Genomic DNA, 47,883 nt, shown 5'->3' with positions numbered 1-47,883 from the left:
GCAGAGTGAACGGGTTGGTTTGCAACAACGGTGGCAAGTCTCGGCATCCACGTTACGGACGGCGTCGGGATATCCCGGCCAAACCCCTATCAGCGATCACCAGCCACCCACCAGGCCCGGTGACAACCCCCCCCGGATCATGACTGCGACTGGGGGCGGGAATCATGCCGGGCCTGGCTGGCCAAAACCCCAATTATCGGGGTGTGAAGATAGTAACGGGGGGAAGAGTAAACCAAACACTCAGATTGATACTAATGGCCAACAAGATTCTAAACATGGATCCTTGGAAGATAAAAATTCTGGATTTTGGTTGCGGAATGGGGACATTTATCGAATCAGCTCGAAATCAGCTACAAATGAACGCATGGGGCACTGACATCATAAAGCCAAAATACGGATTGGAATGGTTTCTCCCTCAACCACCCGAAGGAGAATTTGATGTTGTTGTTAGTTGCGAGGTTATAGAACACTTACCACGGCCAGTCGATATCATCGGCAGCGCCATTAAATATTTACGACCGGGAGGAGTTTTTTCCTTTCAAACTGCACAGTATGACCCACATACTTGCAAGCGAGACTGGTGGTATCTCGGCCCCGCCAATGGACACATCTCCCTTTATAGTCGTGATGCATTTGATATTTTGGCCGAAAAACTTGGCGCCAAGGAAAAATTAATGTGGAATGACTATCCAGGTCTGCAGGCGTGGCGATTTTAATATGTGTATATTCGAAGTTCATAAGAAGAATGCAGACAACAGCGATGCGATTCATCATGCTGAAAGTATCCCCTCTCGACATCCGAGGATGAAACGAACGGATCGTCGCGCGGCACCCACGCGGTTACTTGCCCACTTGGCGGGTATCTGCGTGCTGCCCTGGGTGATAGCAGCCTGCAGCACCACTCCCGCGTGGCTCCCCACTTCCGGACCAAGCAGGAAGGACATCACTGAACAGCGAGCGGCACTCCCGATACCGGTCATCGACATCAGTGAAGGTGTCACGCTACGTTTATTGAACGAACAAAAGTACACGACCTTCGCTCTGGCTTTCCCCAGCCAAGCGACACCCGAGTACATCGTCGGCCCCGGCGACGTACTCCAAGTATCCATTTGGGAAGCGCCGCCTGCAACGCTGTTCGGCCAGTTGTCGGTTGAACTCGGTGGCGAAATGGGGACAAGCAGAGCCACGACTTTTCCGGAACAGATGGTCAACGCCGAGGGTACTATTAGCGTGCCTTTTGCCGGTCCGGTGAAAGCCGCCAGCAAAACTCCATACGAAATTGAGCAGGCAATCACCCAACGCTTGATCGGCAAGGCTCATCAGCCGCAGGTCCTAGTCAGGGTTACAAAAAATGCCAGCTCAAACGTTACCGTTGTTGGGGAGGTCAATCAAAGCACACGCATGCCACTGACCGCGAAAGGAGAACGACTGTTAGACGCTCTGGCAGCGGCTGGCGGTGTAAAGCAGCCAGTAGGAAAAGTAACGATTCAACTAACGCGAAATAACCGGCACCTTTCAATGCCGCTCGACTCGATCATCCGGAATCCGACACAAAACATCGTGCTTCGACCGGGCGACGTCATAACAGCCCTATACCAATCGTCGAGCTTCATCGCACTGGGAGCGACCGTTAAGCACGAAGAGGTTGATTATGAAGCCAAGGGAATCAGCCTGATGCAAGCGCTTGGACGAATTGGCGGACCGGATGATCAGCGGGCCGATGCGCAAGGACTCTTCGTATTTCGCTTCGAAGATCCAAGTGCCCTCGGCGAACAAGCGAAGTCCTGGCCGCATACGACGGAAGGCAAGATACCTGTCATCTACCGACTCGACTTAAAGGATCCTCGCAGTTTCCTGGTTGCCCAGGACTTTCCGATCAACGACAAGGATGTGCTCTATGTGGCCAACGCACCCGCTGCCGAGCTGCAAAAATTCCTCAACATATTGACGTCGTCGATCTTCACGGTAAGCAGCCTGGTTAATACAGCACGGTAGCAGTGGAGACGCATTCACGTGAGCAACGTATTGATTGATGTGACGAGGCTGGTGGATCGCCGCCTTCAAAAAATGCTGCCTACTGGCGTCGACCGGGTGAGCCTGGAATACGTCGAGCACTTTCGCGCGCGCGCACACGCCGTGGTGAGGTTCGCGGGGCGCTGGGTCGTCTTGAGCGCGCCGCAATCTCAGCGTCTGTACGACTCACTGCATTGTCCTGACAGCGGTTTCACCAGTATGGTTCGTCGCTGTCTGGGCAGCGCGTACGTATGCAATTGGGATCGCGGGAGCCCTGCATCAATATTGATCAATACCGGCCATAGCGGGCTCGATCGGCCCGCCTATGTCGAACAGGCAAAACGCCGCAATTGGCGGCTGGTTCTGTTTCTTCACGACCTGATACCCGTCACGCATCCCGAATACTGTCGCCCTGGCGAAGCAGTCGTGCATCGGCGACGACTCGATACGATGCTCTCGCCGGAAGTCGGGATCATTATGAACTCGTACGCAACGCACCGAGAGCTGAAAGAATACGCAGCTAAAAATCGAAAGCCGATTCCGCGCTGCGCCGTTGCGCCGCTGGCGCCTGCGCGCCTGCCAAAGCCGAGTCCAGTTCGTCCGATGGCAGAGCCATATTTCGTCGTGTTAGGCACAATAGAGGCACGAAAGAACCATTGGTTCCTCCTCCACGTCTGGAGGCGGTTGGTCGAACGATTGGAAGCACGCGCGCCGGTGCTCGTTATCATCGGCCGGCGCGGATGGGAATGCGAAAACGCCATCGACATGCTCGACCGTTGCGAGAACCTGAACTCCAAGGTCGTCGAGCTCGCCCATTGCAATGACGCGAGCTTGGCCACATATTTGCATCACGCGCAAGCGCTGGTGTTCCCGTCGTTGGTCGAGGGGTACGGCATGCCGCTTATCGAGGCCCTATCAGCTAATGTGCCGGTGATTGCCAGCGATCTCGACGTATTTCGAGAAATTGCGGGAGAGATTCCCGACTATCTGGACCCACTCGACGGTCCGGCGTGGATGGACCGCATTGACGCCTACACGTGCCACGACTCCAAAGAACGCAAAGCGCAAATCGCCCGATTGGCGAGATTCCGTACACCGACGTGGAAACAACATTTTGAAATTGCGGAACACCTTATTTTGGAGTTGGCCTCATGATCGCGAACTTCTCATCAGCAAAGGTTCTGGTTGCCGGAGACGTCATGCTCGATCGATACTGGTTCGGCGACACACAGCGCATTTCACCTGAAGCACCGGTGCCGGTCGTACTCGTGCGCGACATTCGTACGACGCCCGGCGGTGCGGCCAACGTCGCGGTCAACGTCGCCAACCTCGGCGCAAAAACCATGATCATGTCGGTGGTCGGCGCGGACGCGGCAGGAGACGACCTCGTGGAGTTGCTTCATAAAGCGAACATCAGATGCGGCTTTCATCGCGATTCAAGGTTTCAAACGACGATCAAGCTTCGTCTGCTCGCACGGGGGCAACAAGTCGTACGCGCCGACTTCGAAGAACGACCGGATCATGAATTGTTGTTGCCGCTCGTATCGTCGTTTGAAGCAGCGTTGGACGGGTACAGTGTCATCGTATTCTCCGATTATGGGAAAGGCGGACTTGCGCACTTGCGCACGATGATGCAGATGGCTCTGAAGCAAGGGAAAACCGTGCTTGTCGATCCGAAAGGGACGGATTACTCGCCATACGAGGGAGCAACGCTACTCACGCCGAACCGTGAGGAATTCGCAACGGTCGTCGGTACGCCATCGTCGGAGACCGACTTCGAAGACAAGGCATTTGCTCTGCGGAATCGGCTCGGTCTTAAAGCCCTCCTCGTCACGCGATCGGAAGAAGGCATGAGTCTGTTCCTTGGTGACCGGCACATTCGCATCCCGGCACAAGCCCGCGAAGTCTACGACGTGTCGGGCGCCGGCGACACCGTGATCGCGACAATGGCTGTCGCATTGGGAGTGGGCTACGGTTTGGAGGATGCGGCGCAACTGGCCAATCGCGCCGCAAGTATCGTTGTCGGCAAGGTGGGTACGGCGCCCATTTCATTTGAGGAGCTCAGCGCGCTATAACCGTGTCGTCACCACACGCGTTGCCGGTCGCATGAAAATTCCTGCCTGCGTTCGAGCCCGTGCAATCCGGGCGGACCACCTTCTCGGCCGGCTCCTGCTCACGCTTGCGCGCATCGTTCGCGATGACGTGATGGCCATGATGCCGGGACCGGTCTGGTCAACAGGAGCATCCGGTGTGCCAATGCTGTCGTGGTTCGCACTGCCATATCGCGGAAATTCTCAAACAACGATGTGCGACGCGCTAAGCCGACTCTTTGCAAGTGACAGGGAATTGGGTGAGTCGCCCGATGTGGTGCGGCTCATGAAACGCCTCGTCCTCGCCGGGGCGGGGCGCAACCGCGCAATAAAGTGCGGATGCCCTGCGGAATTGTCTGCCATGCCAGGCCTACACAAGATTCTGCTCATCGATCAGCGAAAATGTGCCGGTTTAGGGGCGGGCGCACCATTCCAGCGGATGCTCGCCACGGCGAAGGCCGAACATCCTGACGCGGAACTGTGGCTGTGGCCATCTTCGGGCGACGCTTTCGGGCCGTGGCAGCTGTCGCCGGTGTTGCCCGAAGTCGCACGCAAGATCGGGCGGGGATACCACTTCTTTTCCATCTTGAGCCAAATTGACTATGTCTACACGGTTGACGCTCCGGAAGGTATGGAGGCTCTGGTTGCCGGCATGCCAGTACGAGTTTTCGGCACGCCTTTTTACGCGGGCTGGGGCTTGACACACGATGATATTGCCGTGCCCGAGCGCCGCGCGCGTCCGACTGTCGCCGCACTGTTCGACGCAGTCTACCTGCGACTGGCGCGCTATGTGGCCCCGGACAGCGACGAACCGGGCAGCCTCGATCAAGTGCTTAATAGTATCGAGTTGCAGTACGCAGTACGCGAGCGCTTCGGTGATTGCACGAATATCGCCGGTGTGCGCTTTCAGCTCTGGAAGCGTCCGTTTGCGACGCCATTCCTCGCCGCCGGTGGGGGCACACTGCGTTGGCTGCGTTCTCCCGACGCAGTGAAACCGAACGAGTGTATTGCATTGTGGGGCGATAAACACGTCGAAGGCATTACGCCAGGTACTCGCATCATTCGAATGGAAGATGGCTTTTTCCATTCACTGGGCCTGGGCTCGGACATGAGTGCACCGCTGAGTCAGGTCATCGACCGGCGCGGTCTCTATTTCGATGCGCGAGTGTCTAGCGATCTGACGGACATCCTCAATGAAACGCAGTTCAGCGATGCTGAGCTTACGCGTGCAGAGTCTCTCCGGGAGTTGATCGTGCGCTCAGGCGTCACGAAATATAATCTCGGTCGACGGAAACCGGCTTGGCACGCGCCGGCCAGCAAGACACTACTGTTCGTGCCCGGCCAAGTGGCCGACGATGCTTCGATCCGCTTAGGCACAAGTCTGTTTGGTTCCGCCGAGGCCCTGCTTCGCGAAGTACGCGCACGCAACCCCGATGGATTCATCGTATATAAGCCACACCCGGACGTGCTTTCCGGCAACCGGATTGGCCTCATTGACGCGCACCGGCTGGCCGATATCGTCGACACCGACGCTGATGTGCTCTCACTCATCGAGCGCGCAGATGAAGTGCACACGCTATCTTCCCTCGCTGGCTTCGATGCGCTCCTACGCGGGAAAAAAGTCTTCACGTACGGCCTGCCTTTTTACGCCGGATGGGGGCTCACATCGGATGCAATCCAGCCGATACCGTGGCGACGGCGCACGCTTACACTTGAGATGCTGGTCGCTGGCGCCCTGCTGCGTTACCCGATCTATTGGAATTGGAGGACTAGACTTTATGTGACGCCTGAGTCGGTGGTGCACAAGCTCGCCCCGTTCGCGGCGCGTCCACTGGAACGCGTGCGCGGCGACCGTCGCCGCGCCCTTCGCAAGGCATTTCGCTGGACCCGCAACATATTCCGGCATTTGCTTTGGACAGTCGCCCAGTACCGACAGGCGCAAAAAAGCAATGTATGAACGCCCGTTGATATCAATTTTCAAGCAAAACCTGTATCGCGCGCGATGAATATGGACATTTACCCTGCCGTCCGACGTGGCGGCGCTGGTACCCGACTCTATGCCGAAGTCGCGCAGTGGTTATCCCAAACGGTACTCGAAACAGATCCGCGAAAACACCTTGGCTCAACAAACCGCGCTTCGCCTAGACTGCATTCCGTAGATCTCCACACCCATTGTTATCACCCACCAAGAGCAGTGTTTCCTCGACAACGATCAACTGCGCCAGATTGACATAAGCCCGCCACCAATCGTACTCGAACCGGTAAGCCGCAACACGGCAGCGGCAATTGCAACCGCCGCCTTGCTGACGGCTGGCGCGCTGCTGCGCTACCCACTGTACTGGGATTGGCAACTGCACGTGTTCACGACGCCGGAGGCCGTCGTCGAGCGGCTCGCGGCCCCCGCCGCACGGCGGCTCGAGCGGGTGCGCGGCAATCGCGCGCGGCCGTTTCTGAAGGCTTTCCGTTGGACGCGTAATGTACTATCGCACGCCAGATGGCGAATCGTGCAGCGCATTGCGATTCGACGAGATCGCCCGGGCAGTTGAAAATCGGCCGAAACGGAACGACGGATCGGTTCATCGACGAGATCGAAAATTCTCTGGTCCAGCGCAACGAATCAGCCCAGCTTTATAAACCGAGGTCATTCATGAACATTTATCCGGTGATCCTTTGTGGCGGCAGCGGTACGCGCCTCTGGCCGATGTCGCGCGGCGGCTATCCGAAACAGTATCTGAAGCTCACGGGCGACAATACGCTCGTCCAGCAGACTGCGCTGCGCGTGCGCGACGTCGATGGCGTCGGCGCGCCGATCGTCGTCACCAACAACGAGCAGCGCTTCCTCGTCGCCGAGCAACTGCGCCAGGTAGGCATCACGCCGTCATCGATCGTGCTCGAGCCGGTGGGTCGCAATACCGCGCCCGCGATCGCGATCGCCGCTCTCCTCGCACTGCGCGAATCGCCTGATGCGCTGCTGCTCGTGCTGCCGTCCGATCACGCGATCGACAACGAGCCCGCGTTCGCCGACGTCGTAAAGACGGCGGCGACCGTCGCATCCAACGAGCATCTCGTCACATTCGGCGTCACACCAACGCAAGCGCACACGGGCTACGGCTACATTCGCCGAGGCGACGCGCTCGCGGACGACGCGCAGGTCTACCGCGTCGACGCGTTCGTCGAGAAGCCGGATGCGCCGAGCGCCGCGCGCTTCGTCGCGAACGGCGGCTATTACTGGAACAGCGGGATGTTCATGCTCAAGGCGTCGACATATCTCGACGAACTGCGCCGCCACGCACCGGACATCGCACGCCAGGCCGAGCTCGCGCTCGACGCAGCGACGCGCGACCACGACTTCCTGCGCCTCGATGCGGGCGCGTTCGGCGCAAGCCCGAACGTGTCGATCGACTACGCGGTGATGGAGAAGACCGAGCGCGCGGCCGTCGTCGCCGCCGCGAATCTCGGCTGGAACGACATCGGCTCGTGGAGCGCGCTCGCCGACATCGCGGCCACCGACGCACAGCGCAACGCGCTGATCGGCGACGTGTACACCGACGCGGTCGAGAATTCGTACATCCGTGCCGAGCATCGGATGGTCGCCGCGATCGGCATCGACAACATCGTGATCGTCGAAACGGCGGACGCCGTGCTCGTCGCGCATCGCGACAAGGCGCAGGACGTGAAGAAGGTCGTCGAATGGCTGAACGCGTCCGGACGTCACGAGTCCGTCACGCATCGCCGCGTGATCCGGCCGTGGGGCTCGTACGAAGGCATCGACGAGGGCGACCGCTTCCAGGTGAAGCGCATCGTCGTCAATCCGGGCGCGCAGTTGAGCCTGCAGATGCACCACCATCGCGCGGAGCACTGGATCGTCGTCAAGGGCACCGCGCTCGTCACGAACGACGGCAAGGAAATCATCCTGACCGAAAATCAGTCGACCTACATACCGCTCGGCGCGACGCACCGCCTGAAGAACCCCGGCAAGATTCCGCTCGAGCTGATCGAGGTCCAGTCGGGCGCGTATCTCGGCGAAGACGACATCGTCCGCTTCGAGGACACGTACGGACGCACGTCCGCGACGTGACGTGACGCGCGGCGTCGCGCTTCACGCGAGCGTGAGCGCGCCGCCGCGAGGCGCCTGCGCCGACGACGAGCCGCATGCACGCACATGCGGCTCGTTTCGTTTCGCGCGCAGCGGCAGACCGCGAGCCGCCACGCGGCAGGCCCGGCGAAAATCGGCTAGGCTTTGCAGATCGCAGTCTGCACGGCCGGTCTCGCCGATCACGACGACAGGTCCGCCGTGCACGTTAGACGGAGGTGCTTACGATGTGCCGCTGGCTCGCTTACACCGGCAATCCGATCCAACTCGAAACCGTGCTGTTTCGCGCGAAGCATTCGCTGATCGACCAGAGCCTGCATTCGCGGATGGGCGTGACGACGACCAACGGCGACGGCTTCGGCATCGGCTGGTACGGAGAACCCGACGAGATTCCGTTCATCTACCGTTGCGTAAGCCCCGCATGGAACGATCGCAACCTGCGCGAAGCGGCGCGCGCGATCCGCTCGCCGCTCTTCATCGCGCACATTCGTTCGGCGACCGACACGCCCGTGCAGGAAACCAACTGCCATCCGTTCCGCCGCGGACGCTGGCTGTTCGCTCATAACGGTCTGATCCGCCGCTATCACACGCTGCGGCGTGACCTGATGATGCGCATCGATCCCGCCCTCTTCCCGTCGATCGAAGGATCGACGGACTCCGAAGTGATGTTTCATCTCGCGCTCACGTTCGGGCTCGAGCACGAGCCGCTGTCCGCGCTCGAACGGATGGCCGGGGCGATCGAGGACGCGGGCGCGCGTCACGGCGTCGATGCGCCGCTCAACATGACGGTCTGCGCGACGGACGGCGAGCAGGTCGTCGCGCTCCGCTACTCGAGCGAACGCGAGTCGCGCTCGCTCTTTCACAGCACGTCGTTCCGTCATCTGCACCAGCTCTATCCGCACGATCCGCGCATCCGGGCGATCGGCGACGACGCGTTCCTCGTGCTGTCCGAGCCGCTCGTCGACCTGCACGACGCGTGGGAGAAAATTCCGGAAAGCACCGCGATCATTGCACGCCGCGGCGACATCCGGCAGGTTCCGTTCGCGCCCCGCCGCTCGACGTAGCGCGCCGCCCGCGCGGCGAAGGTTGCTCCATCGCCGCGAGTCGGTTATAAAAGGCCCCTTTCGCGTGGCTTCACGGCCGCCTCCGTTCAATTCATTTGGAGACCTCATCGTGGATCTCGCCTCCGTGCAAACTTTCGTCGTCACTCGCGGTATCGACTTCGGCCTGCAGGTCATCGCTTCGATCGCACTCTGGATCATCGGACGCTGGGCGATCCGGATCCTCACGAACGTGATGGGCAGGATCATCCGCAGAAGCGGGAAAGTCGACGCGACGCTGTCGCACTATCTGACGTCGGTCACGAGCGTGTTGCTCACGGTGCTCCTCATCCTCGCGATCCTGCAGGTGTTCGGCGTGCAGACGACTTCGTTCGCCGCTTTGCTCGCGGGCCTCGGCCTCGCGGTCGGCACCGCGTGGGGCGGCCTGCTCGCGCACTTCGCGGCCGGCGTGTTCATGCAGGTGCTGCGCCCGTTCAAGGTCGGCGACGTGATTTCGGCGGGCGGCGTGACGGGCACGGTCAAGGAGCTCGGCCTCTTCGGCACGACGATCGTCACGGCCGACAACGTCGTCACGCTCGTCGGCAACAACAAGATCTTCTCCGACAACATCGCGAACTACAGCGCGACGCCGACGCGCCGCGTCGATCTGACGGCGAAGATCGCGAACGGCGTCGACGCGGTCGATGCGATCGAGCGCTTGAAGGCCGCGATCGCGAAGATCCCGAACGTCGTCAAGGAGCCGACGCCCGACGTCGGCGTGCTGTCGTTTACGCCGGAAGGCCCGCTCCTCTTCGTGCGTCCGTCGACGCAGCCCACGAACTACTGGCAGGTGTATTGCGACACCAACCGCGCGATTCTCGACACGTTCCGCGAAGCCGGCTATCCGACGCCGGAAACGCCGGTCGCGCATCGCACGGCGTCGTAATGCGCAGGCCGCCGCGCGGCGGCGCTCACGCTGTCGAGACGACGCCCGCTCGGCCCGAGTGGGCGTTTTCGCAGGGATGTGTCAGAATCGCTCGACGATGCCCCTCCTGAACCCAGCCATGTCGAACCGCCGTGCCTTTTTCGAATCGGTCTACCGGGACAATCTCTGGAACAGCGAGGAAAGCCGCTCCGGTCAGGGCTCCGAAGTGCGGGCAACGGCGTCGCTCGCGGCGGAGCTGCCGGCCGTGCTGCGCCACTATCGCGTGCAGTCGATCCTCGACGTGCCGTGCGGCGATTTCCACTGGATGCGGCATGTCGATCTGGCTGGCATCCGCTATATCGGCGGCGACATCGTGCCGGACCTCATCGACGCGAACCAGCGGCGCTATGGCAACGCGGCACGAGAATTCATCCAGATCGATGCGATCGACGATCCGCTTCCCGAGGTCGATGCAATCTTCTGCCGTGACTGCGCCATTCACTTCTCGTTCGAGCTGATCTGGCGGCTTGTCGCGAATTTCGCCGCGAGCCGCGCGCGCTACGTGTTCCTCACGCACGACAACTGTTTCCAGCGCTACGTCGACAACGGCCATGCCAACGTCGATCTCGAAGACGCGACGGACGGCGTCAATTACCTCTATCGACCGCTCAACTTCCTGCTGCCGCCGTTCGCGTTCCCGCCGCCCGTGCACGTGATCAACGAAGGACAATGGGACCAGATGAAGACGATGGCGATGTGGCGCGTCGACGATTTGCGCCAAGTGCTGGCGCGGCGCTAGCGGGCGCCGGATAAAAAAACGGCGCGGCCGGTCGCCGCGCCGCTTCCCTTCGTGGACCTTGACCGATGCGCGCGCTCAGCGGCCGCCGCTCTTCTCGGTGTCCGCCCGCGACTTGGTGCGCAACAGCTTCCACAACGCGCCGATCGCGACGGGAATCACCGCCGCGCCGATCCCCACGAGCACGATCACGTTCAGGTAATGGCGAATGAACGGAATGTTGCCGAAGAAGTAACCGAGGAACACGAGGAGCAGTACCCAGATCAGCGCGCCGATCATGTTGAACAGCTGGAAGCGCGCGAAGCGCATCGTCGACGCGCCCGCGACGAACGGCGCGAACGTGCGCACGACCGGGATGAAGCGCGCGAGCACGAGCGTCTTGCCGCCGTGCCGCTCGTAGAAATTGTGGGTTTTCTGCAGCGCCGCGCGGTCGAGGAAGCGTTCGAGCCCCGGAATGTGCGTGTTGAAGACCTTCGGACCGATCGCGCGGCCGATCAGATAGTTGACCGTATTGCCGCCCACCGCCGCGACGAGCAGCAGCACGATGAGGCCAGCGAGCGTCATCTCGCCCGTCGCCGCGAACGCGCCCGCGATGAAGAGCAGCGAATCGCCCGGCAGGAACGGGAAGATCACGAGCCCGGTTTCGCAGAAAACGATCAGGAACAGCACCAGATAGACCCAGGCGCCATACTGCCGGATGAAATCGCCGAGAAATGCATCGATGTGCACGACGAGACTGACGAAATGAAGCAGCGTTTCCAAATGCGTTTCCTTGTGTCCGTGACAAAGTGAGCGCGCGCCGGCCTTCCGGGGCCGGAAGCGAAAAAAAGCAACGCTGTCATGATACCGAAAGTACCTTGAGCAACCGTGAAATTTGGTCGACGAGCGGCGTCGCGCACCGAGCGCGTCGGGCGACGCGCCGCGCGGCCTCGCTATAATTCCGCCATGTCCGAATTCACCGAATCCGCCGCGGGCGCGACGCCCGACGAGTCCGCATCCGCGCCGCGACGCCCGCGCGCGATCCAGCCGCTGCCCGACCAGCTCATTAGCCAGATCGCGGCGGGCGAAGTGGTCGAGCGGCCCGCGTCCGTCATCAAGGAGCTCGTCGAGAACGCGCTCGACGCCGGCGCGAGCACGCTGCGCATCGTGCTCGACGAAGGCGGCGTCAAGCGCATCTCGATCACCGACGACGGCTGCGGGATGCCCGCGGACGAGCTGCCGCTCGCGCTGATGCGCCACGCGACGAGCAAGATCCGCTCGCTCGCCGAGCTCGAGGCGGTCGCGACGCTCGGGTTCCGCGGCGAAGCGCTCGCGTCGATCGCGTCGGTCGCCGAGATGTTCATCACGAGCCGCACCGAGGACGCCGCGCACGCGATGCGCATCGACGCGCAGACGGGCGTGCTCGCGCCCGCCGCCGGCACGCGCGGCACGACGATCGAAGTGCGCGAGCTGTACTTCAGCACGCCCGCGCGCCGCAAGTTCCTGAAGAGCGAGCAGACCGAGTTCGGCCACTGCCTGGAGATGATCCGCCGGGCGGCGCTCGCGCGGCCGGACGTCGCAATCTCGGTGCTGCACAACGGCCGCGCGGTCGAGCACTGGAACGCAAGCGAGCCTGCCGCGCGCGTCGCGAAGATCCTCGGCGAGGGCTTCGCGACCGCCCACCTGCCGCTCGACGAAAGCGCCGGGCCGCTCGCCGTCTATGGATGCGCGGGGCTACCGACCGCGAGCCGCGGCCGCGCGGACCAGCAATACTTCTTTGTCAACGGCCGCTTCGTGCGCGACAAGCTGCTCGCGCACGCGGTACGCGCCGCATACGAAGACGTGCTGCACGGCGACCGCTATCCGTCGTACGTGCTGTTCCTCGATCTGCCGCCCGAAGCCGTCGACGTGAACGTCCATCCGTCGAAGATCGAAGTGCGCTTCCGCGATTCGCGCTCGATCCACCAGTTCGTGTTCCACGCGGTGCAGCGCGCGCTCGCACGGCATGCGGGCGCGTCGCCGGAGACGACGGCGGGCGGCCACGCCGCGCATCTCGCGCCGGCCGGGCCGGCGTCGCCCGAATCGTCCGCCGCGCCGAGCGCGTCGCTCGTCCGCTCGGGCCCCACGGCAAGCGCCGGCCAGCCGACACCCGGCAACACGTGGCTGCGGCAGTCGCGGATGACGCAGGGCACGCTGCCCGTCGCGCAGCCGCTCGCGCTGTACGACGCGCTCTTCGGCCGCAAAGACACGGGCGCTGGCACGCCGCAGGGCACGACGGGCGCCGCGCCCGAAGCGCACGACGCGCCGGACGCACCGCTCTTCGCGACCATGCCGGGCGGCGCCGCGACGCCCGCATTCCCGGCAACGCATGCATCCGACCCCATGATGCACGACGAGCAGCCGCTCGGCTTCGCGGTCGGCCAGATCCACGGCATCTACGTGCTCGCGCAGAACGCGCGCGGCCTCGTGATCGTCGACATGCACGCGGCGCACGAGCGAATCCTGTACGAGCAGTTCAAGCGCGCGCTCGCCGACCGCACGGTCGCCGTGCAGACGCTGCTGATTCCTGTGTCGATGACGGCGACGCCCGTCGAGGTCGGCACGGCGGCGGAGGAGCGCGAGACGCTCGACGCGCTCGGCTTCGACCTCGCGGTGCTGTCGCCGACGACGCTCGCGATCCGCGCGGTGCCCGCGCTCCTGAAGGACGCCGATCTGCAGGCGCTCGCGCGCGCGGTGCTCGCGGACCTGCACGCGTTCGGCGGCTCGCGGGTGTTGACCGAGCGCCAGCACGAGTTGCTCGGCACGCTCGCGTGCCATCACGCGGTGCGCGCGAACCGGCGCCTGACGCTCGACGAGATGAACGCGCTGCTGCGCCAGATGGAAGCGACGGAACGCGCGGACCAATGCAATCACGGCCGGCCGACCTGGTACCAATTGACGCTCGGCGACCTCGACCGGCTTTTCATGCGCGGCCAATGAACGAACGCACCGCGGCATCCGTGCAGATGGTCGCGTGCCTGCTCGGCCCGACCGCGTCCGGTAAGACGGCCGCCGCGCTCGCGCTCGCCGCGTGCCGGCCGATCGAGATCGTCAGCGTCGATTCGGCGCTCGTTTATCGCGGAATGGACATCGGCACCGCGAAGCCGACGCGCGACGAGCGCGCGGCCGTGCCGCACCATCTGATCGACATCGTCGACCCGGCCGACGCGTACTCGGCCGCCGAATTCCGCGCCGACGCGCTGCGCGTCATCGCCGAGATCGCCGCGCGCGGCCGCACGCCGCTCCTCGCGGGCGGCACGATGCTGTACTACAAGGCGCTGACGCAGGGCTTGAACGACCTGCCGGCGGCCGATCCCGACGTGCGCGCGACCCTCGACGCCGAGGCCGAGCGCGATGGCTGGCCCGCGCTGCACGCGCGCCTCGCGCGCGTCGATCCGGCTACGGCCGCGCGGCTCGCGCCGAACGATTCGCAGCGGATCCAGCGCGCGCTCGAGGTATATCGGCTGACGGGGCAGCCGATGTCAGCGCTTCTCGCCGCGCCGCCGCGCGAAGACGACGCGGCCACGGGGCTGCGGTTCGTGCCCGTCGCGCTCGAACCGTCGGACCGCGCGGTGCTGCATGCACGCATCGCCGCGCGCTTCGACGCGATGCTGGAAGCAGGTTTCGTCGACGAAGTCGAGCGCCTGCGCCGGCGCGACGACCTGCATCTCGGCCTGCCGTCGATGCGCTGCGTCGGCTACCGGCAGGCATGGGAGTATCTCGACGGCGTCACTGATTACCGGACGATGCGCGACAAGGGCATCTTCGCGACTCGGCAGCTCTGCAAGCGGCAACTGACTTGGCTGCGCGCGATGCCGGAACGGATCGTCGTCGACTGCTGCGCGGCGAACGCAACCGAGCGCGCGGTCGATGCGCTCGAGCGGGTGCTCGGCGACGCGCACGCGGCCTGAGCCGGCCCCGCCTCGACGGTGCGCCGTCGAGCCACGCACTCACGCGTGGGATTCGTACCAATGCCGCGAACGATTCACGACGCCGACGACGAGCAGCATCACCGGCACTTCGATCAACACGCCGACCACCGTCGCGAGCGCGGCGCCGGACTGGAAGCCGAACAGGCTGATCGCGGTCGCGACCGCGAGTTCGAAGAAATTGCTCGCGCCGATGAGACTCGACGGCCCGGCGACGCAGTGCGCGACGCGAAAGCGCCGGTTGAGCAGATACGCGAGGCCCGAGTTGAAGAACACCTGAACGAGGATCGGGACCGCGAGCAGCGCGATGACGAGCGGTTCGTCGACAATCGCCCGCCCCTGGAACGCGAACAGCAGCACGAGCGTCGCGAGCAGCGCGCAAATCGACCACGGGCCGAGCGCCGCGACGGCGCGCTGCAGCACGGCTGCGCCGGCCGCAAGCAGCACGCGCCGCGCGAGCTGTGCGACGATCACCGGCACGACGATGTAAAGACCGACGGACACGATGAGCGTATCCCAGGGCACCGTGATCGCGGACAGGCCGAGCAGCAGCGCGACGAGCGGCGCGAACGCGACGATCATGATCGCGTCGTTGAGCGCGACCTGCGACAGCGTGAAATACGGATCGCCCTTGCAAAGCTGCGACCAGACGAACACCATCGCCGTGCACGGCGCGGCGGCGAGCAGGATCAGGCCGGCGACATAGCTGTCGAGCTGGTCGGCGGGCAGCCAGCGCGCGAACAGGTGACGCACGAACAGCCAGCCGAGCAACGCCATCGAGAACGGCTTGACGAGCCAGTTGACGGCGAGCGTCACGCCGATCCCGCGCCAGTGCCGGCCGACCTGCGACATCGCGCCGAAATCGATCTTGATCAGCATCGGCACGATCATCACCCAGATCAGCAGACCGACCGGCAGATTGACCTGCGCGACCTCCATCCGGCCGATCGCCTGAAAGACGCCGGGCAGCCACTGGCCGAGCGCGATGCCGGCAACGATGCAAAGCGCGACCCACGCGGTCAGGTAGCGCTCGAAGAAGCCGATCGCCGGGCGCGCGGCGGCGGTGGCGCGCCGCTCAACGCTGCTCATCGGGCGCCTCCTCGGCCGGCCGAGCGCCGATCGCGCGCATCTCCCGCTGGATCGCGGCGCGGTCGAGCGCGTGCAGCGGCAGATTCACGAACTGGCCGACGCGATTCAGGATCTGGCGATACACCTTGTCGAACGCGCGGCGCTTCTCGTCGTCGGTGCCCGCGACCGCCGCCGGGTCCTCGAAGCCCCAATGCGCGGTCAGCGGGTGGCCGGGCCAGATCGGGCACGCCTCGCCCGCCGCCTGGTCGCAAACCGTGATCACGAAATCCATCTGCGGCGCGCCGAGGCCGCCGAACTCGTCCCAGCTCTTGCTGCGCAGTTGCGACGCGTCGTAGCCGAGCGCCGCGCAGCGTTCGAGCGCGAACGGATTGACCTTGCCGCTCGGATGGCTGCCCGCGCTGTACGCGCGGAACCGGCCGCCGCCCATCGCATTGAAGAGCGCTTCCGCCATGATGCTGCGCGCGCTGTTGCCCGTGCAGAGGATGAGGACCGAGAAGGGTTTGTCGCTCACGAGCGGCTCCGATGGAACTGAATTGCCGACGCGGCGGGAGCGCAACACGCCGACCGCGCGGTCGCGTCGTGCGGCTGGCCGAACACGGGCGCGCTGCCGAGCGTCCGGAAGGTCTCCCATGCGACGCCTTGCGGGTCGACCGTCCACACCTTGTCCGACTGCGCATAACAGCAGGTCGTCGCGGTCTGCTCGTGACTCGGCAGCCCGGCTGCGGCAAGACGCGCGTTCATCTCGTCGAGCTCGGCGTCCGTCTCGACCTGAATGCCGACGTGATCGACGCCCGGCGGCACGCCGCGTTGCGAGATCGCGAAATTGACGGCCGGGTCCGTCAGCTCCCATTTGCAGTAGTCGTCCTTCAGGACAGTGGGCTCGACGCCGCCGAACAGCGCACGGTAGAACCGGATGCTGTCGGCAAGATCGGCGACCGATACGTGGATGTGCATGCGTTTCACGATTGCGCCTCGGAGCAAGAAGCCGGACCGCCCACGCCGCACGGCGCGCCCGCGCAGCAGTTCTCGGTCAGAAAGCCGATGAGCCCGTTCATCGCGTCGAAATTGGCCGTATAGATCACGAAACGGCCGTCCTGGCGCGACTTCACGAGTCCGGCGTGCGAAAGATCCTTCAGATGGAACGACAGCCGCGACGGCGCGAGTTCGAGCCGCTGGGCGATTTCGCCCGCCGGCAGCCCGTCCGCTCCCGTGACGACGAGCAGACGAAAGATCGCGAGCCGCGATTCGTGAGCGAGCGCGCCGAGCGCGCGGATGGCGAGAGTCGAGTCCATGCGCGCAGCATAGCGCCATCATTTCAATATTTCAAGATTTATTAAAATAACGATCCGCTCGCGGCCTGCCGGTCTGTCTCCGCCTATTCTTCCGGCACGCCGCGATCGGATGGCGACGGACAGCGGAGCCGCGCCTGACGGCCGGCTTTCGGACGAAAAAAAGCCCGGCTCGCGATGAGCCGGGCTCGTGTTCGATCCGCCCTTTCCCACCAGCCGCTCGGGGCCGGCGAAGGACGGCGGGCGCGATGCGCTCAGGCCACGACCGTCTGCGCCTCGCCTTCGCGGCTCGCGCGCACGGCGCCGATCTTCCACACCTGCTCGCCCGCGCTGGTCAGCTGGCGGAGCGCTTCGTCCGCATCGGCGGCCGACACGATGACGGCCATCCCGATCCCGCAGTTGAACACGCGGTGCATCTCGGCGTCGGCGACGCCGCCATGCTGCTGCAGCCACTGGAACAGCGGCGGCAGCGGCCACGCGCTCTTGTCGAGCTCGGCTGTGAGACCGTCGCGCAGCACGCGCGGAATGTTCTCGACGAGGCCGCCGCCCGTGATGTGCGCCATCCCCTTCACCGCGATCTTTTCCATCAGCGCGAGGAGCGGCTTCACGTAAATGCGGGTCGGCGCCATCAGCGCGTCCGCGAGCGAACGGCCGTGGAAATCGGCCGACAGATCCGGATTCGCGCGCTCGATGATCTTGCGCACGAGCGAGAAGCCGTTCGAGTGGATGCCGCTCGACGCGAGGCCCAGCACGACATCGCCCTCGGCGATCGTGCTGCCGTCGATGATCTTGCTCTTCTCGACCGCGCCGACCGCGAAGCCCGCAAGGTCGTATTCGCCGTCCGGGTACATGCCCGGCATCTCGGCCGTCTCGCCGCCGATCAGCGCGCACCCCGACAGCTCGCAGCCCTGCGCGATGCCCTTGACCACCGTCGCCGCCGTCTCGACGTCCAGCTTGCCGCACGCGAAGTAGTCGAGGAAGAACAGCGGCTCGGCGCCCTGGACCAGGATGTCGTTGACGCTCATCGCGACGAGATCCTGCCCGACCGTGTCGTGCTTGTTCAGATGAAAGGCCAGCCTGAGCTTCGTGCCGACGCCGTCGGTGCCCGACACGAGCACCGGCTCGCGGTACTTCTTCGGCACTTCGAACAGCGCGCCGAACCCGCCGATGCCGCCGAGCACGCCGTCGCGCAGCGTTTTCTTCGCAAAGGGCTTGATCTTGTCGACGAGCGCATCGCCCGCGTCGATGTCGACGCCCGCGTCACGGTAGGACAGACCCTGGGCGTCAGGAGCGGATTTCGGAGGATTCATGGGGGAATGCGAGAAGGTCGGTAAAATGCGATTTTACCCGAAGCCGGCCGGGCGGCCGGAATTCCCCGCATCGATTCATCAGGGATAGCATCTTGCCCCATTCGTCACTGTTTTCGCCGCTCGAGCGGCCGCGCCCACGCTTGGCCGGCGCAGCCGCACGGCACGCCGCGCGCGCCGCCCGCCCGTCGCGCGCCCGCGCCTGCCGGGCCGTCGCGGGCGGCGCGCGCAGCCGCGCACACGGGCGCTTCCCGACGATGCCGACCACGCGCCGCCGCCCTTCGGGCATGCAACACCGGACCTGATTCGCACCGTGACTGTATCCCGTCAACTGACGCTCGACCTCGGCACCCCGCCGCCCGCGACGTTCGACAACTTCTATTCGGGGACGAACGCCGAGCTCGTCACGCGCCTGCGCGAGCTCGACCTCGCGCTCGCAGCGGGCCCCGTCGCCGACCGCACGTTCTACGTGTGGGGCGAAGCGGGCAGCGGCCGCAGCCACTTGCTGCAAGCGCTCGTGCACGACACGACGTACGGCCACGCGCGCTACGTGAGCCCGCAAAGCGGGCTCGACGCGTTCGTGTTCGATCCGCGCGCGTCGCTCTACGCGGTCGACGACTGCGACGCGCTCAACGACGCGCAGCAGATCGCGCTCTTCAACCTGTTCAACGAAGTGCGCGCGCATCCGACGAGCGCGCTCGTCGCCGCGGGGCCCGCCGCGCCGCTCGCGCTCGACGTTCGCGAGGATCTGCGCACCCGCCTCGGCTGGGGTCTCGTTTTCCATCTCGCGCCGCTCACCGACAAAGGCAAGGTGGCCGTGCTCAAGCACGCGGCGAAGGAGCGCGGGATCGCGCTCGCCGACGACGTGCCGTCGTACCTCCTCACCCATTTCCGCCGCGACATGCCGAGCCTGATGGCGCTCCTCGACGCGCTCGACCGCTTTTCGCTCGAGCAGAAACGCGCGGTCACGCTGCCGCTCCTGCGCGCGATGCTGGCCGCGCCGGAGCGCGACGAGGTCGCTCCGGGCCGGTTCAAGTAGCTTCAAGTAAAATGCCCCTCCATGACTAATTTGGCACTTTTCGACCTGGATCACACGCTGATCCCGACAGACAGCGACCACGAATGGGGCCGCTTCATGGTCAGGCTCGGCATCGTCGACGCGGACAGCTTCTCGCGCCAGAACGACCGCTTCTACGCCGACTACAAGGCGGGCAAGCTCGACATCCACGCGTACCTCACGGCGATGCTCACGCCGCTCGCGAAGTATTCGCGCGCGCAGCTCGCGCAGTGGCACGACGAGTACATGCACGAGGTGATCCGGCCGGCGATGCTGCCCGCCGCGCTCGAGCTCGTGCGCCGGCACCAGGATGCGGGCGATCTCTGCTGCATCGTCACCGCGACGAACGAATTCATCACGCGTCCGATCGCGACCGCGTTCGGCGTCGACACGCTGATCGCGTGCGAAGTGGAAACCGTCGACGGCCATCCGGACTCCGCGTTCACCGGCCGACCGACCGGCACGCCGAGCTACCGCGAGGGCAAGATCACGCGCACGGAGGCGTGGCTCGCGTCGTTCGGCAAGCGCTGGGACGACTTCGATCGCAGCTACTTCTACAGCGATTCGCACAACGACATTCCGCTTCTCGAAAAAGTCACCGACCCGATCGCGACCAATCCCGACGACACGCTGCGCGCATATGCACGTGCACACGGCTGGCGCATCCTCGACCTCTTCCAACCGTCGTGATCAAAAAATTCATCCGCAAGCTGTTCGGGCAGGACGCCCGCGCGTCGCAAGACGCGCCGCAGGACACCGCCGCCCCGCAGGAAGCCTCGTCGGGCGACGCCTCGGCCGCGCCCGCCGCCCCGCGCCGCGCGAAATCCACGCGCGGCGCCGCCAAGAAGGCCCGCAACGGCGAGCCGACCGTCGTGTCCGCGAACGTGCACGGGATCGATCCCGCGCTCATCTCGAAAAACGCGATCCGCGTCACCGACACGCTGCAGCAAGCCGGCTTCCGCGCGTTCATCGTCGGCGGCGCGGTGCGCGACCTGCTGCTCGGCATCGCCCCGAAGGATTTCGACGTCGCGACCGACGCGACGCCGACCCAGGTCCAGCATCTGTTCCGCCGCGCGCGGCTGATCGGCCGGCGCTTCCAGATCGTCCACGTGCAGTTCGGGCAGGAACTGATCGAGGTGTCGACCTTCCGCGCGCTCGTCGACGCCCCGCAGGAGCCGCCCGCCGAAACCGCGCCCGCGAAGCGCCTGAAGCGCGACGAGCTCGACCGCCGCACGCACGCGGTCGACGCGAGCGGCCGCGTGCTGCGCGACAACGTGTGGGGCGAGCAGCACGAGGACGCGGCGCGCCGCGACTTCACGATCAACGCGATGTACTACGATCCCGCGACGCAAACCGTGCTCGACTATCACGACGGGATGGCCGACATGCGCGCGCGCCTGCTGCGGATGATCGGCGATCCGGCGACGCGCTTCCGCGAGGACCCGGTGCGGATGCTGCGCGTCGTGCGCTTCGCGGCGAAGCTCGGCTTCGAGATCGAGGAGAACACGCGCGCGCCGATCAAGGAGCTCGCGGATCTCATCAACAACGTGCCGGCCGCGCGGCTGTTCGACGAGATGCTGAAGCTGCTGCTGTCGGGCCACGCGCTCGCGTGCCTGAAGCAGCTCCGCAAGCAAGGGCTGCATCACGGGCTGCTGCCGCTCCTCGACGTCGTGCTCGAGCAGCCGCAGGGCGAGAAGTTCGTCACGCTCGCGCTCAACAACACCGATGCGCGCGTGCGCGCGGGCAAGCCGGTGTCGCCCGGCTTCCTGTTCGCGACGCTCCTCTGGCACGACATGCGCCAGCGCTGGGAGCAATACGCCGCGGACGGCGAGTACCCGGTCCCCGCGATCAATCACGCGATGGACGACGTGATCGACATGCAGACCGAGAAGCTCGCCATCCACAAGCGCTATTCGGCCGACATGCGCGAGATCTGGGGGCTGCAGTTGCGGCTCGAGAAGCGCTCCGGCCGCAGCGCGCTGAGGCTCCTCGAACACCAAAGATTTAGAGCGGGGTATGATTTCCTCCTGTTGCGCTGCGAATCCGGCGAGCTCGATCCCGCCGCCGGACAGTGGTGGACGGATTTCATCGACGGCGATGCCGCGACGCGCGAGGCGCTCCTCACGCAGGGCGGCAGTCGGGACAAGGCGCCTCGCAAGCGGCGCCGCCGCAGCGGTCGCAGCCGCCGCGGGGCCGAAGGCGCCGAAAGTGCCGAGAGCACGGAAGGCGCCGCGCGCGGCGAGTCCGACGCGAACGACTGACGCTTGCGCCGTCGAACGACGTAGGAAGGAAAGCCATGACGGTTGCTTATCTCGGGGTGGGGGCCAATCTCGGCGACGCGCGCCAGGCCTTGAAGGACGCAGTGGTCTGCCTCGCCCAGCAGCACGCCATCACGGTGCTCGGCAAGTCGAGCCTGTATCGGACGGCGCCCGTCGACGCGGGCGGCGGCGACTACTACAACTGCGTCGTGAAGATCGACACGACGCTCGCCGCGCGCGCGCTCCTCGCGCTCTGCCAGAAGATCGAGCACCACTTCGGCCGCGAGCGGCCGTACCGGAACGCACCGCGCACGCTCGACATCGACATCCTGCTCTATGGTGAACAAACGATCGACGAGCCCGACCTCGTCGTCCCGCATCCGCGCCTGACCGAACGCGCGTTCGCGCTCGTGCCGCTCGTCGAGATCGCGCCCATGCTCGCGATCCCCGCGCGCGGCCGCGCCGACGCGTTCCTCGCGGACGTCGCGCACCAGCGCATCGAGAAGGTCCAGACTTGCCAGTGCCTGGCGATGCGGGCCGCCGCCGAAAAAAACCGCTGCCGATGAATTCGACACCGCTCACCGTCACCGCCCCCGACTGGCGGCCGCCGTGCCGCTACCTCGCGATCGAAGGACCGATCGGCGTCGGCAAGACGACGCTCGCGACGCTGCTCGCCGAACGCTGGTCGATGCGCGCGCTCCTCGAACGCCCGCAGGACAACCCGTTTCTCGAACGCTTCTATCGCGACACCGCGCGCTACGCGCTGCCGACGCAGCTCGCGTTCGCGCTGCAGCGCGAGCGCCAGGCGCACGAGATTGCCGCCGCATACGAAGCGAATACGCCGATCGTTGCGGACTTCATGCCGCAGAAGAATGAAATCTTCGCGCGGCTCACGCTGCCCGACGACGAATGGCAGCTATATCGGTCGCTCGCCGCGCATCTCGGCGCCCCCGCTCCGGCGCCCGATCTCGTCGTCTATCTGCAGGCGAGCCCCGAAGTGCTGTTCGCGCGGATCCAGAAGCGCGGCCAGCCGATGGAGCTGCAGATCGGCGACGCATACCTGCGTTCGCTCTGCGACGCATACAACGAATTCTTCTATCACTACGACCGCACGCCCGTGCTGACGGTCGCAGCCGAGCACCTGAATCCGCTCGACTCCCCCGACGACCTTGCACTGCTCGTCGAGCGCATCGCGTCGATGCGCGGCCGCAAGGAATTCTTCGTCAAAGGCGGCGGCGCGCGCTGACGGACGCGCGCGCGGTCGCTCGTCGCGACGCCGCCTTTTCTCTCACCATCGAATCGGACCTCCCATGACCTACCTTCAGGAATCCAGCCGACCGGCCGTGACGGTGCCCAAACTGCAGGCGATGCGTGAAGCCGGCGAGAAGATCGCGATGCTGACCTGCTACGACGCGAGCTTCGCCGCCCTCCTCGACCGCGCGAACGTCGACGTGCTGCTGATCGGCGATTCGCTCGGCAACGTGCTGCAGGGCCAGACGACGACGCTGCCCGTCACGCTCGACGACATCGCGTATCACACCGCATGCGTCGCGCGGGCGCAGCCGCGCGCGCTCGTCGTCGCAGACCTGCCGTTCGGCGCCTACGGCACGCCCGCCGATGCGTTCGCGAGCGCGGTGAAGCTGATGCGCGCGGGCGCGCAAATGGTCAAGCTCGAAGGCGGCGAATGGCTCGCCGACACGGTGCGTTTCCTCGTCGAGCGGTCGGTGCCCGTGTGCGCGCACGTCGGGCTCACGCCGCAGTCGGTGCACGCGTTCGGCGGCTTCAAGGTGCAGGGAAAAACGGAAGCGGGCGCCGCGCAATTGCTGCGCGACGCGCGCGCGGTCGAGGATGCGGGCGCGCAGCTCGTCGTGCTCGAAGCGGTGCCGACGCTCGTCGCGGCCGAAGTCACGCGCGAACTGACGATTCCGACGATCGGCATCGGCGCGGGCGCGGATTGCTCAGGCCAGGTGCTCGTGCTGCACGACATGCTCGGCATCTTCTCCGGCAAGCGGCCGCGCTTCGTCAAGGACTTCATGCAAGGGCAGCCGAGCATCTTCGCCGCAATCGAGGCGTTCGTGCGCGCGGTGAAGGACGGCGGCTTCCCCGGGCCCGAGCATTCGTTCTGATGCGGGAATGACGGCCTGAGCGCGCGCGGCGCGGCTTCGCTCGTACGCCACGCTTCGTATTCGGGCGCTGCTGCGCTCGAAAAAAAGCGGCATCCGACGTGTGCGGATGCCGCTTTTTCATGTCGACGGCCGAACGACGCGGCAATGCCAAGCAAGCGATATGCGACAAGGGACAAGGGACAAGGGACAAGGGACACGTCGTCAAGCATGAGGCGCGCCCGGTTCTCCGGTTCGATGCCGGCATATCGTCTCGCCGCCACAACGCTGCTCCGAACGAGCGGCAACGGCCGCGCACTGAGCAACGCGTTGGCCAGCATCAGCGCATCGTCATGCGACCCGCCGCCGAGCGCCAGCGCGCCTCCGCCTCCGTCCTCTCGTCGTCAGGCCGCCGCTGCGCCGCCTCGCACGAGCCGCGCGGGCACCGCGCCGCGCAGCGCGTTGGTCAGCATCAGTGCATCGGCGCGCAGCAGGTCGTCGAGCGTGAGCACGCGCTCGGTCGCCTGCAGCGCCGGATCGTCGAGCAGCACGCCGCGCATCACGCCCGGCAGCACGCCCGACGACAGCGGCGGCGTGAACCAGCGCCCTTCGAGCTTCACGAACACATTCGTCCGCCCGCCCTCCGTCAGCTCGCCGCGCTCGTTGAAGAACAGCATGTCGAACGCGTCGCGCGTCTCGGCGTCCTTCCACGCGCGATCGTAGTCGGCGCGGCGCGTCGTCTTGTGCGCAAGCAACACGTCGCCCGAGTGCATCCGCGCGAAGCCGTGTTCGGGCGCGAGCAGCACGCCGACCGCGTCGCGCGCGAGCGGCGCGAGCGGCGCGGCCGTGATGTCGAGCGTGCCGTCCTTCGCCAGCGCGACGCGGAAACGATATTCGCCGTCGTCGCCCAACTGCGCGCGGCGCTCGTCGATGCGCCGCTTCGCGGCCGCTTCGTCGAACGCGAAGCCGAGCGCGTCCGCGCTCGAACGCAGCCGCGCGAGATGGCGGTCGAGATGACGCACGCCGGCATCGCGTGTCGCGTACATCGTCTCGAACAACTGGAAGCCGGGATCGGCGTCGGTCAGAAAACGCGCCTTCAATTCGCACTCCACGTATTCGTCGGCGGCGACGCTGTCGAGCACGATCCCCGCACCAACGCCCATCGTGCCGCATCGGTGGCCGTCGGCCGCCGGCGCGTTGAGCGTCAGCGTGCGGATCGCGACCGACAGGCAGAAGTCGCCGCAGCCGCGTGCTGCGCCCGGCGGGCGGACGTCCTTCGAGACGTGCCCCGAGGAGGCGTTGTCCGGAGCCGCTCTTCGGAAGGATGTCTTCGAGGCGCCCTCCAAGGAGACTTCTTCCGGGACGCCCTGCCCGGGGGCTGCTGGCGAGGGGTCGTCCGATATCGCATCGAGCCAGCCGATCGCGCCCGTGTAGAGCCCGCGCGGCGTCGTCTCGATCGCGTCGATCAGTTGCATCGTCCTGTACTTCGGCGCCCCGGTGATCGAGCCGCACGGAAAAAGCGCGCGCAGCACGTCGGCGAACGTCGCACCGTCGACAAGGCCCGCTTCGACCGTCGACGTCATCTGCCACACCGACGCATACGGCTCGACCGAGAAAAGCGCCGGCACCGTCACCGACCCCGTTCGCGCGATGCGCGCGAGGTCGTTGCGCAGCAAATCGACGATCATCACGTTCTCCGCGCGGTTCTTCGCGTCGTTCGCGAGGAACTCGGCCGCGGCTGCATCCGCGCGCGGATCGTCGGAGCGCGGCGCGGTGCCCTTCATCGGCCGCGCGCGCAGCAGCGCGCCCGACTTCTCGACGAACAGCTCCGGCGAACACGATACGACCCACGCATCGCCCGGCAGCGCGATCAGCGCACCGTAGCGCACCGGCTGACGCGCGCGCAGGCGGCGGTACAGCGCGAGCGGCGCGCCGAACGCATCGAAGCGCAGCCGATACGTGTAGTTGATCTGATACGAGTCGCCCGCGCACAGCGCGTCGTGCACCGCGGCGATCGCCGCGTCGAACGCGTCGCGCGTCACGCTCTTCGTCACGTGTGCGACGCCCGCGGCCGATGGCTCGGCCGCGCCGCCGTCGCGCGCGGCGAGCCACGCGTCGGCTTCGTCGCGCGAGAGCTTCGCGCATTCGGAGAACAGCAGAAACCGCAGCGCGCCGCCGCCCCGCTTCCCGAACTGCAGATCGCGCCCGAATTCGTAGTCGCCGAGCACGACCGCGTGCAAGCCTCGCCGCGCATCGTCGGCAACGGCCGCGCACACCGCATCGAGCTCGCCCGGATCGACGCAGACGCGCTCATGCGAGAAGCCCAAATACAAACGACTCGACCGCGCTGCCGCGGTCGAGTCGCAATCGTCGAAGAGCGCGAACACCGCGCCCGATTCGTCAGTCATCCTGCATCACCTGCGTGCTGCGTGCCGCCCGTCACTCGAAGAAGCTCTTCACGCGATCGAACCAGCTCTTGCTTTGCGGGCTGTGGCGCGGGCCGCCTTCCGCGAGCGACTTCTCGAACTGCTTGAGCAAATCGCGCTGCTGCTCGGTGAGCTTCACGGGCGTCTCGACCTGCACGTGCACGTACAGATCGCCGGCGATGCTCGAACGCAGCCCCTTGATGCCCTTGCCGCGCAGACGGAACGTCTTGCCCGACTGCGTGCCTTCCGCCACCGTGAACGACGCGCGGCCGGCGAGCGTCGGCACTTCGATCTCGCCGCCGAGCGCCGCCGTCGTGAACGGAATCGGCATCTGGCAGTGCAGGTCGTCGCCGTCGCGCTCGAACACCGAGTGCGGCTTGATGTGGATCTCGACGTACAGATCGCCGGACGGCCCGCCGTTGATGCCCGGCTCGCCGTTGCCGGCCGAGCGGATCCGCATGCCGTCGTCGATGCCCGCCGGAATCTTCACTTCGAGCGTCTTGGTTTCCTTCACCTTGCCGGAGCCGTGGCAGTGCACGCACGGTTCCGGGATGTAGGTGCCGGTGCCGTGGCACTTCGGGCAGGTCTGCTGGATGCTGAAGAAGCCCTGCGACATCCGCACCGTGCCCTGGCCGTGACAGGTCGGGCAGGTTTCCGGCTTCGTGCCCGGCTTCGCGCCCGAGCCGTGACAGACGCCGCACGACGCCCAGCTCGGCACGCGGATCTGCGTGTCGTAGCCGTGCGCCGCCTGCTCGAGCGTGATCTCCATGCTGTAGCGCAGATCCGCGCCACGGTACACCTGCGGACCGCCGCGTCCGCGGCCGCCGCCCGCGGCGGCCTGGCCGAAGATGTCGCCGAAGATGTCGCCGAACGCGTCGGCGAAGCCGCCGAAGCCCTGCGCGCCGGCCGCGCCCATGTTCGGATCGACGCCCGCGTGGCCGTACTGGTCGTACGCCGCCCGCTTCTGGCCGTCCGACAGCATTTCATAGGCTTCCTTCGCTTCCTTGAAATGCTCTTCCGCATCCTTGCTGTCCGGATTGCGGTCGGGGTGGTACTTCATCGCGAGCTTGCGATATGCCTTCTTGATTTCGTCGTCGCCTGCATTCTTCGCGACGCCCAGAACCTCGTAGTAATCCCGTTTCGCCATATCGTTTCAATGCCGCCGCGCGAAGCGCGCGCAACGGCTCCTCTCGCTTCCAGTAAAGTCTTGCGACTGGTTGAGCGCCGCGCCGGCCGGCCCGCAGAAGCCGGTCGGCGCAGTGCTCGCCATAAAACAAATGTGCCCGGAGAGCCGCGAGGCCCGCCAGGCGCAAGTATGATCCGCCAATTCGGCAGTGAAGAAACGGACCCGGGAAAGCCGCGCCGCGCACCTCGCGTGGGTGCCCGGCACGGCCCGACCTCGACCCGGCTTAGTCCTTCTTCACTTCCTTGAAGTCGGCGTCGACGACGTCGTCGACCGTCTGCGCGCCGCCCTGCGCCGCGCCTTCGGCTGCTGCGGCACCGGCAGCGCCCGCCGCGCCGGCCTGCTGCGCCTGCATGTCGGCGTACATCTTCTCGCCGAGCTTCTGCGACGCCGTCGCGACCGCTTCGATCTTCGCATCGATCGCCGCCTTGTCGCTCGACGCGCTCTTCAGCACATCCTCGAGCTCCTTCAGCGCGGCTTCGATCTTCTCCTTCTCGCCCGCGTCCAGCTTGTCGCCGTACTCGGCGAGCGCCTTCTTCGTGCTGTGGACGAGCGCGTCGCCCTGGTTGCGCGAATCGGCCAGCTCACGCAGACGGTGATCTTCTTCCGCGTTCGCTTCCGCGTCCTTCACCATCTTCTCGATCTCGGCTTCGGACAGACCCGAGTTCGCCTTGATCGTGATCTTGTTTTCCTTGCCGGTCGCCTTGTCCTTCGCGCCGACGTGCAGGATGCCGTTCGCGTCGATGTCGAAGGTCACTTCGATCTGCGGCACGCCGCGCGGTGCGGGCGGGATGCCTTCCAGGTTGAATTCGCCGAGCAGCTTGTTGCCCGCCGCCATTTCGCGTTCGCCCTGGAACACCTTGATCGTCACGGCGCCCTGGTTGTCGTCCGCCGTCGAGTACACCTGCGCGTGCTTCGTCGGGATCGTGGTGTTCTTGTTGATCATCTTCGTCATCACGCCGCCGAGCGTCTCGATGCCGAGCGACAGCGGGGTCACGTCGAGCAGCAGCACGTCCTTGCGGTCGCCCGACAGAACCTGGCCCTGGATCGCCGCGCCCACCGCGACGGCTTCGTCCGGGTTCACGTCGCGGCGCGGGTCCTTGCCGAAGAACTCCTTCACCTTCTCCAAGACCTTCGGCATGCGGGTCTGGCCGCCCACCAGGATCACGTCGTCGATGTCCGATACCTTGACGCCCGCGTCCTTGATCGCGATGCGGCACGGCTCGATCGTACGCTCGACCAGATCCTCGACCAGCGCTTCGAGCTTCGCACGCGTGATCTTCAGGTTCAAGTGCTTCGGACCCGACGCGTCCGCCGTGATGTACGGCAGGTTGATTTCGGTCTGCTGGCCCGACGACAGCTCGATCTTCGCCTTTTCGGCGGCTTCCTTCAGGCGCTGCAGCGCGAGCACGTCCTTCGACAGGTCGACGCCCTGCTCCTTCTTGAACTCGCCGATGATGTAATCGATGATGCGCTGGTCGAAGTCCTCGCCGCCGAGGAACGTGTCGCCGTTCGTCGACAGGACTTCGAACTGCATTTCGCCGTCGACGTCCGCGATCTCGATGATCGACACGTCGAACGTGCCGCCGCCCAGGTCATACACCGCGATCTTGCGGTCGCCCTTCTCGGCCTTGTCGAGGCCGAACGCGAGCGCGGCAGCCGTCGGCTCGTTGATGATCCGCTTGACTTCGAGGCCCGCGATGCGGCCCGCGTCCTTGGTTGCCTGGCGCTGGCTGTCGTTGAAGTACGCCGGCACCGTGATCACGGCTTCCGTGACCGGCTCGCCGAGGTAATCCTCAGCGGTTTTCTTCATCTTGCGCAGCACTTCGGCCGAGACCTGCGGCGGCGCGAGCTTCTGGCCGTGCGCTTCGACCCACGCGTCGCCGTTGTCGGCCTTGGTGATCTTGTAGGGCATCAGGCCGATGTCCTTCTGCACTTCCTTCTCTTCGAAGCGGCGGCCGATCAAGCGCTTCACCGCGAAGAGCGTGTTCTTCGGGTTCGTCACCGATTGACGCTTGGCCGGCGCGCCGACGAGGACCTCGTTGTCGTCCATGTAGGCGATGATCGACGGCGTCGTGCGCGCGCCTTCCGAGTTCTCGATGACCTTGACCTGATTGCCTTCCATCACGGCGACGCACGAATTCGTGGTGCCGAGGTCAATACCGATGATCTTTCCCATTTTTCCTAATCTCCAGAAATCCCTGTTCGCTGCGGCGTCGGCGGGTTGCTGCCCGCTGCGCCGCGCCAAATTCGACTCTGCACTCGAAATAAGTGCGGCCGCGTCGTTTTCAAGACCTCGAAGGCGATGCGGCCATTAAATTTTTTCAATCGGCGGGACGGTCCGCTTCGCCTGCGACGTCGGCCTCCGCCTTCGCGCGCGCCGCGGCGACGGCCGCCTCGAACTGCGCGAGCCCATGCCAGCCGGTCGCCCGGCCGAGCCGCTTGCCGCGCCAGAAGAAAAACCAGGTCGGCACGCCGTGCAGCGCGAAGCGCCGCGCGAGCTCGCGATGTTCGTAGACGTTGCTGTGGAACCATTCGAGGCCGAGCGCACGGATCGCGTCCGGGTTCGCGAGCATCGCTTTCTTCGCGATTTCACAGTTCAAGCAGCCGGCGCCGCGAAGCAAGTCCCCTTGGGGGGCGCCCCAGAAGAAGACGACGGCGAGCGCGTCGCCCGCGCTCGCTAGCCCGGCGTCGAAGCTCTCGGCGTCCAGTTCCTGCATGTCGAACGCCGCGAACGCAGTCGCATCGACGCCCGTGCCCGCCATCGCCGTCCCTTACTTCGGTTGCGCGACCGTCACGAGCGCCGGACGCAGCACGCGGTCGGCGATCGTGTAGCCCTTCTGCAGCACGGCGACGACCGTGTTCGGCTCCTGGTCGGCCGGCACCATCGAGATCGCCTGGTGCAAATGCGGATCGAATTTCTCGCCGACCGGATTGAGCGCCGCGACACGGCCCTTCTCGAGCGCGCTCTGCAATTGGCGCAGCGTCAGCTCGACGCCTTCGCGGACCTTCGCGAGATCGCCGGACGTATCGCCCACCGCCGCCTCGAGGCTGTCGAGCACGGGCAGCAGGTTTTCGGCGAAATTCTCGATCGCGAATTTGTGCGCCTTCGTGACGTCGTCCTGCGCACGGCGGCGCACGTTTTCGGTTTCCGCCTTCGCGCGCAGGAAGCTCTCCTGCAGCTCGGCGAGCTTGGCTTGAGCCTCGGCGAGCGCGGCTTCTGCAGCCGGCGCCGCGTTTTCCGCGGCCTGCGCCTCGCGACCGGTTTCTTCAGTCGTTTGGTCAGTCGGGTTCTCTTGCGTGTTTTCCATATCGCTAGAAAGTCGGTTTAGAGGTTAAAGCCAAAACGGCAGCCGGCTTCGCGCTTTTTCACGCAAACGGCCGACGCCGCACAATATCGGTGCAAATGGGGCTCCAGGCAACGATTTCAAGTGGGTTTTTCGCAAGAATCGCGCCCCCACCGGAGGCATCGCGCCGCGCCGCAGTGCGCCACGGCCGCCGCCCCGGATTCAGTCCGAAACGGCCTGTAACAACCCTTACCGGCCGGTCGCTGGATCGCGCCAGTGCGCTGCACTACACTTGCCAAAGGCGCGTCGAGGACCATGTATACCCTGACCCGACAACGCCCGACACCGGACCAGAGGCCCTTTCACCCGTCTTCTCGAGGGGAGTACCGTGAAACTGACCTTCGCTATTTCGGCAGTCGCGCTGGTACTCATCGCCGGCACGACGACCATCTGCCTATCGGGCGCCGTCACCGAACACACGACGGAATACGGCAGCGCGCGCGCGACGTTCGATCAGCTATTCAGCTCCCATTCGAAAATCTGTCGATGACCCGGCGGTCCCGCTTCGTCGGCCGCCCTTGCAGCTCGGCCGCCGGCTCGCGGAAACGCCGGCGCCGGTCGAGTTCCGCCAGACGCTGCTCCCGCCCCGCTTCCGTCTCCGCATAGAGCGTCTGCGCGACGCTCGCCGGCCCGCGCACGTCGCATACGCCGACCACGTCGACCTGCCAGACGACGCGCTCGATCGTCACGTCGACCCGGTCGCCGACGCGCACTTCCTTCGCCGGCTTGACGGCCACGCCGCCGATTTTCACGCGCCCTTTCTCGACGGCGTCGGCTGCGAGCGAACGGGTCTTGAAGAAGCGCGCGGCCCAGAGCCACTTGTCGATGCGCAGCCGCGCACCGGGTTCAGTCGAAATCTTGAAGTTCATGGCAGTCAGCTCACGATCTCCGGCGCCGCCGCGACGCGCACCGGCCAGCCTTGCAGGTTTTCGGCGGCAATCTCGCCGAGCGCCGCGATCCACGCGGGCGACGCGTTCAGGCACGGAATCCGGTGAAATTCCCTGCCGCCGCCGTGCAGGAACTCGTCGCGCACCTCGATCCCAATCTCCTCGATCGTCTCGAGGCAGTCGGCGGTGAAGCCCGGGCAGAACACGTCCGCGCGGCGCACGCCCGCCGTGCCCAGTTCCTTGAGCGTCGGCGCCGTATAAGGCTGCAGCCATTCGGCCTTGCCGAAGCGCGACTGGAACGTGACACGGCACTCGAACGTCGTCAGGCCGAGCGCGGACATCAGCAGCGAGGCCGTCTGCTGGCATTGCTCGTGGTATGGATCGCCGAGATCGAGCGTGCGCTTCGGCACGCCGTGAAAGCTCAGCACGAGCTTGTCGCCCGAATCGAACACAGGCCGGCCGTGCGCGGCCCAATACTGGCGGACCTGCTCGGCAAGCGCGTGAATGTACGCCGGGTGGCCCGCGTAGTGGCGCACCGTGCGCACCTCCGGCTGGTTGCGCATCCGGCCGAGCGCGGCGAACGCGGCGTCGAACGCAGTGGCCGTCGTCGACGCCGAATATTGCGGATACATCGGCAGCAGCAGCACCCGCTCGGCGCCCGCGCGCTTCAATTGCGAGAGCACGTCGGCGATGCTCGGCGTCCCGTAGCGCATCGCGTAGTCGACGATCACCCGGTAGCCGTTCGCCGCGAAGAGCGGCCGCAAGCACTCGACCTGGCGCTCCGTATGGACGCGCAGCGGCGAGCCCTCGGACATCCAGACGGCTGCGTACTTCCTCGCGGACGCGCGGCTGCGCAGCGGCAGGATCAGCGTGCGCAGGATCACCTGCCAGACGGCCTGCGGGATCTCGACGACGCGCGGATCGGACAGGAACTGCGCGAGATAGCGGCGCACCGCGCGCGGCGTCGGCTCGTCGGGCGTGCCCAGGTTGACGAGCAGCACGGCGACGCGGTGGGCGGCCGACGCATGCGACGGCGGTTCGAGGTCAAAGCGCATGGAAAGATCGTGCCGGGGCACCGAATCGAACGACACTCATTATAGCGGGGCGGCCCCGGCCCACCAGTCGGCCGTCCGGCCTATTGCGCGACGAGCTGCGGGACGGCACGATGCGGTGACGGACTCGATCGAGAGAAAACGGCGCAGGACGCCGCAAAAGTGTGATGAAACGGCGATGAAGCGCGTGCGGAACCGGTTACTGCTGGCTGAGCGTCAGCGACAGGAGGCGCGCGGTGATGTCGACGATCGGAATCACGCGGTTGTAGGCCATCCGCGTCGGCCCGATCACGCCGAGCGTGCCGACGATCTTGCCGTTGACCTCGTACGGGGCCGTCACGACGCTCATTTCGTCGATCGGCACGAGCGTCGATTCGCCGCCGATGAAGATCTGCACGCCCTGCGCGTGGCTCGACACGTCGAGCAGTTGCAGGAGGCTCGTCTTCTGGTCGAACACGTCGAACAGCTTGCGCAGCCGCGCCATGTCGGACGAAAGATCCGCCACTTCGAGCAGGTTGCGCTCGCCGGAGATCAGCACGGTGTCCTCGTCGTCGGCCTCCTCGGTGCTCACCGTGACGGCCGCGTGCATCAGCGCCGTCATGTCGCCGCGCAGCTCGTCGATCTCCTCGCGCAACCGGCGGCGCACCTCGTCGAACGACAGGCCGGCGAAGTGCGCGTTGATATAGTTCGACGCCTCGGTGAGCTGCGCGGGCGTGTAGTCGCGCTGCGTCGCGATCATGCGGTTCTGCACATCGCCTTCGGGCGTCACGATGATGAGGAGGATCCGCTTGTCCGACAGGCGCAGGAACTCGATCTGCTTGAACACGTGGCTGCGGCGCGGCGTCAGCACGACGCCCGCGAACTGCGACAGGTTCGACAGCACGCTCGCCGCGGCCGCGACGACCTTCTGCTGCGGATCGCCCGCCTGCAGCGTGGTCTGCACGAGCCGCGTGACGGCGTCGGCGTCGATCGGCGACTCGACCGTCAGCATCGTGTCGACGAAGAGGCGGTAGCCGCGCGGCGTCGGCACGCGCCCCGCCGACGTGTGCGGGCTCGACACGAGGCCGAGCTCCTCCAGGTCGGACATCACGTTGCGGATCGTCGCCGGGCTCAGCTCGAGCCCGGAATAACGAGACAACGTGCGTGATCCGACCGGCTGACCGTCGGCGATATACCGCTCGATCAGCGTCTTGAGGAGGGTTCGTGCGCGTGGATCTAACATGACGGAAAATTTTAGCGCAACCAGGCGGCGCCCGCGAGCGTCCCGCGCGCATCGTCCGTTCCCCACCCGTTTTGCCGCCCCCGGGCCGGCGAGCGGTTCTTTTCGTCATCGAGCTATGGTGTAATGCCGGCATGAAAATCGGCCACCAATTCCATACCGTCGCGCTCGTCGGGCGCAGCAACACGCCTGGCATCGCCGAGCCGCTGGCGTCGCTCGCCGCGTGCATCGCGAAGCGCGGCTTCGAAGTCGTGTTCGAGGCCGACACCGCGCAGGCGATCGGCAGCACGGGCTACCCGGCGCTCACGCCCGCCGAGATCGGCGCGCGCGCCGACGTCGCGGTCGTGCTGGGCGGCGACGGTACGATGCTCGGCATCGGCCGCCAGCTCGCGCCGTACAAGACGCCGCTCATCGGCATCAACCACGGCCGGCTCGGCTTCATCACCGACATCCCGGCGTCCGACATGCGGGACGTCGTGCCGATGATGCTCGCGGGCAGCTTCGAGCGCGAGGAGCGCACGCTGCTCGAGTCCCGCATCGTGCGCGACGGCGAGCCGATCTACCACGCGCTTGCGTTCAACGACGTCGTCGTGAACCGCAGCGGCTTCTCCGGGATGGCCGAGCTGCGCGTATCGGTCGACGGCCGCTTCATGTACAACCAGCGCTCGGACGGCCTCATCGTCGCGACGCCGACGGGCTCGACCGCGTACGCGCTGTCGTCGTCGGGGCCGATCCTGCATCCGCAGCTACAGGGGTTCGTACTCGTGCCGATCGCGCCGCACGCGCTGTCGAACCGGCCGATCGTGCTGCCGGACGATTCGAAGATCGCGATCCAGATCATCGGCGGGCGCGACGTGAACGTGAACTTCGACATGCAGTCGTTCACGGCGCTCGAGCTGAACGACACGATCGAGGTACGCCGCTCGAAGCACACGGTGCCGTTCCTGCACCCGGTCGGCTACAGCTACTATGTGACGCTGCGCAAGAAGCTCCACTGGAACGAACACCCGTCGAGCGAAGAAGACGACGACGCATAAGTCCTGACGCCACCTTCCGACCGCCACTCATGCTCCGCCACCTCTCGATCCGCGACTTCGTCATCGTCGCCGCGCTCGACCTCGAATTCGACAGCGGCTTCTCCGTCTTCTCGGGCGAAACGGGCGCCGGCAAATCGATCCTGATCGATGCGCTCGCACTCGCGCTCGGCGAACGTGCAGACGCGAGCGTCGTGCGCACCGGCTGCGCGCGCGCCGACATCAGCGCCGAATTCACGCCGCACGACCGCGTCGCACGCTGGCTCGACGAGCATGCTTTCGATGCCGACGATGCGGTGATGCTGCGGCGCGTCGTCGACGCGAACGGCCGCTCGCGCGCCTTCATCAACGGCACGAGCGCGACGCTCGCGCAACTGCGCGAAGTGGGCGAGATGCTCGTCGACATCCACGGCCAGCATGCGCACCAGTTGCTGATGCGCACGGACGCGCAGCGCGAGCTGTTCGACGCGCACGCGGGGCTCGTCGCCGACGCGGCCGCCGTCGCGCGCGGCTTTCGCGCGTGGCGCGACGCGACGCACGCGATCGAGGCCGCGCTGGCGCACGAGCGCGAGCGCCAGCTCGAACGCGAAAAGCTCGCGTGGCAGCTCGCCGAGCTCGACAAGCTCGCGCCACAGCCGGGCGAATGGGACGAAATCAGCACCGAGCACAAGCGCCTCACGCATTCCGCGAACCTGATCGACGGCGTCCAGGGCGCGCTCGACGCGATCTCCGAATCCGACGACGCGATGCTCACGCAGCTCGGCGCGATCGTGTCGAAGCTTCGCAGCCTCGCCGAGTACGATTCGGCGCTGAACGACGCGCTCGCGTCGCTCGAGCCGGCCGAGATCCAGCTACAGGAAGCGTCGTACTCGCTGTCGCATTACGCGCAGCGGCTCGACCTCGATCCGGACCGCCTCGCGCAGGTCGAATCGCGGCTCGACGCGCTGCACTCGACCGCGCGCAAGTTCCGGCTGCCGCCCGAGACGCTGCACGACGAGCACGAGGCGCGCCGCGCGCAGCTCGCCGAGCTCGACGCCACCGCCGACCTGACCGCGCTGCAGGCGATCGCCGACAAGGCGAAGCAAGCGTATCTCGCCGACGCGAAGAAGCTGTCGAAGGCGCGCGCGCAGGCGGCGAAGGCGCTCGCCGCGGCGGTGACGACGGGCATGCAGGAATTGTCGATGGCGGGCGGGAGCTTCGAAGTCGCGCTCGTGCCGCTCGCCGACGGCGGCGCGCACGGTCTCGAGCAGGTCGAATTCCGCGTCGCGGGCCATGCTGGCGTGCCGCTGCGGCCGCTCGCAAAGGTCGCGTCCGGCGGCGAGCTCGCGCGGATCAGTCTCGCGCTCGCGGTGATCGCGAGCGCGGCGAGCCCGACGCCGACGCTCATCTTCGACGAAGTCGACACGGGCATCGGCGGCGGCGTCGCCGAGGTGGTCGGGCGGCTGCTGCACCAGCTCGGGCAGATGCGGCAGGTGCTGTGCGTCACGCACCTGCCGCAGGTCGCCGCGCGCGGCGATCATCACTTCCAGGTCGCGAAGGGTCAGGGCGGCGACGGCGGCACCGTGTCGACGGTCGTGCCGCTCGACCGCGCGAGCCGGATCGAGGAAGTCGCACGGATGCTGGGCGGCCTCGAAATCACCGCGACGACGCGCAAGCACGCGAAGGAGATGCTGACCGCATGACGCGGCGCACGCGCGCGCCGGGTGCGGCGTTCCGCGCGTCGCGGCAGCGTTCTGTCCCCGCGACGTCGGAAACCGGCGGTCCTGCCGCATCGCCCCGGCTCCCGGCACGCCCGGTCGAATCGCGCGGCAACTGACACACGGCGGCCCGGCGGGGCCGTCGCCCGGTGCCGCGAACGTCCGGGCGACAACCGCCGGCGGCGCGCCCGATCAAAGGTCGACGCCGTGTCCGGAAAAGGACGAGGCCGTATGAAAACGCGAAACAACCCGGTTTTCGGCTGTCGCTTTCCTCTTCCCGCGCGACTGCCAAGCCAATAGGGATGATCCGCAGGGTCGAGTTTTTCGCCTGGAGCATTCGGATGCGTTCACCCGCTCTCGGACAGTTGGCGCGGCATGCCGGACGCAGCCGGCGTGCTCCGCGCCCTTCCCGCTACGCGCCGAACACCCGATTCCACAGCGCGGCCACCGCATCCCGCTCGGCCGCGACCCGCTCCGGCTGAACGCGCGCCTTCTCCATCCCGTCGAGCCGCAGCCGGTGCTGCAGCTTCCGGTAGGTCCGGTAAGCCGCGCCGACCGTCTCCGCCTCGTCTTCACTCATCAGCCCGAAACGCGACACCTCGCGCAGCAGCGCGATGTTGCCGGTGTTGCGGATCATCTCGGGATGGCGCGCCGCGTGCAGCAGCACCCAGTACTGGACGACGAACTCGATATCGACCATTCCGCCGCGATCGTGCTTCAGGTCGAACAGCGCGCTCGTGTTCGGATGCCCGGCGAACACCTTGTCGCGCATCCCGGCGATCTCCTTCGCGAGCACCGCCGCGTCGCGCGGCGTCGTCAGCACCTGCACGCGGATCGCCTCGAACGCCGCGCCGATCCGCGCGTCGCCCGCGCTGTAGCGCGCGCGCGTGAGCGCCTGGTGCTCCCACACCCACGCGGTGTTCGCCGCGTCGCCCTCGCGCAGCTGGTAGCGCCTGAACGCGTCGAGGTCAGTGACGAGGAGGCCCGCCTCGCCGTTCGGCCGCAGCCGCAGATCGATGTCGAACAGCGTGCCCGCGCCCGTCGCCGTCGTGAGCCATGTGATCAGGCGCCGCGTGAACGTCGTGTAGACGTCGGCCGCGCGCTCGTCCGGATCGTCGTACAGGAAGATCAGGTCGAGATCGGACGCGTAGCCGAGCTCCTTGCCGCCCAGCTTGCCGTACGCGATCACCGCGAAACGCGGCGTGTCGCGGTGGCGCTTCGCGAGCTGCGACCAGACGACGCCGATCGTCACGTCGAGCATCGCGTCGGCGAGCTCCGACAGGCGGTCGCTCACGTGCTCGACCGACAGCTTGCCGGCCAGATCGAGCAACAGGATCCGGAACACCTCCGCGTGGTGCGCGTGGCGCAGCAGGTCCATCTGATGCTCGGCGCCGTCGGCGGCCGCGAGCCGCGTGCGCAACGCATCCTTGAACGCCGGCCAGTCGAACGGGCTCTCGATCGCCTCGTCGTCGAGCAATTCATCGAGCAATTGCGGATGGCGGATCAGGTAGCCGCCGCCCCAGCGCGTCGCGCCGAGCACCGACAGCACGCGCCGCAGCGCCGCCGGATATTCGGTCAGGAGCGCGAGGTACGCGCCGCGTCGGCCGACCGTCTCGAGCAGGTCGAAGCAGCGCACGACGGTCTCGTCGCGATGCGCGGCGTCGATCCGCGGCGCCGCCTCGAGCGCGCGCTGCGCGACGCGGTCGAATCGCACGCGGCTCGATTCCGGCAGCCCCGTGTAGCGCGACGAGCGCCATACCGCCTGCAGCCGCGCGAGCACCGCCGCCGGATCGGCGAAACCGAGCTCGGCGAGGCGTGCGGCGAGCGCATCGTCGGCGCTGTCGTCGGCGAGCGCGCCGCTCCAGATGCAACCCGCCGCGCCTTCGTCCGCGCGGCGCTTGCCGCCGCCCGCCTTGTCGGCGAACACCTGATCGAACTGCGCCTCGACGAACGCGCGGTGCCGGTCGAGCTCCGCCATCAGCGCCGCATAGTCGGCGAACCCGAGCGACGCGGCGAGCGCCGCGCGCTCGGCCGGATCGACCGGCATCGCATGCGTCTGCGCGTCGTTCCGGTATTGCAGCCGATGCTCGAGCGTTCGCAGGAACAGATAGGCATCGGCGAGGCCCGCGCGGACGTCGTCGGCGATCAGGCCGCGCGCGTTCGCGTGGCGCAGCACCGCGAGCGTCGGCCGCACCCGGAAGTCCGCGTCCTGGCCGCCGCGAATCAATTGGAACACCTGCGCGCTGAACTCGATCTCGCGAATCCCGCCGCGGCCCAGCTTGATGTCGTCGGCCTTGTCGGGCCGCATCATCGCGCGCCGCCGCGCCTCCTGGCGGATCTGCTCGTGCAGCGACCGGATCGCGCCGATCACGCCGAAATCGAGGTAGCGCCGGTAGACGAACGGCTTGACGATCGCGTCGAGCTGCTGCGCAAGGCGCCGCGCGGCGTCGCTCTCGCGCTCGGTCACGAGCCGGCCCTTGATCCACGCGTAGCGCTCCCACTCGCGCCCCTGCACGTAGAAATACTCCTCGAGCATCCCGAGGCTGCAGACGAGCGGGCCCGAATCGCCGTTCGGGCGCAGCCGCATGTCGACGCGGAACACGTAGCCGTCGGCCGTCGCCTCGGACAGCGCGCCGATCAGGCGCCGCCCGAGCCGCATGAAGAACTCGTGCGCGGAGATCGGCGGGCGGGCGCCGCCCGCCGTCTCGCCGTCGTCCTCGTAGACGAAGATCAGATCGATATCGGACGACACGTTCAGCTCGCGGCCGCCCAGCTTGCCCATCCCGACGACGCCGAGCGCGAGCCGCTCGCCCGACGGGCCGCGCGGCTCGCCGTACAGCGCTTCGAGTTCCGCCGACAGCAGCGCGACCGCGCGCTGGATCGCGACCTCCGCGAGGTCGCTCATCGCGCCGGTGACTTCGGCGACGTCGGCGCGCCCCGACAGGTCGCGCTCGGCGACCGCGCCGAACGCCTCGATGCGCAGTTGCCGCAGCGCCTTCTTCAGCGTGTCCTCGGACGGCGGCTGGCCGCCTTCGGCGAGCAGCGCGTCGAGGCGCGCGTCGAGCGCCGCGCGCGCGACGGGCGCGGCCGCCCACGCGGCGATGCGCTCGGCGAGCGCCGGCCGCGCCGCGGCCGCGCGGGCGAGATAGTGCGAATAGGAAAGGGACAGCAGATCGGAGGCGTCGGTCATCGTCAAACGCGCGTCGCGCGGTGAAAGGCCGCGGGCCGCCGCGCGCGGGCGGCGCACGGAGCAGGCACGCGGCCGGCCGGACAGCCCGCGCGAACGGCGTCGCGAAAGCCGTCTGCGGGAACCCGTGTGATACATTTGAACGTCAGTCCGCAAAACTACCATATCGCCGCCCCTTCGCCGCATGTCCGACCGTCAGGATTCCGCCGCAACGACCGAAGCCGGACCTCCGCAGCACGATCACCCGGTCTTGCGTCGCGTGTTCAAGGGCGTGCTGGCGATCGCGCTCGCCGCTTACTTCATCGCGGCCGCCCTCTTCCTCGGGCTGCGCTACCTGCTGCTGCCGCGCATCGACGAGTACCGTCCGCGGATCGAAACCTTCGTCTCGCAAAAGCTCCACGCCCAATTGCGGATCGGCCGGCTCGCGCCGCACTGGTCGGGGATGCAGCCGGGCGTCGACATCAGCAACCTGACGATCCGCGGCCGCGACGGCCGCGTCGCGCTGTCGGTCCCGCACGCGACGGCCGCGCTGTCGTGGCGCTCGCTCGCGCGCTTCGCGCCGACGCTGTCGAGCCTCGTCGTCGACAATCCCGACCTGCTGACCGAGCGCCGCGCGGACGGCTCCCTCTTCGTCGCGGGCGTCGCCGTGCCGACGACGAAAACAGGCGCCGACGACACGTTCAGCGCGTGGCTGCTGAAGCAGGAGGCGATCGTGCTGCGAGGCGGCACGCTGCGCTGGCGCGACGCGCAGCACGACGCGCCCGAGCTCGTGTTGAAGGGCATCCGCATCGCGGTGCTGAACGACGGCATCGTCCACCGGATCGCGCTGCAGGCGCCCGCGAACGGCACGCTGTTCCACGGCCCGCTCGACTTCCGCGCGCGCTTCGTCCACAAGGCGCTCGCGCCGATCGGCAAGCCGTCGAACTGGACGGGCGACGCGTACCTGTCGACGGGCCCCGTCGACCTGCCGACGCTCGCACGCTATGCGAGCATCCGCCTGACCGCGTACGCGGGCCGGATCGACAACGCGATCTGGGCGCATTTCGCCGACGGCCATCTGTACGGCGCGGGCGGCGAGCTGCGCGGCTACGACGTCGCGCTGCGCGTGCGCCCGACGCAGCCGCGGCTCGACATCCCGGTCGCACGCTTCGGCTGGGACGTCGCGATCGACCCGAAACGCGACTACACGCTGCACCTGTCGCAACTGCACGCGGAGCTCGGCCAGCCGCCGCTGCCCGACGGCACGCCGCTCTCCCGCGCGCTCGCGCTGCACACGCTGACGGCGCGCTACCGCGTGCCGAGCGTCGACGAAGGCCAGTTGCTGAGCGTGTCCGGCGACCGCGTCGATCTCGGGATCCTCGCCGAATTCATCCGCGGGCTGCCGCTTCCGGCGCGACTGCGCAACGAGCTCGTGCGCTTCGATCCGCGCGGGCTGGTCGCGAACTACGCGATCGAGGTCGAGCGCGCGAAGCCGGCGAGCGCCGAATTCGTCGACGAAGAACGCCAGAGCGGCACCGCGCCGATCATCCGCTACCGATTCCAGGGCGACCTGCAGGGGATCAGCTTCGAGGCGCAGGAGCCGCCGCCCGGGCTGTCGCCGCACGGCCACCCGCGCGCGGGGATTCCTGGCGTCGAGAACCTGTGGGGCCACGTCGACGCGGACGAGAAAGGCGGCGCGGCGAGCTTCGACACGGTCGACGCGGCCGTCACGGTGCCCGGCGTGTTCGACGAGCCGCGCCTCGCGTTCGACCGGCTGCGCGGTCGCGCGAACTGGACCATCACGCCGGCGCCGGGCGAGCGGCATGCGCGGGTCGACGTCGCGGTGCCGGAGTTCCATGTCGAGAACGCCGACGCGGCGATCGCGGTCGCGGGCAGCTACGCGAACCCCGGCCACGGCCGCGGCTCGCTCGACCTGAAGGCCGACTTCGAGCGCGCGGCCGTCGCGCGCATCACCCGCTACCTGCCGACGAGCCTGTCCGACCACCTGCGCCTGTACCTCGGCCACGCGCTGCAGGCGGGCCAGGTGAAGAAAGGCGCGACGATCGTCGCGAAGGGCCCGCTCGAGACTTTCCCGTACGAGCACGATCCGAAGGCGGGCGTGTTCCACATCGTCGCGCCGTTTTCGGGCGGCAAGTTCGAGCCGACGCCGCAGCCGCCGCGCACGCTCGCGAACGGCACGCCGAACGTGTGGCCCGCGCTCGACGGGATCGACGGCGTGTTCGAGCTCGAACAGAACAGGCTGCGCTTCGACATCGACCGCGCGCACTACAAGGGCGTCGCGCTCACGAAGGTGACGGGGCGAATCGACGATCTCGGCCGCCCCACGCATTCGCCGCTCGTGATCGAAGGCCGGGCGCACGGCCCGCTCGCCGATCTGCTCGACTACGCGAACCACAGCGCGGTTGCCGGGATGACCGGCCACATCGGCAACCTCGTGCGCGCGCAAGGGCCGGCGACGCTCGCGCTCAAGCTCGACATCCCGCAGCACGTTCAGCATCCGCACGTCGGCGTCGACGGCGCGCTCGGCTTCGCCGGCAACACGCTCGAAGCCGACGGCGTGCCGCCGTTGACGCGGCTGCGCGGCAACGTGCGCTTCACCCAGCACACCGCGACGGTCGACCGGCTGACCGCGCGCTTCCTCGGCGGCGACGTGCGCGCGAGCGGCTCGCTGTCGGCGAACGGCCGCTATGCGTTCGACGTCGACGGCCGTCTGTCGGTCGACGCCGCGCGCGGACTGAACCTGCGCGGCGCGGCGGCGGCCGCGCTCGAGCGCGTCGTCGGCGAGGCGCCGTATCAGCTCGCCGTGCGCGGTGCGAAAGGCGGCCTGCCCGACATCACCGCGAGCTCGGACCTGACGGGCGTCGCGCTCGACTTCCCCGCGCCGTTCGCGAAGCCGGCCGGCACGCCGATGCCGTTCAGCTTCGCGCTCGCACCCGAGCCGCAGGCGGGCGCCGAGCCGCTCGAGCGCGCGGACCTGAAGCTCGGCCCGCTCGCCGCGACGTACCTGCTCGACGTCGAGCGCGGCCAGCCGGTGCGCGCGGTGCGCGGCGCGATCGGGATGAACCGGATGCCCGACATGCCGCAGGAAGGCGTGAGCGCGGCCATCGACGTGCACGCGCTCGACGCGGATGCGTGGCAAGCGTTCGCGCAAGGCTTCGGCAAGTCGCCCGCCGCACGTGAAAAGCCGGCCGCCGCGCCGCTCGATCTCGCGAGCTTCGCGCCGAAGCGTTTCGCGCTGCACTTCGGCACGCTGAGGCTCCTGAAGCGCAACTGGGAGAACGTGATCGTCGGCGCGTCGCACATCGACGATCTGTGGCAGGCGAACATCGCGTCGAACCAGGTGTCCGGCTATCTGTCATGGGCGCCGGGCGGCGGCCCGGCGGGCCCGGGCGTGCTGAGCGCGCGGCTCGCGAAGCTCGTGATCCCGGCGAGCGCCGAGCACGATCTCGTCGGCCGCGCGATCGATTTGCCGACGCCCACCAACCATGCGATGCCGGCAATCGACCTCGTCGTCGACCAGGTCGTCGCGCGCGGCCACGACATCGGCCGGCTCGAGGTCGACGCGCGCAACATCGACGAGAACGGCATTCCCGTCTGGCAGCTCGACAAGCTCGAGCTCGCGAATCCGGCCGCGAAGCTCACCGCGACCGCGAACTGGCGCACGTCGCGGCGCGCGCTCGCGCGCGGCGTCGACGAGGACGACGCGCCGCGCCGCACGGTGTTCGACTTCACGCTCGCGATCGACGACGCGGGCGCCCTCCTCGACCGCGTCGGCCTGCCGAGGACCGTCGAGAACGGGCGCGGCACGCTGTCGGGCAAGGTCGCGTGGCGCGGCGGTCCGACCGTGATCGACTATCCGACGCTGAACGGCCGCCTGTCGCTCGACCTCGCGCACGGCCAGATCCTGAAGGTCGATCCGGGCGCGGCGAAGCTGCTCGGCGTGCTGAGCCTGCAAGGCCTCGCGCGCTTCCTGACGCTCGACTTTCGCGACGTGATCGGCAAGGGCCTGCCGTTCGAGACGATTACGGGCACGGGCAGGATCGACAATGGCATCGCCCATACGCAGGATTTCGAAATGAAGACGCCGCCCGCGAAAGTGACGGTGACGGGATCGGTCGACCTCGCGCACGAGACGCAGGATCTGAATGCGCACATCGCGCCGAAGGTCAGCGCGAGCGCGGCCGCGATCGGCGCCGCGATCTTCAATCCGCTCCTCGGCCTGGGCGTGCTCGCCGCGAACCTCGCGCTGTCGCAGACGCTCGCGCACGCGTTCGCGGTGAACTACGCGATCACGGGATCGTGGGCGCATCCGCACATCGAGCGTGTCGGCAACGATCGGGGTAAGATGGGCTACGCGCCCGCGGCCACCCAGCACTGACGCGGCCGCCGGGCCCGCACCCTTTTTTCGGCTATCGAATCCGCCATGACCGACCGCCATGCCTCAGCCACGCCGTTTCGGGTCGCCGCACTGCAGATGGTCAGCACGCCCGATCTCGAACGCAACCTCGCCGAAGCCGGCCGGCTGATCGCCGACGCGGCGGCGTCGGGCGCGTGGCTCGTGCTGCTGCCCGAGTACTTCTGCTTCATGGGCCACGCCGACGTCGACAAGCTCGCGCTCGCCGAGCCTTACCAGGACGGCCCGATCCAGCGCTTTCTCGCCGACCGCGCGAAAGCGCACGGCGTCTGGGTGATCGGCGGCACGCTGCCGCTGAAGGCGCCCGAGCCGTCGCGCGTGCTGAACACGACGCTCGTGTTCGACCCGCAGGGGCGCGAAGCGGCCCGCTACGACAAGATCCACCTGTTCAACTTCGAGAAGGGCGACGAGTCGTTCGACGAGGCCCGCACGATCCGCCCGGGCGACGCGGTGCGCGCGTTCGACGCGCCGTTCGGCCGGGTCGGCCTGTCGGTCTGCTACGATCTGCGCTTTCCGGAGCTGTACCGGAAGATGGGCGACTGCGCGATGATCGTCGTGCCGTCGGCGTTTACATACACGACGGGCCGCGCGCATTGGGAAACGCTCCTGCGCGCCCGCGCGGTCGAGAATCAATGCTACGTGCTCGCCGCCGCGCAAGGCGGCAAGCACGAAAACGGCCGCCGCACGTGGGGCCACAGCATGCTCGTCGATCCGTGGGGCGAGGTCGTCGCGGTGCGCGACGAAGGCGCGGGCGTCGTCGCGGGCGATATCGATCCCGCGCGGATCGCCGACGTGCGGCAGAGCCTGCCCGCGTGGCGGCACCGCGTGCTCGCATGAGCGCCGGATCGCCGGACCGCCGCCATTGAAAGACGGCCGCCGCGATCCATCTAACCGGAAAGAAGGCGCGTCCGACAACCGTTTCAGAATTTGAGAATCCCCGAATCCGCATGAACATCATCGAACCCGGCATCCGCAATCTCGCACTCGCGAAGGACGTCCTGCTCACGCCGTACGGCCTCGACGAAACCCTCTTGACGCGCACGCTCGCCGACATCTTCACGCATCGCGTCGATTACGCGGACCTGTACTTCCAGGCGACCCGCAGCGAAGCATGGAGTCTCGAGGAAGGCATCGTCAAATCGGGCAGCTTCAGCATCGACCAAGGCGTCGGCGTGCGTGCGGTCGCGGGCGACCGCACCGCGTTCGCGTATTCGGACGACCTGTCGCCCGACGCGATCCTCCAGGCGGCCGCGGCGACGAAAGCGATCGCCGCCGCGGGCGGCGGCAAGCAGAAGATTCGCGCCGCGTCGTCGCTGAAAGGCATCTCGGGCCGCGACCTGTACCTGCCCTCCGATCCGCTCGCGTCGCTTGACGCGACCGCGAAAGTGAAGCTCCTCGAGCGCGTCGAGCAGATGGCGCGCGGCCGCGACCCGCGTATTACGCAGGTGATGGCGGGCCTCGCGGGCGAATACGACGTCGTGCTCGTTGCGCGCAGCGACGGCGCGCTCGCGGCGGACATCCGCCCGCTCGTGCGCGTGTCGGTAACCGTGATCGCCGAGCAGAACGGCCGGCGCGAGATCGGCTCGGGCGGCGGCGGCGGCCGCTTCGACTACGGCTACTTCACCGACGACGTGCTGTCGCGCTACGTCGACGACGCGGTGCACGCGGCGCTCGTGAACCTCGACGCGCGTCCCGCGCCCGCGGGCGCGATGACGGTCGTGCTCGGCCCGGGCTGGCCCGGCGTGCTGCTGCACGAAGCGATCGGCCACGGCCTCGAAGGCGATTTCAACCGCAAGGGCTCGTCGGCATTCGCGGGCCGCATCGGCGAGCAGGTCGCGGCGAAGGGCGTGACGGTCGTCGACGACGGCACGCTGCCGAACCGCCGCGGGTCGCTGAACATCGACGACGAAGGCAACCCGACGCAATGCACGACCCTCATCGAGGACGGCATTCTGAAGGGCTACATCCAGGACACGCTCAACGCGCGGCTGATGAAGATGCCCGTCACCGGCAATGCGCGGCGCGAGTCGTACGCAGCGCTGCCGATGCCGCGGATGACAAACACGTACATGCTGAACGGCGACAAGGATCCGCAGGAGATCATCGAGTCGGTCAAGCATGGCCTCTATGCGGTGAACTTCGGCGGCGGCCAGGTCGACATCACGAACGGCAAGTTCGTGTTCTCGGCATCCGAGGCGTACATGATCGAGGACGGCAAGGTCACGTACCCGGTGAAGGGCGCGACGCTGATCGGCAGCGGCCCGGAATCGCTCAAGTACGTGAGCATGATCGGCAACGACATGAAGCTCGACACGGGCGTCGGCGTGTGCGGCAAGGAGGGGCAGAGCGTGCCCGTCGGCGTCGGCCAGCCGACGTTGCGGCTCGACAACATGACAGTCGGCGGCACTGCGTCGTAATGCGGCATTGCCGCATCTTGGCGCAGACAATTCGCGCGAATTGCCGAAATCGCGCGGGTCGTCCGCATTTTTAGGGTCACAGGATTGCCAGCCGCGCGCCGACCGGGTATAAATCTCATTCTGTTATCGCTTCATTGATGAACCGCATCTCCGCCATGTCCGCAAAGTTTTACTTTTACTTTTTTTGGCATCTCAGACCGCTGGCGGATCGAGAGGAGTGATGGCGCGCGAAGCGCAACCGAATTCCCGAAAAACCGCCGGCGAACCCGGCGGTTTTTTTTCGCCCCGCCGGTTCGCAGCAGCGGCAGACGGAACGATCCACCGGCTTTTCCGAACAACCCGATTTGTCGAATTGAATAGCTAGCCGCACCCGCGTTCGCCGGGCGGCGCCCCGAACTGGAGAACTCAAGCATGCCCCCGCACAATACCGACGACGTCCGCATCCGAGAACTCAAGGAACTGATTCCGCCTGCGCACCTGATACGCGAATTCGCGCTGAGCGAAGCGGTGTCGGAACTCATCTACAACTCGCGCCAGGCGATGCACCGGATCCTGCACGGGATGGACGATCGCCTCATCGTCATCATCGGGCCGTGCTCGATTCACGACACCAAGGCGGCGCTCGAATACGCGGGCCGGCTCGTCAAGGAGCGCGGGCGCTTCGAGAACGAGCTCGAGATCGTGATGCGGGTGTACTTCGAGAAGCCGCGCACGACGGTCGGCTGGAAGGGGCTCATCAACGATCCGCACCTCGACAACAGCTTCAAGATCAACGACGGCCTGCGCACCGCGCGCGAGCTGCTGCTGCAGATCAACGAGATGGGGCTGCCCGCCGGCACGGAGTACCTCGACATGATCAGCCCGCAGTACATCGCCGACCTGATCTCGTGGGGCGCGATCGGCGCGCGCACGACGGAATCGCAGGTGCACCGCGAGCTCGCGTCGGGGCTGTCGTGCCCGGTCGGCTTCAAGAACGGCACCGATGGCAACGTGAAGATCGCGGTCGATGCGATC

Annotated in this window: 39 protein-coding genes and 1 pseudogene (1 of these 40 cut by a window edge); 25 read left to right on the top strand and 15 right to left on the bottom strand. The window is 66.8% G+C overall.

Annotated features, from left to right (window positions below):
• The first annotated feature begins 275 nt into the window (after positions 1-275).
• From WS62_RS34425 to WS62_RS21085, 10 genes and pseudogenes are all read left to right on the top strand, one after another.
• Positions 276-716, top strand: coding sequence for a class I SAM-dependent methyltransferase (locus WS62_RS34425; protein WP_197422887.1), 441 nt, complete (start codon positions 276-278; stop codon positions 714-716).
• Positions 682-1,995, top strand: a complete 1,314-nt coding sequence (locus WS62_RS21120) for a polysaccharide biosynthesis/export family protein (RefSeq protein WP_231748367.1) — start codon at positions 682-684, stop codon at positions 1,993-1,995. The genes WS62_RS34425 and WS62_RS21120 overlap by 35 nt, the downstream gene beginning before the upstream one ends.
• A gap of 18 nt (positions 1,996-2,013) precedes the next feature.
• On the top strand, positions 2,014-3,168 hold the full coding sequence (locus WS62_RS21115; RefSeq protein ID WP_066574848.1) for a glycosyltransferase family 4 protein: 1,155 nt from the start codon (positions 2,014-2,016) through the stop codon (positions 3,166-3,168).
• Positions 3,165-4,088, top strand: coding sequence for a D-glycero-beta-D-manno-heptose-7-phosphate kinase (gene rfaE1, locus WS62_RS21110; protein WP_066574840.1), 924 nt, complete (start codon positions 3,165-3,167; stop codon positions 4,086-4,088). The genes WS62_RS21115 and rfaE1 overlap by 4 nt, the downstream gene beginning before the upstream one ends.
• Before the next feature lie 31 nt (positions 4,089-4,119).
• On the top strand, positions 4,120-6,060 hold the full coding sequence (locus tag WS62_RS21105; RefSeq protein WP_066574838.1) for a capsular polysaccharide biosynthesis protein: 1,941 nt from the start codon (positions 4,120-4,122) through the stop codon (positions 6,058-6,060).
• A gap of 334 nt (positions 6,061-6,394) precedes the next feature.
• Positions 6,395-6,649, top strand: a pseudogene (locus tag WS62_RS36745) (capsular biosynthesis protein); the annotation flags it as partial.
• Between the two features lie 101 nt (positions 6,650-6,750).
• Positions 6,751-8,181 carry a mannose-1-phosphate guanylyltransferase/mannose-6-phosphate isomerase gene (locus tag WS62_RS21100; protein ID WP_066574863.1) on the top strand — a complete coding sequence of 477 codons (1,431 nt, stop codon included), beginning with the start codon at positions 6,751-6,753 and terminating at the stop codon, positions 8,179-8,181.
• Between the two features lie 242 nt (positions 8,182-8,423).
• Positions 8,424-9,260, top strand: a complete 837-nt coding sequence (locus tag WS62_RS21095) for a class II glutamine amidotransferase (RefSeq protein WP_066574861.1) — start codon at positions 8,424-8,426, stop codon at positions 9,258-9,260.
• Positions 9,261-9,369: 109 nt separating this feature from the next.
• Positions 9,370-10,182 (top strand): mechanosensitive ion channel family protein, encoded by an 813-nt coding sequence (locus tag WS62_RS21090; protein WP_066487258.1) that lies wholly within the window; start codon positions 9,370-9,372, stop codon positions 10,180-10,182.
• A 118-nt stretch (positions 10,183-10,300) separates the two neighbouring features.
• Positions 10,301-10,960, top strand: a complete 660-nt coding sequence (locus tag WS62_RS21085) for a class I SAM-dependent methyltransferase (protein ID WP_066574835.1) — start codon at positions 10,301-10,303, stop codon at positions 10,958-10,960.
• A gap of 75 nt (positions 10,961-11,035) precedes the next feature.
• Here WS62_RS21085 and WS62_RS21080 read toward each other — a convergent pair whose 3' ends face one another.
• Positions 11,036-11,719: a VTT domain-containing protein gene (locus WS62_RS21080; protein ID WP_066487260.1), complete on the bottom strand. Its 684-nt coding sequence runs from the start codon at positions 11,717-11,719 to the stop codon at positions 11,036-11,038.
• 183 nt (positions 11,720-11,902) lie between these two features.
• Here WS62_RS21080 and mutL point away from each other — a divergent pair, with 183 nt between their 5' ends.
• Positions 11,903-13,915 carry a DNA mismatch repair endonuclease MutL gene (mutL, locus tag WS62_RS21075; RefSeq protein WP_066574832.1) on the top strand — a complete coding sequence of 671 codons (2,013 nt, stop codon included), beginning with the start codon at positions 11,903-11,905 and terminating at the stop codon, positions 13,913-13,915.
• Complete coding sequence (gene miaA / locus WS62_RS21070; RefSeq protein WP_066574830.1) at positions 13,912-14,886, top strand: tRNA (adenosine(37)-N6)-dimethylallyltransferase MiaA; 975 nt, start codon at positions 13,912-13,914, stop codon at positions 14,884-14,886. The genes mutL and miaA overlap by 4 nt, the downstream gene beginning before the upstream one ends.
• A 39-nt stretch (positions 14,887-14,925) precedes the next feature.
• Here miaA and arsB read toward each other — a convergent pair whose 3' ends face one another.
• The 5 genes from arsB to purM form a co-directional block, all read right to left on the bottom strand.
• On the bottom strand, positions 14,926-15,993 hold the full coding sequence (gene arsB, locus WS62_RS21065) for an ACR3 family arsenite efflux transporter (protein ID WP_066574828.1): 1,068 nt from the start codon (positions 15,991-15,993) through the stop codon (positions 14,926-14,928).
• Positions 15,980-16,504, bottom strand: a complete 525-nt coding sequence (locus WS62_RS21060) for an arsenate reductase ArsC (protein WP_066574821.1) — start codon at positions 16,502-16,504, stop codon at positions 15,980-15,982. Before WS62_RS21060 ends, arsB begins: the two co-directional genes overlap by 14 nt.
• Positions 16,501-16,956, bottom strand: a complete 456-nt coding sequence (locus WS62_RS21055) for an ArsI/CadI family heavy metal resistance metalloenzyme (protein ID WP_066574816.1) — start codon at positions 16,954-16,956, stop codon at positions 16,501-16,503. Before WS62_RS21055 ends, WS62_RS21060 begins: the two co-directional genes overlap by 4 nt.
• On the bottom strand, positions 16,953-17,285 hold the full coding sequence (locus WS62_RS21050) for an ArsR/SmtB family transcription factor (RefSeq protein ID WP_066574815.1): 333 nt from the start codon (positions 17,283-17,285) through the stop codon (positions 16,953-16,955). The genes WS62_RS21055 and WS62_RS21050 overlap by 4 nt, the downstream gene beginning before the upstream one ends.
• Before the next feature lie 251 nt (positions 17,286-17,536).
• Positions 17,537-18,592 carry a phosphoribosylformylglycinamidine cyclo-ligase gene (gene purM / locus WS62_RS21045; RefSeq protein WP_066574810.1) on the bottom strand — a complete coding sequence of 352 codons (1,056 nt, stop codon included), beginning with the start codon at positions 18,590-18,592 and terminating at the stop codon, positions 17,537-17,539.
• Between the two features lie 310 nt (positions 18,593-18,902).
• On the opposite strand from purM, the gene hda reads away from it, so the two are divergent.
• From hda to panB, 6 genes are all read left to right on the top strand, one after another.
• Positions 18,903-19,628: a DnaA regulatory inactivator Hda gene (gene hda, locus WS62_RS21040; RefSeq protein ID WP_066574806.1), complete on the top strand. Its 726-nt coding sequence runs from the start codon at positions 18,903-18,905 to the stop codon at positions 19,626-19,628.
• Between the two features lie 21 nt (positions 19,629-19,649).
• Positions 19,650-20,336 (top strand): HAD family hydrolase, encoded by a 687-nt coding sequence (locus tag WS62_RS21035; RefSeq protein WP_066574803.1) that lies wholly within the window; start codon positions 19,650-19,652, stop codon positions 20,334-20,336.
• A complete protein-coding gene (gene pcnB / locus WS62_RS21030; RefSeq protein WP_066574798.1) occupies positions 20,333-21,907 on the top strand; it encodes a polynucleotide adenylyltransferase PcnB in 1,575 nt (524 codons plus the stop codon). The genes WS62_RS21035 and pcnB overlap by 4 nt, the downstream gene beginning before the upstream one ends.
• Positions 21,908-21,942: 35 nt before the next feature.
• Positions 21,943-22,470, top strand: coding sequence for a 2-amino-4-hydroxy-6-hydroxymethyldihydropteridine diphosphokinase (gene folK, locus WS62_RS21025; RefSeq protein WP_066574796.1), 528 nt, complete (start codon positions 21,943-21,945; stop codon positions 22,468-22,470).
• Positions 22,467-23,150 (top strand): deoxynucleoside kinase, encoded by a 684-nt coding sequence (locus tag WS62_RS21020; RefSeq protein ID WP_066574793.1) that lies wholly within the window; start codon positions 22,467-22,469, stop codon positions 23,148-23,150. The genes folK and WS62_RS21020 overlap by 4 nt, the downstream gene beginning before the upstream one ends.
• A gap of 64 nt (positions 23,151-23,214) precedes the next feature.
• Complete coding sequence (gene panB, locus WS62_RS21015) at positions 23,215-24,030, top strand: 3-methyl-2-oxobutanoate hydroxymethyltransferase (RefSeq protein ID WP_066574790.1); 816 nt, start codon at positions 23,215-23,217, stop codon at positions 24,028-24,030.
• Between the two features lie 380 nt (positions 24,031-24,410).
• Here panB and WS62_RS21010 read toward each other — a convergent pair whose 3' ends face one another.
• The 5 genes from WS62_RS21010 to grpE all read right to left on the bottom strand — a co-directional run bounded on the left by WS62_RS21010 (position 24,411) and on the right by grpE (position 30,926).
• On the bottom strand, positions 24,411-26,414 hold the full coding sequence (locus WS62_RS21010; protein ID WP_066574788.1) for a chorismate-binding protein: 2,004 nt from the start codon (positions 26,412-26,414) through the stop codon (positions 24,411-24,413).
• 31 nt (positions 26,415-26,445) lie between these two features.
• On the bottom strand, positions 26,446-27,579 hold the full coding sequence (gene dnaJ, locus WS62_RS21005; RefSeq protein WP_066487286.1) for a molecular chaperone DnaJ: 1,134 nt from the start codon (positions 27,577-27,579) through the stop codon (positions 26,446-26,448).
• A 262-nt stretch (positions 27,580-27,841) separates the two neighbouring features.
• Positions 27,842-29,794, bottom strand: coding sequence for a molecular chaperone DnaK (gene dnaK / locus WS62_RS21000; protein WP_066574785.1), 1,953 nt, complete (start codon positions 29,792-29,794; stop codon positions 27,842-27,844).
• A gap of 145 nt (positions 29,795-29,939) precedes the next feature.
• On the bottom strand, positions 29,940-30,380 hold the full coding sequence (locus WS62_RS20995; RefSeq protein WP_066574784.1) for a thioredoxin family protein: 441 nt from the start codon (positions 30,378-30,380) through the stop codon (positions 29,940-29,942).
• A 9-nt stretch (positions 30,381-30,389) separates the two neighbouring features.
• Positions 30,390-30,926, bottom strand: coding sequence for a nucleotide exchange factor GrpE (gene grpE / locus WS62_RS20990; protein ID WP_059470834.1), 537 nt, complete (start codon positions 30,924-30,926; stop codon positions 30,390-30,392).
• A 364-nt stretch (positions 30,927-31,290) separates the two neighbouring features.
• Between grpE and WS62_RS37515 the strand changes: the two genes are divergently transcribed.
• Entirely contained in the window at positions 31,291-31,452 is a 162-nt protein-coding gene (locus tag WS62_RS37515; RefSeq protein ID WP_197422886.1) for a hypothetical protein, read from the top strand.
• Here WS62_RS37515 and WS62_RS20985 read toward each other — a convergent pair.
• The 3 genes from WS62_RS20985 to hrcA all read right to left on the bottom strand — a co-directional run bounded on the left by WS62_RS20985 (position 31,424) and on the right by hrcA (position 34,123).
• Positions 31,424-31,831: an RNA-binding S4 domain-containing protein gene (locus WS62_RS20985; RefSeq protein ID WP_066574782.1), complete on the bottom strand. Its 408-nt coding sequence runs from the start codon at positions 31,829-31,831 to the stop codon at positions 31,424-31,426. The genes WS62_RS37515 and WS62_RS20985 overlap by 29 nt on opposite strands.
• 5 nt (positions 31,832-31,836) lie before the next feature.
• Entirely contained in the window at positions 31,837-32,904 is a 1,068-nt protein-coding gene (hemH, locus tag WS62_RS20980; RefSeq protein WP_066574780.1) for a ferrochelatase, read from the bottom strand.
• Between the two features lie 196 nt (positions 32,905-33,100).
• The gene (gene hrcA / locus WS62_RS20975; RefSeq protein ID WP_066574778.1) at positions 33,101-34,123 is read right to left on the bottom strand and encodes a heat-inducible transcriptional repressor HrcA; all 1,023 of its coding nucleotides are present in this window, start codon (positions 34,121-34,123) and stop codon (positions 33,101-33,103) included.
• 131 nt (positions 34,124-34,254) lie between these two features.
• Between hrcA and WS62_RS20970 the strand changes: the two genes are divergently transcribed.
• Positions 34,255-35,157 carry an NAD kinase gene (locus WS62_RS20970; RefSeq protein ID WP_066487298.1) on the top strand — a complete coding sequence of 301 codons (903 nt, stop codon included), beginning with the start codon at positions 34,255-34,257 and terminating at the stop codon, positions 35,155-35,157.
• 29 nt (positions 35,158-35,186) lie between these two features.
• Complete coding sequence (recN, locus tag WS62_RS20965) at positions 35,187-36,836, top strand: DNA repair protein RecN (RefSeq protein WP_066574775.1); 1,650 nt, start codon at positions 35,187-35,189, stop codon at positions 36,834-36,836.
• Positions 36,837-37,263: 427 nt separating this feature from the next.
• Here recN and glnE read toward each other — a convergent pair whose 3' ends face one another.
• The gene (glnE, locus tag WS62_RS20960; protein WP_066574772.1) at positions 37,264-40,041 is read right to left on the bottom strand and encodes a bifunctional [glutamate--ammonia ligase]-adenylyl-L-tyrosine phosphorylase/[glutamate--ammonia-ligase] adenylyltransferase; all 2,778 of its coding nucleotides are present in this window, start codon (positions 40,039-40,041) and stop codon (positions 37,264-37,266) included.
• Positions 40,042-40,222: 181 nt separating this feature from the next.
• On the opposite strand from glnE, the gene WS62_RS20955 reads away from it, so the two are divergent.
• From WS62_RS20955 to aroG, 4 genes are all read left to right on the top strand, one after another.
• Positions 40,223-44,416, top strand: coding sequence for a YhdP family protein (locus tag WS62_RS20955; protein ID WP_066574771.1), 4,194 nt, complete (start codon positions 40,223-40,225; stop codon positions 44,414-44,416).
• 45 nt (positions 44,417-44,461) lie between these two features.
• Positions 44,462-45,289: a carbon-nitrogen hydrolase family protein gene (locus WS62_RS20950; protein WP_066574766.1), complete on the top strand. Its 828-nt coding sequence runs from the start codon at positions 44,462-44,464 to the stop codon at positions 45,287-45,289.
• A 110-nt stretch (positions 45,290-45,399) separates the two neighbouring features.
• Positions 45,400-46,869 carry a metalloprotease TldD gene (gene tldD / locus WS62_RS20945; protein WP_066574764.1) on the top strand — a complete coding sequence of 490 codons (1,470 nt, stop codon included), beginning with the start codon at positions 45,400-45,402 and terminating at the stop codon, positions 46,867-46,869.
• Positions 46,870-47,280: 411 nt separating this feature from the next.
• Positions 47,281-47,883 carry the 5' portion of a 3-deoxy-7-phosphoheptulonate synthase AroG gene (gene aroG / locus WS62_RS20935; RefSeq protein ID WP_066574763.1) on the top strand. Its footprint extends 471 nt past the window's final position, so only the first 603 of its 1,074 coding nucleotides appear in the window; the start codon lies at positions 47,281-47,283; its stop codon lies off the right edge, out of view.

The sequence above is a fragment of the Burkholderia sp. ABCPW 14 genome (assembly GCF_001523835.1).
GTDB lineage: Bacteria > Pseudomonadota > Gammaproteobacteria > Burkholderiales > Burkholderiaceae > Burkholderia > Burkholderia mayonis.
The sequence above is the reverse complement of the archived record's forward strand: the minus strand, read 5'-3'. Positions and strand labels throughout refer to the sequence as shown.

What these genes read in the sequence shown, in the direction of transcription:
- WS62_RS34425 (WP_197422887.1), top strand. Translation starts at nt 276, where the DNA reads ATGGATCCTTGGAAGATAAAAATTCTGGATTTTGGTTGCGGAATGGGG.
- WS62_RS21120 (WP_231748367.1), top strand. Translation starts at nt 682, where the DNA reads ATGACTATCCAGGTCTGCAGGCGTGGCGATTTTAATATGTGTATATTC.
- rfaE1 (WP_066574840.1), top strand. Translation starts at nt 3,165, where the DNA reads ATGATCGCGAACTTCTCATCAGCAAAGGTTCTGGTTGCCGGAGACGTC.
- WS62_RS21105 (WP_066574838.1), top strand. Translation starts at nt 4,120, where the DNA reads ATGAAAATTCCTGCCTGCGTTCGAGCCCGTGCAATCCGGGCGGACCAC.
- WS62_RS21100 (WP_066574863.1), top strand. Translation starts at nt 6,751, where the DNA reads ATGAACATTTATCCGGTGATCCTTTGTGGCGGCAGCGGTACGCGCCTC.
- WS62_RS21095 (WP_066574861.1), top strand. Translation starts at nt 8,424, where the DNA reads ATGTGCCGCTGGCTCGCTTACACCGGCAATCCGATCCAACTCGAAACC.
- WS62_RS21085 (WP_066574835.1), top strand. Translation starts at nt 10,301, where the DNA reads ATGTCGAACCGCCGTGCCTTTTTCGAATCGGTCTACCGGGACAATCTC.
- mutL (WP_066574832.1), top strand. Translation starts at nt 11,903, where the DNA reads ATGTCCGAATTCACCGAATCCGCCGCGGGCGCGACGCCCGACGAGTCC.
- miaA (WP_066574830.1), top strand. Translation starts at nt 13,912, where the DNA reads ATGAACGAACGCACCGCGGCATCCGTGCAGATGGTCGCGTGCCTGCTC.
- arsB (WP_066574828.1), bottom strand. Translation starts at nt 15,993, where the DNA reads ATGAGCAGCGTTGAGCGGCGCGCCACCGCCGCCGCGCGCCCGGCGATC.
- WS62_RS21050 (WP_066574815.1), bottom strand. Translation starts at nt 17,285, where the DNA reads ATGGACTCGACTCTCGCCATCCGCGCGCTCGGCGCGCTCGCTCACGAA.
- purM (WP_066574810.1), bottom strand. Translation starts at nt 18,592, where the DNA reads ATGAATCCTCCGAAATCCGCTCCTGACGCCCAGGGTCTGTCCTACCGT.
- WS62_RS21035 (WP_066574803.1), top strand. Translation starts at nt 19,650, where the DNA reads ATGACTAATTTGGCACTTTTCGACCTGGATCACACGCTGATCCCGACA.
- folK (WP_066574796.1), top strand. Translation starts at nt 21,943, where the DNA reads ATGACGGTTGCTTATCTCGGGGTGGGGGCCAATCTCGGCGACGCGCGC.
- WS62_RS21020 (WP_066574793.1), top strand. Translation starts at nt 22,467, where the DNA reads ATGAATTCGACACCGCTCACCGTCACCGCCCCCGACTGGCGGCCGCCG.
- panB (WP_066574790.1), top strand. Translation starts at nt 23,215, where the DNA reads ATGACCTACCTTCAGGAATCCAGCCGACCGGCCGTGACGGTGCCCAAA.
- WS62_RS21010 (WP_066574788.1), bottom strand. Translation starts at nt 26,414, where the DNA reads ATGACTGACGAATCGGGCGCGGTGTTCGCGCTCTTCGACGATTGCGAC.
- dnaJ (WP_066487286.1), bottom strand. Translation starts at nt 27,579, where the DNA reads ATGGCGAAACGGGATTACTACGAGGTTCTGGGCGTCGCGAAGAATGCA.
- dnaK (WP_066574785.1), bottom strand. Translation starts at nt 29,794, where the DNA reads ATGGGAAAGATCATCGGTATTGACCTCGGCACCACGAATTCGTGCGTC.
- WS62_RS20995 (WP_066574784.1), bottom strand. Translation starts at nt 30,380, where the DNA reads ATGGCGGGCACGGGCGTCGATGCGACTGCGTTCGCGGCGTTCGACATG.
- grpE (WP_059470834.1), bottom strand. Translation starts at nt 30,926, where the DNA reads ATGGAAAACACGCAAGAGAACCCGACTGACCAAACGACTGAAGAAACC.
- WS62_RS20985 (WP_066574782.1), bottom strand. Translation starts at nt 31,831, where the DNA reads ATGAACTTCAAGATTTCGACTGAACCCGGTGCGCGGCTGCGCATCGAC.
- hemH (WP_066574780.1), bottom strand. Translation starts at nt 32,904, where the DNA reads ATGCGCTTTGACCTCGAACCGCCGTCGCATGCGTCGGCCGCCCACCGC.
- hrcA (WP_066574778.1), bottom strand. Translation starts at nt 34,123, where the DNA reads ATGTTAGATCCACGCGCACGAACCCTCCTCAAGACGCTGATCGAGCGG.
- WS62_RS20970 (WP_066487298.1), top strand. Translation starts at nt 34,255, where the DNA reads ATGAAAATCGGCCACCAATTCCATACCGTCGCGCTCGTCGGGCGCAGC.
- recN (WP_066574775.1), top strand. Translation starts at nt 35,187, where the DNA reads ATGCTCCGCCACCTCTCGATCCGCGACTTCGTCATCGTCGCCGCGCTC.
- glnE (WP_066574772.1), bottom strand. Translation starts at nt 40,041, where the DNA reads ATGACCGACGCCTCCGATCTGCTGTCCCTTTCCTATTCGCACTATCTC.
- WS62_RS20955 (WP_066574771.1), top strand. Translation starts at nt 40,223, where the DNA reads ATGTCCGACCGTCAGGATTCCGCCGCAACGACCGAAGCCGGACCTCCG.
- WS62_RS20950 (WP_066574766.1), top strand. Translation starts at nt 44,462, where the DNA reads ATGACCGACCGCCATGCCTCAGCCACGCCGTTTCGGGTCGCCGCACTG.
- tldD (WP_066574764.1), top strand. Translation starts at nt 45,400, where the DNA reads ATGAACATCATCGAACCCGGCATCCGCAATCTCGCACTCGCGAAGGAC.